Origin of the sequence: Psychrosphaera algicola, from assembly GCF_028401425.1 — a bacterium.
Classification (GTDB): Bacteria; Pseudomonadota; Gammaproteobacteria; order Enterobacterales; family Alteromonadaceae; genus Psychrosphaera; species Psychrosphaera algicola.
In genome coordinates, this window is the sequence record NZ_JAQOMS010000002.1 from 807,401 (window position 1) to 865,071 (window position 57,671).

The window sequence follows — 57,671 nt, forward strand, 5'->3', positions numbered from 1 at the left end:
TTAATTACATAGTAATTAAAGGGATAAACAAGGATTGAATTTATCGTGGTTAGGTATTTATTTTTAAATAAAAGCATATTTAAAAAGCGTCAGTAAACTTAAATTTGAGGAGCTTACTGACGCTATTGATATTAGTTAGCTGCTGTATCCAATGGGGCAAATGACTTTACAAGATCGTCTATTTGCTTCATTTGAGACAAGTACCCTTCCAGTTTATTTAGCGGTAATGCACAAGGTCCGTCGCATTTTGCTTCATTAGGATTTGGATGCGCTTCAATAAACAACCCAGCAATTCCTAACGCCATACCAGAACGAGCTAGCTCTGCTGCTTGTGCTCGTCTACCATCCGCTGAATCGGCACGTCCACCTGGGCGTTGAAGCGCGTGTGTCGCATCAAAAATAACAGGCGCTAAACGTTTCATGTCGTCCATACCCAACATGTCTACAACAAGGTTGTTGTAACCAAATTGACTACCACGTTCACATAAAATAACTTGGTCGTTACCAGCTTCATTAAATTTGTTGATGATATGACGCATTTCGTGTGGTGCTAAAAATTGCGGCTTTTTAACATTAATGACCGCATTGGTTTTAGCCATCGCCACAACTAAGTCGGTTTGACGGGCTAAAAATGCTGGTAATTGAATTATATCCACAACTTCAGCAACAGGCGCAGCTTGATGTGGTTCATGAACATCGGTGATAATTGGTAAATCAAATTGTGCTTTTACTTCTTCGAAGATCTTCAGCCCTTCTTCAAGACCCGGACCACGATAGGACGAAACAGACGAACGGTTCGCTTTATCAAATGACGCTTTAAAAACATATGGGATCCCAAGTTTAGTGGTAACTTCTTTATAATGTTCAGCAATTTTCATCGCTAAGTCTCTAGATTCCAATACATTCATGCCACCGAACAATACAAACGGTTTGTCGTTTGCGACTTCAATGCCGTTTTTTAAATTGATAGATTGCGTATTTATTTCAGTCATTACTGTTTCCAATTAGTTTAATACAATGTCTAGATGGCAACTGATTGTAAAATCATGCCACAAAACCAAGCTGCAAATGTGCCAATTGCATACCCCAAAACAGCCAATAAAACACCTACTGGTGCCAAAGACGGATGGAACGCAGACGCAACTACTGGGGCAGACGCAGCGCCACCAACATTTGCTTGGCTACCAACCGCCATATAAAACAATGGCGCTTTGATCAGCTTTGCTACACTCAACATTAACGTTGCGTGGATCAACATCCAAACGATGCCAATGACAAAGTATACTGGAGTATCGGCAATTGCCGTTATATCCATATGTAAGCCGATAGAGGCGATTAAAATATACAAAAATGCACTGGCGATTTTTGATGCCCCAACAGTTTCTATTTTTTTCAGTTTAGTAAAGGACAACGAAACGCCAATTGCGCTGGCCGAAACAATCATCCAAAAGAATTTGCTGTGAAAACTGAGTTTTTACCTTCCGGAAAGTTTTCAATCATCCAAGGCGTTATCAAGTCTGCAAATAAATGAGCAAAACCTGTGACACCAAAGCCAATCGCACAGATCATCATTATATCCGGCAACATAGGCATCCGGGCATTCTTTTTCTCAAAGTCTTCTACTTTTTTCCGTAATGCATTAATTGCAGTGGTATCAGCACCGGTTTTTCGTCAAACCGTTTGGCGTTACCTGCGAGAATTAATAAAACGGCCATCCACATGTTAGCGACAAAAATATCCACCGTAACCATCGCAGAGAAAATTTCACCACCGACATCATATGATGAGAGTTCAAATACTTCTTTCATCGCACTTTGGTTAGCACCGCCGCCAATCCAACTTCCGGCAATTGTTGTCATACCTCGCCAAATCCCCTCAGGGTTTACGCCAAGTAAATCTGGAACAAGTGCGGAGACAACTAGCAGCGCGATTGGCCCCCAACCACGATGCCGAGAGTGCCGGTAAGAAACATGATCAGTGCTTTTGGTCCTAATTTTATTATCCCTTTTAAATCTACACTTATCGTTAATAACACTAAGCAGGCAGGTAACAAAAATCTTGACGCTACATAATAAACACTCGAATTTGCACCATCGACTATGCCAGCTGTGTTTAAAATAGAGGGAAGGAAATAACACAAAAATAATGCGGGAACGTATTTGTAAAACTTTTTCCACGAGGCGTTTTCACTTTGATTTGTATAAAATACAAACCCCAGAATAATTGCTAACAAACCTAAGACCGTGGCGTCATTTGTGATCAATGGCGTCGCCATATAAACCTCATTATTATTTTTATTTTGTAGGGAAACGACAACCTTTTAATTGCTCTAAGTGGCATTATTTTGAGTTGTCGAACAGAGGAGAATTTATACCACTTTTTTACATATTTTCCAAAACGTTATATGTAATACCATTTCACTATTTTCAAACAGGAATGCTTAATCAACGAGTGACTCTAAAAACATTTTATTTCAAGGATTAAGTGGTGTAAGCAATTAAAAACAACAAAAACAGAAAATAGCACCAAAACCAAGATGCTTTATCGTCTATTGACGCAACTTTAGTGGATGGTTTCTAGTTGACCGTGGAGATCATCCATCTGCATTTTCAAGAACATAGTCATGGGATCGTTTGGACACGCCTTAATGAAGTAATCAAAGTCGTCTTTGGCCCATTTGTCGCATTCGAGTTGCTGTAATACAAGGCCTCGGTCGCGACGTTCATAAGATCTTCAGGAAGTAATTCCATTAAGGTTTCGACGCAGTTTAATGCCTCTTCTAAAAACCCTTCTTCAAGCATAAAGATTTTTTGTTCGGTTAATAAAATTTTGACAATTTCATCAGTCGGGATAGGTTTTGCAAACGTCGCAATTTCGTTTGTCATGCTGTCGCGCACATCATCAGAGGAGATGAGATACTCACAACCGCCAGATAAAGCGTCTACTACAATTAACTCAGAATTAGACAATTTGATAACCAGTCCAATTTGTTCTTCTACTTCGGCAATTGACGCATCAAAACCAAGCTGTTTCAATAGATACGCTAAAACGACACTCATGCTCAGGTAATTGCCTGTGCGGTGCATTATGCAATACGATATATTGGCCAATGAACTTTCAGGTATGGTTTGCATGCCGGGTCCTGAAAACGCTAACTCGTCAAAAATCACGTCCAACAATGCATAAAACCTGTCGGTTGGATTGAGTTCAGAATGATCAATATTTTTCAGATAGGCAACATGCGCTGCTAACTGCTCTTCAATTTCTTTGATTGAAAAAACATATTGCCAATTTTGTTCTAATAACAGGACTTCTTGTAACAATTCATCAGACGATTCCGCCTGATACAACCAATTTGCTGACATAACTTCTCTATAATGACGGTACTACTAAGGGTATATGTAGTCGGCACAGAGGGAATTCAACCCAATGTAGATATCACATTAACGATTCTTTCATTCGCTAATCGAATCTGTGCCGCTTATAAGACGAGTAAAAAATAAATGTAATGAGGCTAGAATACGCTTTTGGTTGCCGCTATTTTGCCGGCAAATAATAAACACACGGTCGCCGCGGCCAAAAAGCTATAACTCTTTGCTGGTTTTGCCGACTTAATCGCTACAATGGCAAACCCTATATAACCGATAACAAACAAAACCTTAGCCGTTAACCAGTCTGTTTGGATTGGATATTGTTCAATGACAAAGCACATAGCCACTGCTGATATTAGCAAAAATGTATCTATAATGTGTGGGGCGATTGCCAAGAATCGAGTTTTTGGTCGATTCTGAATTTTAAATCGATAAAAACGATAATAAAAAATACTACGCTTAGCAGCACAAAAGCTAAGGTGACTATGTTTAACAGCAAAATACATTTTTTCCCTATTTAATACTTATGTAATTGTAATTACCTAGTGACAGTAAATTAGTCTGGATAGAGGTTCATTAACTGCTCTAACTCAGCCGCAGAGTCCATCAATATGCTGACAAGTTTTGGATCAAACTTTTTACCACTTTGCTCCATTATAAACTTATGCGTTTCTTCTGGTTCCCACTGTTCTTTGTAACAACGTTTGTGGCGTAATGCATCATATACATCAGCTAATGCAACAATTCTTGCAAACACATGGATATCCTCACCGGATTTACCGTCTGGATAACCTGTTCCATCCCAATTTTCGTGATGCTCTTTTGCAATAATGGCGCCCGCTTTGATAATGTTGCGATTAGACCCTTCAAGTATTTTGTAGCCGACTTGAGCATGCGTTTGCATCATTTGCCATTCATCCGGATCTAACTTCCCTGCTTTGTGCAGTATGTGTTCTGGTATCCCTACTTTGCCAATATCGTGAAGCGGTGCTGCATTTTTTACAAGTTCAGCGTCACTGACACTTAAGCCAGACTTAGAAGCTAACATATGACTAATATTTGCGACTCTACGCACATGATTTCCAGTTTCCGTCGAACATTGTTCAACCGCTTCACCTAAACGATAAACGAGTTCACGTTGAGTATCTTCTAATTCGATTTGCAATTGAACATTTTCGTAGGCAATTTGAACATTTTGCGCAAACATTTCGATTAATACTTTTTCATCAACGCCAACGTTCGTTGGTAAACCCGAAATGTAGAGTATTGAATTGCTTGAAAAACGACTCGAACAATAGGCAACTAAATAGTCACCATGATAAACAATCGATTTATTTGTAATGGCTTCTTCAAATGCGAGGCGAAGTTCATCTTCTAAAACATCATTGACGCTTTTGCCTACAGTGTTTTCAAAATCGCCTTGAGCCGCGATAACGCGCAAGTTTTGTTGGTGTTCTGACTCTGTACAATTAACCATTAATGAATTCGTTACATACATGGCTTTTTCTTCACCACAACCTAAAACCGAAGTTAATTGTTGTAACACGCCGTCAATAAACTGATCCATCGAATGGATAGAGAAAATGTTAGCTGACGCTTCAATAATTTTTTTCAATCCCTGTCTACTATGTTCAAGCGCAATAATATCTCTATAAGCGCGTAAGCTAGACATAACGACAGTAAACAGTTTTTGTGCGGTTAATTCTGTTTTTGATTTGTAGTCATTTATATCGAAGTTGACAATGACTTGGCGTTCGGGAGCTTGACCGGGTTGGCCAGTCCTAAGAATAATTCTAATTTTTTGGTTTTTGGCTTCTTCACGAATAAATTTAGCGACTTGCAACCCTGCATCGTCGGTTTCCATTACCACATCTAATAGAATAATCGCGGCGTCAGGATGTTTGATGATGAGTTCTTTACCCTCTTCACCGCTGTATGCGCTGATAAATTCAAGGGTTCGGTCTTGAAAGGTAAAGTCGCTTAACGCCAATTTGGTTACGGCATGAACTTCAGGCTCATCATCGACAATTAAAACCTTCCAACTTCCTACTGTCGCGACTACTTCGTCGTCAAACTGATCATCCGCAAATAAAAAATCATCGTTCATATTGCTGCCTTCTAGTTCTATGTTCTTCAACTTCGCTATGCGAACAATATGAGCCTAACCCAATTATCAGAAATAGCCAATTGAAACTCGGTCATTACCACTTAAATCTTTAAATGTATCAACATATTGAAAATTAAAGTCGCGTAATATGTGGCGTACTTCCACACCTTGCTCAAAGCCATGCTCTAGAATTAGTTTGCCGTTTCTTTTTAAATGACGTCGAGCGTTTTCGACAATATAACGAATGTCAGCCAATCCATGCCCTTTTGCAACCAAAGCCGTTTTAGGTTCAAACCTAACATCGCCCAGATTAAGATGTGGGTCATTTTCGTCGATATAGGGTGGGTTAGAAACGATAAAGTCGAATTTTTGATCAGCCAATGCGGTAAACCAACTGCTTTCAACAAATTGACAATTAGGGATCTGATTCAGTTTGGTATTATGTCGCGCTAGCAATACGGCCTCGGGTATAATGTCGACACCAGTCCATTGCCATTTAGGTAAACTACTCGCTAATGATAATGCGATAGCGCCAGTACCAGTTCCTAAGTCGAGACCTTCTCCCTGCTCTGGTCCCTTAGATTCGATGATTTCCAGAACTTTTTCGACCAAAATTTCAGTATCCGGTCTTGGAATTAACGTCGAGTCGTTTACCGCCAACTCTAAATCCCAAAATGCGCGTTTACCGACAATATGCGCGATAGGACGCCCTGTTTTTCGTTCTTCGACAAGTGAAAAAATTGGTCGCACTGCGGTGTTTCTAACAACTTTTCGGGCCAAGTGAACAAGTATATTCGTTGGCAATCTAACACATGACACATCAGCAGTTCTGCGTCTAACTTGGCAGAGTCGGACAATGCAGAAAATTCGTTTGCTGCATTGTCTAACAGCTGTTTAATACTGTTTGGTAAATAGGAGTTATTCATCAGCCATAGACGCTAGTAAGTCCGCCTATAGTATTCGTTCATTAACGGCTGAAGTACACAGTCTAAATCACCTTCCATAATTTCATTTAATTTATATAAGGTTAAATTGATACGATGTTCTGACATACGCCCCTGTGGGAAATTATAGGTACGAACACGTTCAGAACGGTCTCCACTGGCGACCAAATTACGGCGCATGCTGGTTTCCTCAGCGTTACGTTTTTCATCTTCCGCAGCTTGCATCCTAGCACTCAAAACAGACATCGCTTTGGCTTTGTTTTTGTGCTGTGAACGTTCATCCTGACACTCAACGACAATCCCCGTTGGGATATGGGTAATACGTACCGCCGAGTCTGTTTTATTTACGTGCTGACCACCGGCACCAGAAGCACGGTAAGTATCAATTTTTAAGTCCGCTGTATTTATTTCGATGGCTTCTGCCTCTGGAACTTCAGGCATAACAACTACAGTACATGCAGAGGTATGCACCCGACCTTGAGATTCTGTTTCTGGCACACGTTGTACTCGGTGACCGCCAGACTCAAATTTCATCGTTCCGTAAACATTGTCACCTGTGATGTGGGCAACAACTTCTTTAAATCCGCCATGTTCGCCTTCGTTGGTACTCATAAGTACCACACGCCATTTTTAGATTCAGCGTAACGGCTGTACATTCTAAATAAATCACCGGCAAAAATAGCCGCTTCATCACCACCTGCACCTGCTCTAATTTCTAAAAAGCAGTTGTTCGAGTCGTTTGGATCACGAGGCAACATTAAAATTTGTAATTCATCTTCGTATTTTTCAATGCTGACTTTTGCTGACTTTAATTCTTCCTGCGCCATTTCACGCATTTCCGCATCGTCTTCTTCTAACATTGCTTTCGCTTCGTCTAAATCTTCACGAGCAGCTTGGTACAATTTAAATGTTTTTGTGATGTCTTCAAGATCAGAATATTCTTTCGATAACGCTCGAAATTTTTCTTGATTACCAATGACTTCTGGGTCACTCAACAAGGCTTCTACTTCTTCGTAGCGCTCAGAGAGGCCTTCTAATTTACTCACTATCGAATCTTTCATTGGATCCCCAATACGGTTTTAATAATAGCCAATTCTTCATTGTTTTGTTTCTCTGCCGCATCTTTTAATGCTGACGTCGGCGCATGAATGAGTCTATTGGTTAATTTGTTAGCTAACTCTTTAAGTACCTGCTCAGCATCATTGCCAGATTGCAGTTGATTAAGGGCTCGCTCTAATAATTCGTCTTTGACAGAAATACTTTGATCTCTGTAATCTTTGATTAGATCAACTGAGTCTAAACTGCTCAACCAATCGTCAAAGATAAATGCTTTGTCATTAATGATAATTTCAGCGTCTTCAGCGGCTGCACTTCTCGCCTGCATGTTGTTCGCTACAATATCTTGCAAATCGTCTACGGTATACAAATAAGCATCGTCTAAATCAGCAACTTGTGACTCAATATCTCTCGGTACCGCTAAATCAACGAGAAACATTGGTCTGTGTTTTCGTTTTTTCAGTACATTTTCTATCATGCCTTTACCGATAATAGGCAACGTACTAGCAGTCGAACTGATAACAACGTCCGCTTCCATTATTTTTTCAGAAATCTGACTTAAGGTACACGTTTTGGCAGAGAATTGCTCAGCTACGGCTTCTGCACGGCTTAACGTCCGGTTCGCTACCGTGATGTCTTTTGCGCCTTGCTCATAAATATGTTTTGCTACAAGTTCGATAGTTTCACCGGCACCGACTAACAAAACGCGTTTGTCTGTAAATTGGCCAAAGACTTGTTTTGCTAATGTGACCGCAGCAAAAGCTACTGATACGGCGTTCACTGAAATATCGGTTTCCGTTCGAACTTTTTGGCAACGGAAAACGACTGTTGAAACATCCGCTCAAAATACGTTTTAATCGTACCTACAGATTTGGCTTGTTGGTAAGCTTGTTTCACTTGCCCCAATATTTGGGGTTCTCCAATCACCATTGAATCTAACCCACTAGCGACGCGCATTAAATGGCGAGTAGCGTCTACATCACGATGGATATATAAATGCTGTTGAAGATCAGCAGGGTTGAGCTGATGAAAATCAGCTAACCATTTGATTACTTTTTCAGGTTCAGCCACGTCGCCAAAGCAATAAATTTCGGTTCGGTTACATGTCGATAAAATGACAGCCTCGTCACACCCCGCTTCTTTTTGCACAGTTTTTAGCGCGTCCGGTAAGTTATCCGGCGTAAACGCTAAGCGCTCGCGTAACTCAACCGAAGCCGATTTGTGATTTAAACCTAGTGCAATAACCGTCATATATTGGCTTTTAAGCGCCCTGAAAATTGAAAAGCGTGCAATTCTACGAAAAACCCAAGGTTTTTAAAAGACTGAAATAGCATGTTAGAATCGATTTTGTCGATTAAGTCACTTTTAAGCTGGAAGTTGTGTGAAAAATAACCATTCATTGTTCAAAATGTCCCGATATACATTAATCCTAAAGTTTTTAACCTCAGTTTTGTTGGTAAATATCTTGGTTGCCTGCTCATTAATGCCAAAAACCAATATAAAAAACATCGCAGACATGCAAACTGCAGCAGAATTATCACATTGGACGGCCCGTGGAAAAATGATGATTGCCACGAACAATGAAAAAGTATCGGGCTATTTTTATTGGCAACAAAAAGGCGACAATTTTGAATTTTCACTGAATACCTTAATTGGTATTAATATGTTCGAATTATCTGTTAACGATGATGAAGCCGAACTGACTATTGACGGTAAAACGTATTATGGACATACCGCTGAAATATTAGTTGCGCAGCTAACGGGTTATCAGTTACCTATTTCACAATTACGTTTCTGGGTCCTTGGTGTTCAGCAATCGACTAAAAACAATCTTAAAACCAAGACAAAGTTAGATGAGAAAGGCAGATTAAAACATATTGAAGTTTTTCATGGCGATGCTATTTGGCAAATTGATTACCAAAGTTGGCGTTCTGTGATGCAATTTGATTTACCGAAAAGCTTACAGCTAAAATCGCCGAATAATCGTATTAAACTCTCTATTACAGACTGGGCATTACAAGGTTAATCCATGACACATCAAAAACTAACCTTACCTTCACCGGCAAAGTTGAACCTATTTTTACACATTAATGGTCGGCTAGAAAACGGCTATCATGAATTGCAATCTTTGTTTCATTTTATCGATTATGGCGACACGATGACCTTTGAAACAAACGCCAGTGGGAAGATTACGCTGTCTTGTAATATCAAAGCATTAGAAACTGACGATAACTTGGTCCTCAAAGCAGCAAATCTACTGGTTAACTTAACATTAAATAAGGTTGAAAAAGGCGTTCATATTACATTAAATAAACGGTTGCCAATGGGTGGTGGCGTTGGTGGAGGCTCGTCAAACGCGGCAACCACAATGTTAGCCCTCAATTCACTATGGGACTTAGGGCATTCCACCGCCGATTTAGAGGCCCTAGGGAATACACTAGGTGCCGATGTCCCTATTTTTATTCGTGGCAAAAGTTCAATTGCTGAAGGTACCGGAGACAAAATGTGTACCTATAATGTACATAATGCTTGGTATTTAGTATTAACTCCTAATGCCCATGTAAATACTAAAGAATTATTTAGTCATCCTGAACTCCCGAGAAACACGCCAAAACTCGACAATAACACGTTAAATTACAGTGGGATCACGACAGATCTAAAAAATGACTTCCAAAGTTTAGTCGTTAAAAAGTATCCAATCATTGCCAAAGCACTGCAGTGGTTGTTAGAATACGCGCCGTCTCGTATGACTGGGACAGGTGCTTGTGTTTTTGCAGAATTTGCAACTGAACAACAAGCCCAAAAAGTATTTCAACAATTGCCTGAAGAGTTATCTGGATTCGTCGCGAAAGGTTGTAATATTTCGCCGACACATCAAGTTCTTTTTGGATAATATCGTGGAGGTTACGGCAACTTTTGTCTATCCTCTGAAAATGTATCGCAACAAAGCCTTAGGAAATATCCGTGCCTGATATTAAGATTTTCGCTGGAAACGCTACCCCAGAACTTGCAGAAGTCATCAGTAAACGTCTCGACATAAACCTTGGAAACGCAACAGTTGGTCGCTTTAGCGACGGCGAAATTAGTGTCCAAATCCATGATAACGTACGTGGTTCAGATGTATTTATCGTGCAATCTACTTGTGCACCATGTAATGACAACCTAATGGAACTCATTGTTATGGTCGACGCCTTGCGTCGTGCATCTGCCGGTAGAATTACCGCAGTCATTCCATACTTTGGTTATGCCCGTCAAGACCGTCGTGTTCGTTCTGCTCGTGTTCCAATTACAGCGAAAGTTGTCGCAGACTTTTTGTCTAGCGTTGGTGTAGACCGCGTTTTAACGGTTGATTTACATGCCGAACAAATCCAAGGGTTTTTCGACGTACCAGTTGATAACGTATTTGGTAGCCCTATTCTAGTTGAAGACATGCGCAAACATGGCTTTAACATTGCCGACGATACCGTCATTGTATCACCAGATATTGGTGGTGTTGTGCGTGCTAGAGCCATCGCGAAATTATTAGATGACAAAGATTTAGCGATTATCGACAAACGTCGTCCGCAGGCGAATGTTGCACAAGTAATGCACATCATCGGTGATGTAGCAGGTCGTGACTGTATTATGGTTGATGACATGATTGATACCGGTGGTACATTATGTAAAGCGGCAGAGGCATTAAAGCAACACGGCGCAAAACGAGTATTTGCCTATGCAACTCATCCAGTATTTTCAGGCAACGCGATCGAAAACTTAAAAAATTCAGTTATTGATGAAGTTATCGTGACAGACTCTATTCCTTTGTCACCAGAAATTGCAGCATTACCAAATGTTCGTAAATTGACACTAGGTAACATGCTAGCTGAAGCAATTCGTCGTTTAAGCAACGAAGAATCTATCTCTGCGATGTTCGAACACTAATCTCGTACACATCTACCAGAGATCAAAAAAGCGACAATAAGTCGCTTTTTTGTGCTTGTTGGTCAACGTTAAACTGAACAACGAGTCAAAGATATCAAATAAGCATCAAGAGACAATGGCTATCCCTTGATGCAGATATTGATAAATTACTTTTCAGTTACTTGATAAATAGTAACTGTGCCACTTACTTCGTTACCAATGATCAACAACGGATTTCCTGATGGGCTATCTTCAGCTGCTACAAACTTGATGCTTTCAGGTCCTAAATCCCCTGCAGAATCGACGTTTTCGCAATCCATCCCTTCAGCTTCATCACATGGATTATCTAGGTCATCATCCATTTCGTAGTCAACATCAAAATCACGATTGTTGTAATGAGCAACAAAGCTAGCATTAAATGGGTTTGTTACGTCATAGACAAATAAGTCCCCGGCACGTTCTTGAGCAATAAATGCGTAGTTACGGTTTTCAATCATTCCCACATCAATAGCTTCTGGCTCACCACCTTTGTCATCTGAACGATTATCACCGGTATTCTCCGTATGTGCTGCATTAAAGTATTCACCTAGAATCGCAGATGAAATTTTACCAAACTCATCACCTGAATCGTAAACTTGATTGATGTTTTGATCCCAAATCGAAAATGAACGTGCTCCGTAGCTGTATAGAGATTCAAATTCGCCGTCGTTATCCGCATCACCCATCGACGTTGTAACTTTTAATCGACCTAAGCCATCTTTGCCACCAGAGTGATCATATATTGACTGTAACTCAGTAGATAACGTCTTATTTTCTTCATCCGGGTCAATAAGATCTTTAACTCTTACTTCTTCCGAATACGCATCGTAGTCTCGAGAGTCACCTTCATTCGCAGAAACTATAAAGGTCGCACCGTTCCAACTGTAAGTAGCAATAGAATCAGGTTGATACATACCTAATAACCTAGGTACAGATTGGAATGTCGCAAGTTCGTCCTTGTTGGTAAAGTCGAGCTCGTAGTTTGACCAATCTTTATATCCTAGCGGTTTAACTTCAACGGTCATCTTCGTTAAATCAACCACACCAATTGCATTGTTTTCTTGCAGTGATACGTAAGCCATCTTGCTATCAGCAGAAACAGCGATGTATTCAGGTTCAATATCTTTTGCTGCCGTGTTGCCCGTTGGTCCCGCAAACTTCACGCCCATTTCTTGTAAAAGGGTCATTTGTTCTTCTGGTGTATCGTAATCTTCTGGGTCTAATAAATCGCTTTTAAATACCAAATCAGAAGTGAAATTAACCGCTTCTGCTTTATCTGCAGGCACAGATGACGCCACTGCAATGACGCTAATCGTCCCTTCTGGATCTACACTATAATCAGTTGCAGGTTCACCTTCATTAGCAACCAATACCTTAGTGCCATCTGGTGTAAATGTTACCATATCTGGTAAGGCGCCAACTTCAACTGCTTTGACAAAAGTTCCTTTACCCATAACGTCTAATTCGTAAAACAGTACAGCGCCGTTATCTTGTTTTACTTTCGCTTCAACAGCGATGGCTAACAAGTTGCCCTTTATCGCTATCGAGTTTGCTCCGCCAAGCATAATTGTTTTATCTGAGTCATCAGCTTGTTTAACCAAAACTGAATCGGCATAGGTAAATGCTGTTGATGAAAGGCTATTATCGCTAGTCGGTGTACTAACAGGGACAGTAGATAATGTTGCTAAACTGATAACGTCTATTTGATTTGTAGCGCTGTTGACTGCAAACGCTGAGTTTGACGTTTTATGAAACTGAACAATTTCCGCCGCTGATTTTCCATAAACTCCTGTCGCGAAACGACCAACAATCTCGATGTTTAGTTCAACAGGATAATTTTTTCCCGCCGCACCATCAGCGCCCGCTGCGCCATCAGCACCTGCAGCACCATTTGCACCATCAGCACCGGCTTCACCAACCAGCCCTTGTTCACCTTGAATGCCCTGCTCTCCATCTTCAACTGAACATCCTGTTAAAATCCCGACAATAGTCGCACTCAATAATGTTAATTTTAAATTAGCGAAACTCATTTTATCCACTTACCTATTATTTTTATTAAATTAGGTCGAAGAGGTTAATGAACAAAGATGTAAATTTGACGGCAGTTTTGAAACAAATTTATGACCAATAAAAAGTAATATGACACTTTTTTTTAATCACAATAAAAATGACGTCTTTTTGTAATGTTCATAAAACGGTTGTGGTCTATTGACCTTTCAATTAGAATACGCCGCCTCTCATTTTTGAGGGGGTCGAGTTTTCTCTTGGTCGCGGGAGGAAACATACTTAACTTATTTAAAGTTTTTTGGAGAATTCCATGTCTGAAGCTATTTACACATTAGAAGCTACAGTTCGTTCTGATAAAGGTACGGGTGCGAGCCGCCGCCTACGTCACGACAAACAAGTTCCTGCAATTATATACGGTGCGGATAAAGAGCCGCAAAACCTAGCCCTTTCTCATAATAAAGTATGGTTAGCGCAGGAAAATGAAGGTTTCTATTCACATATCCTTACGTTAGTAATTGATGGTGCAAAAGAAGAAGTTATTCTTAAAGATATGCAACGTCACCCTTGGAAAAACCAAGTTTTACACTTAGATTTCCAACGTGTAGACGCGAAACATAAATTACACACTAAAGTTCCTGTTCACTTCGTTGGCGAAGAAGCAGCAATTAAGAAAGGTGGCGTAATTACTCACGTTGCAAATGAATTAGAAATCACTTGTCTTCCTAAGAACTTACCTGAGTTCATCGAAGTAAACGTTGCAGATATGGAAGTTGGTCAAACTCTTCACATCAGTGAAATTACGTTACCAGCTGGCGTTGAATCTGTTGAGTTAACTAAAGGTGAATCTCACGACAACGCAGTTGTAACATTGCACGCTCCTAAAGGCGCTGCAGCAGCTGACGAAGACTCTGAAGAAGCAGCTGACGCTGAATAATTGAATGATTGAGCTTACGGACAATTCGTGAGTAGCACCATTCAACTTATCGTGGGCCTAGCAAATCCAGGCCCCGAATATCAACACACCCGCCATAATGCTGGAGCTTGGTTCATCGAAGAACTTTGCCGAGCCAATAATGTTTCTTTAAAAACGATCCTAAATATTTTGGATATACCGCAAAGATCAATTTTGCTGGACAAGATATTCGTCTCTTAGTACCAACCACGTTCATGAATTTAAGCGGTAAATCAGTTGCTGCCCTTGCAAATTTCTTCAAGATAAAACCAGAAGAAATCTTAGTTGCACATGACGAACTTGATATGCCCCTATAGTGTTGCCAAGTTTAAAAAAGGTGGTGGCCACGGCGGTCATAACGGATTAAAAGATATTATTGCAAAACTCGCAAACAATAGAGAATTTTATCGTCTGCGAATTGGAATTGGTCACCCCGGAAGTCGGGAAAAAGTGACAGGTTGGGTGTTGGGTAAAGCCCCCGAAATGATCAAGAATTAATGGATGCAGCGATTGACGAAGCCGTTCGTTGCACCGAGATCTGGCTTAAACAAGATTTAAAGAAGGCGCAAAATCGCCTTCACTCGTTTAGTGCCAGTTAACAAACTAATTGCTTACATAGCAAATTAACAAAAAGGAACCATCATGGGTTTTAAATGTGGCATCGTTGGTCTACCCAATGTCGGAAAATCAACATTATTTAATGCTTTAACAAAAGCAGGTATTGAAGCAGCAAACTTCCCATTTTGTACAATTGAACCCAATACTGGTGTAGTTCCTGTTCCAGATCTTCGATTAGACAAGTTGGCTGCAATAGTTAATCCACAACGTATCCTGCCAACAACAATGGAATTTGTTGACATCGCTGGCCTTGTAAAAGGTGCGAGTAAAGGCGAAGGGCTTGGTAATCAATTTCTTGCTAACATTCGTGAAACCGATGCAATCGGTCACGTTGTTCGTTGTTTTGAAGACGAAAATATCGTCCACGTTGCCGGAAAAGTAAACCCACAGGAAGATATTGACGTAATCAATACTGAGTTGGCCTTGTCTGACATGGACTCAATTGATAAAGCAATTTTCCGCAACTCAAAAAAGGCCAAAGGCGGCGACAAAGACGCTAAATTTGAAAATGCGACACTTGAGAAATTAAAAGCGGTTGTTGACGAAGGTGGCATGGCTCGTTCTGTTGAGTTAACAAAAGAAGAATTAGCTGCCGTAAGCTATTTAAATCTGCTTACGATGAAACCAACCATGTATATTGCCAACGTTGCTGAAGATGGATTTGAGAACAATCCATTTTTAGATTTAGTGCGTGAAATCGCAGAAAATGAAAATGCAGTTGTCGTAGCGGTATGTGCGTCGATTGAATCTGAATTGTCTGAATTAGAGCCTGAAGACCTAGCCGAATTTATGGAAGACTTAGGTTGGGAAGAACCAGGTTTAAATCGAGTGATCCGTTCAGGTTATGAATTATTAAATCTAAATACCTATTTCACTGCAGGTGTTAAAGAAGTTAGAGCCTGGACATATACTGAAGGTTCTACTGCGCCACAAGCGGCTGGTAAAATTCATACGGACTTTGAAAAAGGCTTTATCCGAGCTGAAATCGTCAGTTATAACGACTTTGTTGAATTTGGTGGTGAAGCGGGTGCCAAAGACAACGGTAAATGGCGATTAGAAGGTAAAGATTACATTGTTAAAGATGGTGACGTAATCCATTTCCGATTTAATGTGTAAACCTATATTTATCGATAAAAGGGGCTTAAGCCCCTTTTTTAATGCCTAACGTTTATTATGAAACAAATCGCTCTTCAGAGTTACTAGGCAAAGGATTGTTATCACGCTCGAAAATATTGTTAATCAACATTATCAAATTTACATTTTTTGTTCCGTTTACTAAAAAATTCATATTATTTTAAAAAATAGCAATTTTATGTCCGACAAATGACGACATAAAGTCAAAGTTAGGTCTATTTAGTCAAATTTATCCCGATTACAAAATCTATTTTTTACCGAGCAGCCAAAATAAGTTTAAACAGACAAACTTAAACTGAGTATTTTTTAACTATAAATCATGCTCTTTTTCGCCAATATGAACAAATTAAAAGCAAACGCACTATTTTTTACAATTTTCTTCAAAAATGGGTTGACGTTAAAAGGCGTCATCAGCATAATACGCGCCATCGCTTGAGGCGGTATTCAAGAGTGGCTACGTAGCTCAGCTGGTTAGAGCACATCACTCATAATGATGGGGTCCCCTGTTCAAATCAGGGCGTAGCCACCACTTCTTGAATTCCCTACCATGCTCAAGAGAAAAAATTTGCGGGAGTGGCGGAATTGGTAGACGCGCTGGATTTAGGTTCCAGTATCTTAGGATGTGAGAGTTCAAGTCTCTCCTTCCGCACCATTATAAATATGTGGAACACATATTCAAAAAGTTTCAGTTGGGATATCGCCAAGCGGTAAGGCAGCGGGTTTTGATCTCGCCATTCCCAGGTTCAAATCCTAGTATCCCAGCCATCTCTTAATTGGGATATCGCCAAGCGGTAAGGCAGCGGGTTTTGATCTCGCCATTCTCAGGTTCAAATCCTAGTATCCCAGCCAAATTAAGGCCTTGCTTATGCGAGGCCTTTTTTTATCTATCCCTTCCACCTATTTAATTTGCTTGTTGTAGCAAAATTAAACTACACTGACTTTAATCTAAAATTATTATTTTAAAATCAATGCGTTTAGCTACTAAGATCATTTTACTTTGCATTTTGTATTCGTCAGTTGCTGCAAGCGATGAGTATCATTACAAAAACCTATTGGTTGGTACAAAAGCCATTGGACTTGGAGGCGCCTTTACCGCCATTTCTGATGACTTATCCGCGGTATTTTTTAATCCAGCGGGATTAACCAATACGGTGAATTCTAATTCAGCCTCTATATCGACCTTTGCATGGGAAAAAACCACTTTTTATGATGCTTTCTCAGATGGCTCTGATTTTGCTCGATCTTCGTTTTCAATTGTCCCAAGCTTTTTAGGGGTAGGTAATAAAAAAGGAGACTGGCATTGGAGTATCGGTTTTGGTGTATCTGATCTGTCTACCGAACGTAATTATAGTGAAGTTGTGCATCCAATTATTGGTGACGAAAATAATACAATTGGAGAACAAACTGAGTTTGGTAATGTTGACTTGGACAATAGTTCACTGAATTTAGGTTTTGGAGCCGCTCACAGGATTAATTCAAATCTCTCATTTGGTGGCTCATTTATTGTAAAATACAAAAAATTTGAAACAATCCAAGGCTCTGGGGTCAGTCAAATATATTTTACTCCTACAGACGATATCTATTCGGGCTTTAGTGCATTGCGCAGAATAAAAGATGAAACAATACTAATTACACCAACTTTAGGGATCTTGTATCAGACACCCGCTTTGAATATCGGTTTAAAAATAGCTAAAGATTTCACGATAGACCGTTCATTTACCGCCGTTCATAATATTTTTGTTAGCTCGCCTACCCCATTACCGCCAACATCTAAGCCTGCTACGGTCGGTACTGTTGAGGGCACTGAAGCACAGGAATCGAGCGCAAATATTACCCTAGGTTTAGCAAAACGAAGAAATAACTTTGAATGGAGTTTTGACGTTGACTATTTTAGTGAAGTCACTGTTGAAGAACACGTCATTAACGAATTCCACCCGCCTATTACCAGAGATTTAGAACGTGTCGTTAATTACTCACTTGGTTTAACCTTTTATAAAACCGATCGTAAATACTTCAGATTTGGTATTTTCACTGACAATAGTAACGGCAAAATTGACACAACACAGCCTTTCCAGCGCGTTGAGGATATCGATATGTTGGGACTTAGTGTTGATTATACGAGTGACAGCTTTGGTTTCCCAATGTCTGTCGGAGCCTATATAAAATATGGTAAAGGTGATGTCCGCCTAGGTGATCTGCGGGTCGTAGAAAAAATAGTTGGTTTACCTTTGTATCCACCTAGGAGTGAATTTGATTTATCAGAAGCGTCTAAGTCTTTATTTGTGGTATTCCTAAGCGCCAACTTTTAACCGGAAACGATTAGAAATCTAATTAAGAATTACTATAGTCCTACGGCTTTTTTAAGAGCCTGAGCTTTTAGCCACGCCTGATTGTGTACGACTCCTAAAACTATATTTCTGACAGATTTTAAGACCGCTTTGTCGTTACTAAAAGAATGATAAAATAGGTCCATCGCCCCAGACATAATTTGCGCATCTGCTTTACGTTTAAATTGATACCGACGCAACGTTGACGCCAGTAAACGGTGTTGACTTAAGTCCGTATTATTTAATAACTCCATCAAGGTCTCTACATCTTTAAAGCCTAAATTTACGCCTTGCCCTGCTAATGGGTTAATAACGTGCGCTGCATCACCCACTAAAACGACTCTGCCATTAAAATATTGATTAGCCTGCCTTCGAACGAGTGGAAAACTAGCGCTGGTCACAACATTAAAATCCCCAACCAAAGGTGGAAAACAATTTATGATTTCCTGTTTTAGTGCCTCTGGAGAAAGTTGTTTTAACTGAGCAATTGTTTGTGGTGCGTCGTACCAAATTAGACATGAATAGCCATTTTCTAGTGGTAAAAACGCTTTGGGACCAGTTTGTTGAAATTCTTGCCACGTAATATGTTGAGTTGGAAACTCAGTTTTAATGGTAATGCTGAAACAGTGCTGAGCGTATTCCCAACCGGTCGTTCCTATATGGGCAAGTTGCCGTGTTTTACTCAATGCGCCATCCGCACCAATAACCAACTTTGCAAATACATCAACTTGATTTTTTGACGAACCAGGTTCTGATAAGCGCAAAGTGACTTTGTCATCATCTTGTTTTAAAGACGACAAGTGGGCATTACTTAACGTAATTTTATTTTCCGAAGTATTTAGAATCCTATCAAATGCAGCCAACTGAATTGCTTCATTTCGAACTAAATAACCAAGATGAGGTCGTTCAATTTCTGTAGCGTCAAAAATCAATTTATTGTCGCGCTGCTCTCAGGTAGCTAATTGATCAAATCGACATTTATCGATCTCGCCGATCGCCGACCAAATGCCCAGTGACTGCAATAAAGTCTCACTCGCCAAATTAACAGCAGATACACGCAATGGCGGTCGGGCCAATTCATCTTGTTGCGGAACGCGTTGTTCGAGCAATAAAATTGAAAGCCCCGCATTTTGCAATGCAATTGCTTGGGTTGCTCCAACCATGCCACCGCCAACAACGACAACATCAAACAGACATAGATTTAATGAATTTAAGTCAACCACTGTTCTTATTCCTAACGATAATTATCCGCATTATGCCTGAATTATCTATGATTTGAAGATAGTTAGAAGATCAAGTCAGTTAATTAACCATATTCCCTTTAATCCATACTCTTTTAACTGTAAAATACGCGGCCATTTAAAGAATTAACTTTTCACGGTGAAGTGAGTAACTCATTTACCCAAAAATGATTATTCCCACAGATATTGATGACGAGAGAAGAATGACGAAAAAACTACATATTAAAACTTGGGGCTGCCAAATGAACGAGTATGACTCGCAAAAAATGGCGGACTTACTCGATGACAGTCATGGATATGAGTTTACGGACGAAGCAGAAGATGCCGACGTAATTCTTTTGAACACCTGTTCTATTCGCGAAAAAGCACAGGAAAAAGTATTTCATCAATTAGGCCGTTGGAAAAACCTAAAGGCAAAAAAACCAAGTTTGATCATTGGTGTAGGCGGTTGTGTTGCTTCTCAAGAAGGCCAACATATTCGTGACCGTGCCCCATATGTTGATATGGTCTTTGGCCCTCAGACTTTGCACCGCTTACCTGAAATGATTGAACAAATTAAAGCAGGCGACGGCGCATCAGTAATCGATATTTCATTCCCTGAGATTGAAAAATTCGACCGATTACCAGAACCGACGACTAATGGCCCAAGCGCGTTTGTGTCGATAATGGAAGGTTGCAGCAAATACTGTACGTTCTGTGTTGTTCCATATACCCGCGGCGAAGAAGTATCACGTCCTGTGGACGATGTATTATATGAAATCGCTCAACTCGCTGAACAAGGTGTTCGTGAAGTCAATTTGTTAGGTCAAAACGTAAATGCGTTCCGTGGGGCAACTCATGACGGCGAAATTTGTCATTTTAGCGAATTACTGCGTTTAGTGGCCGCCATTGATGGTATCGACCGAATTCGTTATACGACGTCTCACCCAGTAGAATTTACAGACGATATCATTGAAGCTTATCAAGACGTTCCAGAGCTTGTCGACCACTTACATTTACCCGTGCAATCTGGTGCGGACCGTATTCTGAATTTAATGAAACGTGGCCATACTGCCATTGAATATAAATCGCAGATCAGGAAATTACGTAAAGTTCGTCCAAATATCAGTATGTCTAGCGACTTTATTATTGGTTTCCATAGCGAGACAGCTGAAGACCATGGCAAGACCATGAAGCTGATTGAAGATATCGGTTTTGACCACAGCTTTAGTTTTATCTACAGTGCTCGTCCCAGTACACCAGCGGCTGATTTACCGGACGACATTTCTGAGAAAGAGAAAAAGAGCGTTTGCACGAATTACAAAAAGTCATCACCCATCAAGCGATGTTGATTTCTCGTCAAATGATAAACACTGAGCAACGTATTTTGGTTGAAGGTCCTTCAATTAAAAATCCAATGGAACTGCGCGGTCGTACTGAAAATAATCGTGTTGTTAATTTTGAAGGCCCACATTCTCTAATTGGTGGATTTGCTGATGTTAAAGTTGTCGACGTTTACACCAACTCATTACGTGGTGAATTTATTCGCGGCGAAGATGAAATGGGCTTACGTCAAGATACAACACCTGCGGAAATATTGGCAAAAAGACAAAACTTACAAGATGATTTAGGCGTTTCTACTTACGCTCCATAAGTTTATTGCACAAGCAAATATAAAGGAATTTTAGATTGTCTAAAAAATTAATACAGTGGAAATATTTTTAGAACCAGCCGACAAAGATCGGTTGGCTTCATTAATTGGTCCTTATGATGACAATATCAAACATATTGAACGTCGCATGGGTGTTGAAGTCACTTATCAAGGCAACAAATTTAAAATTGTTGGTAACCCGTTAAATATCGCCGCTGTAACTGACGTTCTAAAAAACCTTTATATTGAAACTCAGCCCAATAGTAAGCATAAAAATAAAGTCAAAGCTCAGGAATTAACCCCTGACCAAGTTCATCTTGCAGTGCAAGGTTCTAAGTTATTAGATCAATCCAGTGACAGCACTGATGACGACATCGTGGTTCGTACCCGTAAAGGCAATATCAAACCACGTAATCAGAATCAAGTTGCGTATGTTAGAAACGTATTAAATCATGACATCACTTTTGGTATTGGTCCTGCAGGTACGGGTAAAACTTACCTAGCCGTTGCCTGCGCTGTAGATGCGTTAGAACGTCAAGAGGTACGCCGCATATTGTTGACTCGCCCTGCTGTTGAGGCAGGTGAAAAACTTGGTTTCTTACCTGGTGACTTAAGCCAAAAGATAGACCCTTATTTACGTCCTCTATACGATGCTCTATTTGAAATGCTTGGCTTCGAGAAGGTTGAACGCCTCATCGAACGTAACGTTATTGAAGTTGCACCGCTTGCTTATATGCGTGGCCGAACATTAAATGACGCCTTTATAATTCTTGACGAAAGTCAAAATACCACCGTCGAACAAATGAAAATGTTTTTAACTCGCATTGGTTTTAACTCCAAAGCGGTTATTACCGGCGACATTACTCAAATAGATTTACCTCGTGGTGCTAAATCAGGTTTACGCCAGTCAATTGAAGTATTGAGTGAAGTAGAAGATATCAGCTTCAACTTCTTTATCGCTGACGATGTTGTGCGCCACCCTGTGGTTGCAAAAGTTGTTATGGCGTATGAAAAGTTTGACGAAGTACAACGCCGTGAAAAAGCTGAACGTGATAAAGCTTGGGCAGAAAAAGCAAAAGAAAAAGCGGCTAGTGAAGACAAATCAAATGATTGAACTTGACCTACAAGTTGCCACTACAGATAAGCACATTCCTACCGAACAACAGTGTAACGATTGGGTGGCGGAACTATTACCTGCCTTTCAAGAACATTCTGAACTTACGATTCGAATTGTCGATTCAGCAGAAAGTCAGCAATTAAATTGCCAATATCGCGGCAAAGATAAACCAACAAACGTTTTATCTTTTCCCGCCGAGATCCCAGATTACGTCTCACCAGAAATGGATTTTCCATTATTGGGCGATCTGATTATTTGCGCTCAAGTGGTTAATCAAGAATTTGTTGAACAAAATAAAACTTTTGAAGCCCATTGGTGTCATATGATCATCCACGGTTGCTTGCATTTACTCGGTTACGACCATATAAATGATGCAGAAGCCGAGGAAATGGAAAGTATCGAAATAGAATTTTTACAAAAAATGGGTTTCACAAATCCATATATCGATCAATAATCGGATCAGATGAAACCGATTAATATTTCATCACCAATAATTTTAAGCAACATAGGAACATTCTGACCAGAATGAGCGACGACAACCCACATAGTAGCAACGGTTCTTCAAATAAGAGCTGGATTGACAAACTTGGTCAAATCTTTAATGACGAACCGAAAACCAAAGAAGACATTATCAATGTCATTAGTGTCGCTGCTGAAAACGACCTAATTGATATCGGCACTAAAACGATGATTGATGGTGTTATGGAAATCGCTGACCTGCGGATCCGTGACATAATGATCCCGAGATCGCAAATTATCACTTTAGACTTATCAGATTCTCCTGATGTGTTTTTACCGACAATGATTGATTCAGGTCACTCACGATTTCCTGTCGTATCAGAAGACAAAGATCATGTCGAAGGTATATTACTTGCCAAAGATCTTTTGCAACTGTTAATAGACAGAGAACAAGAGATAGACTTAAAAAACTACTACGCCCTATCGTTATAGTTCCTGAAAGCAAACGCGTAGATACCTTATTAAAAGAGTTTCGACAAAATCGTTATCATATGGCCGTTGTCGTTGATGAATACGGCGGCGTGTCTGGACTCGTCACCATTGAAGATATTCTCGAGCTTATCGTTGGAGAAATTGAAGATGAATTCGATTCTGAAGAAAACCAAACTAAAGATATTCGTAAAGTTTCGAAACATGTTTATATGGTGCAAGCATTAACCGAAGTTGATCAATTTAACGATTATTTCAAAACCGAATTCGCGAAAGAAGACGCCGATACTATCGGTGGCATTATACTTCATGAGTTTGGTCATATGCCGGAAAAAGGCGAAGAAGTCTTTATTAAAGGCATTAACTTTAAAATCCAAAGTGCTGATACACGTCGTATTCAGCAAGTCACAGTGACATTACCAAAAATGGAAGAAGAGTCCGTCGAGACTTAATATATGGAAATAAAGCCGCTGTTAAAAAAAGATTGGGTGAACTACATCCAATCTTTTTTGTAAATAAGTTATACGCACAATACATCGCCCTATTTTTGGCTGGTGCTTTCAACCTATTTAGCTATGCGCCATTTAGTGCATGGCCAATTGTTATTATTACTTTAAGTATCCTCATCTTTGCAGTTTCGAAAGCTCAAACTGCAAAAGTCGCATTTCGATTAGGCTTTTTTATGGACTAGGTTGGTTTGCCACTGGCATAAGTTGGATCCATGTCGCAATCGCAGACTTCGGTGGTATGCCTACAGCAATTAGTATTCTACTGATGGCGTTGTTAGACGGCTACTTAGCCCTATTTCCGGCATTAGCTTGTTACCTTACAAAACGATTTTATATTTCAAACATTGGTTTTGCTTTTATTCCGTTTTGGCTCATTTGCGAAGCAATCAGAGGATGGTTTTTAACAGGCTTTCCTGATTATCAATTGGTTATACGCAGACAGATGGGCCACTCGCTGGTTATGCACCAGTCATTGGGGAATTTGGGATCCAAGCGCTTTTGCTCATAATCGCGGCGTTAATTAAAACTCTTTTTTGTCATTTATTTTATCGAATAACTAAGTCTCAGCCAAACCCCGATACACCTAAAACACTGTCAGTTACGGCAATAACTATCCTACTAATTATTGCTGTAGGCAATGGCCTCAAATCATTGAATTGGTTTGAACAAACTGATAAATCCACCAGCATTGCTCTGGTCCAAGGTAATATTGAACAAAGCATTAAATGGCAGCCTGAAAATGAAATGCCAACGATGCAAACGTATCTAGCCATGAGCCAGCCGCATTTTGAATCCAGCGACATTGTCATTTGGCCAGAAGCAGCAGTGCCTCGATTAGAAGTAATTTCTAATGACTTCCTAAGGAAATTGATTTAATCGCGGCAGATTCCAATACCGCGTTAATTACAGGTATCGTTGACTACCAACCTGAAACCAATAAAGCCTTTAACAATATTATTGCTTTAGGAAAAAAATACAGTAACGACTCATTTGGACACTACAAATACCTGCACAATAATCGATTTAGTAAACACCACTTGCTTCCCATCGGTGAGTTTGTGCCTTTTGAATCATTCCTACGAAAACTTGGGCCTCTATTTGACCTGCCTATGTCATCATTTAGTCGCGGGGCTTATGCGCAAGACAACTTAATTGCCAATGACGTTCATATCTCACCAGCTATTTGCTTTGAAGTTGCATTTTCTAATCAGGTAAGAGCAAATATCTATCAAGGTGAACACGCCAGTGACTTAATACTCACCGTAAGCAATGACGCTTGGTTTGGTAACTCCCACGGGCCTTGGCAACATTTGCAAATAGCCCAAATGCGAGCGATTGAATTTGCCAAGCCTGTCATCCGTGTCACCAATAATGGCATTACAGCAGTTATCGATGGATCAGGAATGCTTGTAAAAACACTACCTCAATTTGAAGCGGCCGTTTTAACCCATGAATTAAAGCTAACAACAAGTAATACGCCCTATTATCAATACGGGAACTTACCAGTGTGGTGCGTTATCGTAATCTTCATTGCAATACTGATCTTTAAAAGAAAAACATTACAACTCAAATAGAAGCAACCTAACACGCGCTACTAAATTGCAATATTGGTCGATCAATCTCTGTTCCGACCCACTTTTCCCTATTTAATAATACCTTAGTTGCTTAAATTTAATTATCTGGCTATTATTTGAACTAAATTAAATGACTAAAATGAATCGAGTGTAGGGAAGCCAATGTTAACGCCAAAATTAAATTTAGAAAACTTTACGATCCAAGACAATATCGACCATTCTTATATTGTAAATAAAAGTACTCAGCAAAAATATAAACTTGAACTAGCCGATACATTATTTTTACGCTGTATTGACGGTAAAAAGATATTGACTCAATCAAAGCTGAAATTACCGAACTCCTAGACTTTGAGATTAGCAGTGAACTCGTGTGGAAAGCTCTCGATGCATTATCAGACATTGGTATACTAGAGTCTCGATTAGCGCCTCCTAGTGGTGGACAAGTTGCGTCTCGTCGAGGCTTTTTGACTAAAGTCGCTGCCACCTTAGCCTTCGGGTCCGTTGTTGGTTCAGGACATGTATTTGCATATGAACAATCTGAGCAATCTTCTAAGGAAAGTTCTGCAAAGCAAGGTAATAAAGATAGTGCCGAAGAAAGTGCCAAAGAAAGTGCCGAAAAGTCCAGTTCTGGTTCTGGTTCTGGCACCACTCAAGAGCAAGATAATAAAGCAAAAGCGGCTGAAGAAGATGCGAAAAGGTCTCAAGAACAATCAATTAAAGCTAATTCTGAACAAGATACAAAAATAAATGAAGAGATTTCAAACAAAGAGTCTGCGGTCAAACAACCTAGTGGAGGTAATGCAATTGCTGTGACGGCCCCTTCTACGACGTCGATTTTTGCGCTTGGTTTAACCGCAACTGCATTATTGAAATTTAGACAACGAAGTAAATCTGTAGCAGATAAAGAACAATCCGAAGACTAAAAATTAAGGATCACTTATTTAAGTGATCCTGCTTTTTCAGCTAAGTAATCCACAATTTTACCGGCAACATCTATGCCGCCAATTTCCTGAGCATGCGCATAATAACAAGGAAAATTAGCCTCCAAAACATAGCACCTTCCACTTGGATGTCTAAGAATATCCACACCACCAAACTCATACCCCAAAACACTTACCGCCTTAATTGCTAACGCGTCTATTTCTGTACCTGCACCTTCAAAAACTTCATTTTTATCGGTTGTACCATAGGTTCTAAAGTCACCTTTATCCGGAGGATTGATATAGGCGGCAACAACCTTTTCACCAACGACAACACAACGCCAATGTACGGCATCGGGAATAAAAGAAGACAACAGGGGTGCGGTACCGTTAGCACATACAAAGTCAATGACTGAATATAGCGACTGCGCGCTTTCCAATTTCATTACACCAACACCACCGGAATAGCCCAAAACCTTTAGAATAACTGGATAACCACCAAGTTGTTCAACATAATAGTCTATGCAATCTCGTTGTTTATTGTATAAATAAAAGGTTCTTGGGATTGGAATGTCATTTAATTCAAACAAAGAGGTGGCGTTGTTGCAATTATGAAAAATTCCCAAAGGCGCTTTGTAAAATGTTGCGACACCTATAGCTGAAACAAAAATTGTTCAACTTTAGACGCAGCTGAAGACACGGCCGGTCTAAACAAAATATCACCATAGGTTCGGCTTTAAGTTCCGGAGTAAAAACAAATATACCTGCATGATGTTCAACATATTCCAAATCACGAACTTTACATGCATCGATAATTATTTGTTTTGAAATGTTTGGTACGCCATCGTCAACTAAATGAAATTTCATAGATTATTAACTCTCTTCCGTTGAATAGTTTTCTAGTAAAAAATGTCGAACAGAACTTGTCTCACTTTTTTCACCATAAAATAAATATATTGCGATTAGCTTTTCTCCGTCTTTCACAGTTTCGGCTTCATGTTCGGACAATAAATCTTCATTTCCATCATCTAGGTAATTAAGCCAAAAAATCAACTTATTACGCTTAGGTACAATTTTTATACCGTCTGACTTAGTGAAAGATGTTGCACCACCTTCTTCAGTGTCGCATAGGAAAAACACCGCCGTAAACAGTAGGTATTCATCGTTCAGTTCATAATGATCACAATGAGGTGGGTGCCCCTGCCCCGGATGATAATGTCGGATCCTTATGCTAGATGTTTTTGCAGACGTTATGCCGGTTTTCTCTTTTATCTTATTTTCAAGATGTGTTAATGGCGGCATAACATCCTTTCTTAATTCAAACGACAAACCTGTTTCGTCTAGCTTTACCGGGACACCTTGCTGCGCTAACCAATGCCTATTTTTTAACTTTAGGGATATTTCGGTCAACACACCTTGATCTAAAAGGTCTTCTATTTCAACAATTAATGGGCTTGATGTCAGCAAAGAGATGTTCAAAATATACCGCCGTACGGTCCTAAAATATCTTTCAATATTACCCATAAGTCGACTCGGATGGCAAATTTATGGGCAATTTAGAAGTAAGGGCAACTACACACAAAAAATATGGTTATTACCTCCGATAATAAAAGTAATAATCCTTTTACACTATGCGACTATCCACTAAAATAAAAGTAATCGAAAAGTGACAGTATGCCTTTAACGTAATACGTAACCACAAATCAATTTTATCTGGACCCATCCCCTTATGTTTAAGAAGTTAGTTAAGCTGTTATTCAGTAACTCTAAGAAAAAAGTAAAAGATAATAATTATTTCTATTTTGAAGATCAAAACAGCACAACTAACGAAAATTCGACAAGTCAATCTGCGGCACAACCGCTCCCAGTCGCCACAAAACCAATTGAAGTTAAATCGGCAGAAGAGCTGCACCAAAAAGCGTTTTATGACTACTTGTTTGGTCAAACGAACCATGTTGAGCAACATGATGAAATGTCATTGTATATTTCTCAACAAGTTGAAAAATTGCTGAGAAGCCCACAAAGCATACTTAAAAACTTGCCTATTTTACCGCTTTCCTTAAGTACAATTTTAGAACAATTAAACAACGACGATTTTGATACCGAAAAGTTGATAGGCCTAATACAGCAAGAAGCTATCATTGCCGCTAAAGTGATCGAACTGGCCAACTCCTCGTTTTACAACAGAAGCAACAAAGAAATAAAAGATCTTAAAACCGCTTTTATGCTGCTTGGTGCCAACGGCCTAATGGAAGGTGTAATAAATGGATTTGTGAGTAAACTTGCGCCTCAATCGCCAATTTATTTCAAACAGTACGGTGCCAAAATTTGGCAACACAGTCTTTCAACCGGCGTGATTGCCAAGGCGCTTTTAAACAAATCACAGTATAAGTCAGAATCTGCACAGGGCTATTTGATTGGACTGATCTGTAATTTGGGTGACATGATCATCTATCAATTACTTATCGAATCCTTTTCTTTTGTTCACCCCGATTGCCAACCAAACTCATACGCATTTAAAGACTTAATGTATAAAAACTCGAAAAAGATCACCTACCATATTGCCAAGCATTGGAACTTTCCGGCCTCAATATTAGATGTACTTGTAGTTCAAGCAAAACTAACAAAATCGGCGATGTTGTCTGTTTTGTTCGCAAAAAGGCCCATAGCTTGTTATGTATATGAGGCAAATATCTTGAGCGAGTTAGAATTGATGTTTGAGCACAATGAAATTGACGAAAATGAATTACTTACTGCAAAAAATCAGTTGGTTTTCAGTGCTGAGTCGCATCAATATATAGATAATTTGTTATTAGCTAAATTTAGTGACTAACAAGGTAATTTGACTAAATTACCTGTGGAACTCTTAGCAGCAATATCAAAAATAAAGCATAAAAAAACCCGTCTAAACGTGACGGGTCATTAACTCAATTTTCAAGAAAATAAATAGACATTTATAATTCTAAGCTTCCTGCGAACAGCTAAAGTACCCCATGGAATCCGCTAGGGATATAAGGTATTCCCTTATATTAATTGCCTAATGGTTTCTAATTTAGTTGTTTGTCGTAGCCCATAACCCACAACCATATGTTTTAAAAAACAATCTAGCCAATTTGGTACTTTCGGTAAAATGTCGGCTGATCTTGAGTACAACTAACAATATTAACGTTTTAGTCTGGCCACTGCGTCTTCTAACATTTCCCTTGGGCAGGCAAAGTTAATTCGCGTAAAGTTTTTCCAACCAAAATCTCGGCCCGGTGAAGGACCAACCCCTTCGACTCCATGTAGGCATGGACATCATCAACACCCAAACCGCTCGCATCAATCCATGCTAAAAACGTTGCTTCGGGTCGAATAAACGTAAAGCCATCTAAGTCATTAATTTCTTTTTCTAAGTAATCCAAATTACCACGTAAATAATCTAATTGCTCTTGATGCCATTCATCACATTGTGTAAAGGCAACTTCAGTAGCGACTAAGCCCATAAACGTCACCCATGGCATAATACCAGCGGCGGCTTGAGTAAACTTACGACGCAAAGAGGCATCTGGAATAATTGCAAATGACGTTCCGAGGCCAGCCACATTAAACGTTTTGCTTGCGGCCATCAAAGTAATAGTGCGTTCGCCAATATCCGGCAACTTACCTGCTGGTATATGGGTTTTGCTTTGATCTAGAATTAAGTCACAGTGAATTTCGTCACTGCAGAGCACGACATCATGTTTAAGACAGATTTGCTCAACTCGTGTTAATTCTTCAGCTGTCATCACCGAACCGGTTGGGTTCATCGGGTTACACATAATAAAAAGTTTAGTTTTTGGATCTGCCGCTTTTTGCTCTAGCTGTTCAAAGTCCAATGTCCACCGACCATCCTGCTCAATTGTTTGGACATCTTCTCTGATAAGTTGATTTAAACCGGGTGCCGCCAACATCGGTGGATAGTTAGGTACTTGCACTAATACTTTGTCGCTAGGCTCACAGTTAGCTTTACAAGCCACATTAAAGGCAGGAACGACACCTGTGTGTCCAAACTATCCATTGTGGTTCTATCTGCCAATCGTGTTTATCTGCTAACCATCGAACAACCGCCTTAGTTTGCAGGTTCATATTCTACGGGAAGGTGGTAACCGTAAACGCCATGTTCCGTGCGGGCATGAAGCGCATCTATTATTTGCTGGGCGCATTTAAATTCAGAATCGGCAACCCATAATGGCAATATATCCTTGCCCTTGTAGCGTTCCCATTTAAAAGAAAAAGTTGATCTGCGATCAATTAACTGGTCAAAACTCATTTGTGTCCCCTTCTATGTTTGAATTCATTTAGCCATCTAAACCGCTAAATGACAAGGGTAATTTATAGATATTTTAAATATGAAGTATATCCATTTTCTCCACTATCATATTTACCGGCCATTGAAGCTATTTCAAATACATTTCAACAACCGGTATTTATGTTGTATTCACAAAACGTTAATAAGCGACCCTTTTAAATGATACAACACTGCCTTTGTTTAATGTCACGATAAACAGTTCGCCAAATTGATCTTCAGCAATTTCTATTTTGTCACTCACACCCAACTGCGTAATTAGAGCTGGAGTTGTATTAGAGTGACCTACAACCAAAATAGTTTGCCCTGAATGCATGTCAGTTATCAATCGGGCCATTTCGTGCGCAGGTAAAAATAGTTCAGTGATGTCCTTATCTTGCTGATTAGCAACCGCTTTAGCCGTATTGCGAGTTCGTTTAAAAGGTGTTGAGTAAATCACATCTAGATGACTATTTTGTAAATAAGTAGCTAATCGCTTTGCGGTTTCTTCCCCTTTAGCTGATAACTCTGGATCTTTAATTTTAGTAGGTTGCTTTTCTGCATGTCGTGTCAAATAAACTACGGTATTTGGCTTGTCTAAATCACTAGTTGTAATACCTTTTTGGTTTACGGCATTTCCCAAATTTGCGCAAGACGAGACCACAACTGATAATACAATAGCGACGCTCGTGGACAAAACATGACGAAATATTGTTGAGTGTTTAAATAAGTTAATTTTCACTATTTTTTTCCAGTTAATGTTTTTCAGACTTAATCAGTAACGAGTACATGACAGGCACGACAATCAAGGTTAGCACAGTTGCAAAACTTAGCCCAAACATGATAACCACCGCCATACTTTTAAAGAAGTCGTCCCCTAATAAAGGAACCATACCCAATACCGTCGTTATTGCTGCCATCGAAACCGGTCTTACTCGACTTATGGCGGCTTGAATGATCGCCTCTGTTTGTGACATCCCACTGAGTTTTTCTAAATTTATCTGTTCGACTAAAACAATACCATTTTTGATTAACATGCCTGATAAGCTTAATAAGCCTAATAAACTCATAAAACCAAATGGTATGCCGGTCGCTAAAAATCCGATAGTTACACCAATAATTGCAAGTGGCACCGTTGACCAAATGACAGTGGCTATTTTTAACGAATTGAAAAGTAAAATGGTAATTATAAACATGACCGCAAAACCAAGAGGTAACGCCGAAAAAATCGGAGTTTTGGCTTTTTACTTGCTTCATATTCACCGCCCCAGGTTAGTTCATAACCATTGGGTAATTGTAGCTTTTCTAACTTAGGTTTCACCCGGGCAAATACCTGTGCTGCTGTTTCATCTGACAACAGGTCGTGATCGGCCATTACGGTTAATGTACGTTTCCTATCGCGGCGTTTAATTATTGGATCTTCAAATTCTAAATTAAACTCACTTATAACGTGTGTAATTGGAACATAGCGACGCAGAACTGGGCTATAGATTTGCAACTGTTCTAATCGTTCTATCGTTACCCTTTCTTCCTCTGGCATCCTAATGACAATCGGCAATCGTTCAGTCGCTTCTCGGTAAACACCAACGGTTTTACCGACGTACATCATCTGCAATAAGTTATCGACATCGGTTTTAGTTACGCCCATTTCCCTCGCCGCAACCGCATTAAATTTAGGTCTGATGACCTTAGTCATATTTTTCCAATCATCTGTAATATTTTTAGCCCCGAATCCTGCCATAAAATCTGTTTGGCTTGATCAGATAGAGAACGAAGGATTAGCGGATCTGGTCCAGAAAAACGAGCTTCAATTTTTGCCGCCGTCCCAGGCCCGACATTGACCCTCAATATTTTAAACTCAACATCTGGGTATTCACTTTCTACATACTGTCTGACATTGGCGATAGTCGGGATTAGTGACGGTTTTTGTTTTACACGTACAATCAATTGACCGTAATTGGCGTAATTCATCTCCATATTATAAGTCAGCATAAATCTAGCTGCGCCACGACCCACAGTGGTTGAAACAAACTCAACATCGTCAATACTCATAACATATTGCTCTAATGACTTTCCAACAACGGATGTAGCGCGTATATCGGCACCTTCAGGTAATCGGTAATCAAGATAAAAAACAGGTAAATTTGACGAAGGGAAAAAGCCTGTTTAACAAAGCCAAACCCACCTACTGCAAATACAAACAGCACGAACATCAGCGCCATAGTCGATTTTGGAAATCGTAATGTTAACTTCAATACCGATTTATATTTTGCATAAAGCCCAGATTTGTATGGTTCGTCTTTATGACCTTCTTCCGATTTAGTATCTTGGTCAATTGGCTCAACAATCTGGTCTTTAAACAGTAAACTGGCAAAAAATGGGGTAATTGTTATCGCAGTTACCCAGCTCAATAATAGAGAGATCAGCAGGACATCAAACAACGATCCTGCAAACTCCCCTGTAGCATCTGGTGATAAACCTATAGGCGCAAAAGCAATAATTGAAATAAATGTTGCGGCTAACAGTGGCCATTTTGTTTGTTTGATAATTAAACTTGCCGCCTGAACTTTAGTTAATCGTTTCTGCATTCCGACTAAAATGCCTTCGACCACCACAATTGCGTTGTCAACTAACATACCTAAGGCAATAATCAATGCACCTAAAGATACGCGATGCAACTCAATGCCTATCTGTTGCATAAAGACAAACGTACCTAATACAGTAAGCAGCAATATTCCACCGATAAGTAAGCCCGTTTTCACCCCCATAAACAACAATAAGATAACAATGACAATTACAACGGCCTCTAATAAACTTTGTATAAACCCTGCAACCGACATTTCCACTTCAACGGGTTGATTGTATACGGTGTTAATCTCCATACCGTAAGGCCTATTTTGGTCTAGTTCCTTTAGTTTCTCCTGAACTCGTTCACCAATTTTGACGACATTAGAGCCTGACATAAAAGACAATCCAACATAGATAGCAGGTTTAGAATTATGTCTCACTATGTGATTAGGGGTTTCAACAAAGTCCTTATAGATAGTTGCTATGTCGCTCAATATAATCCGCTTCGAAGAGCCTGGAGGGCTGATCACTATATCCCCTAACTCTTCAACAGACGTAAATTCTCCGGTGGGATGAAATCGAATATCTTCGTTTCCAACTCGAACAAAACCGGCATTGGAAACCACATTCTGCTGCGCCAATATTTGATATAGATACTCAGCGGATAAATCCAACGACACCATTTTATTATGGGAAATTTCTAAAATAACTTGTTCTTGAAGCTTTCCTTCCACGGTGACTTTGCCGACACCTTCCACAAGTACCAGTTCACGGCGAATGTAATCTACGTAGGAGTTAATTTCTTCGTTATTAAATCCATCACCGGTTACCGCCATCAATACACCGTATACATCACCAAAATCATCTTTAATGATTGGCGTACCAGATCCAGCAGGTAATTTCGGAGTAAAATCATTGATCTTACGCCTCAATTCATCCCATATTTGTCTTAATTCAGTTTTACGGTAAGTCGACTTCATCTCGACAATTATCTGTGACATGCCAGACGACGTTATTGACTTCACGTTGTCCACAAAAGGCAACTTTTGAATTTCATTTTCTAACGGATAGGTGATTTCTTCTTCAACTTGAACCGGGGACGCCCCTGGATAAGTGGTGATAATAATTGCTTGCTTTAGAATAAATTCAGGGTCTTCTAATTGCCCCAGTTTAGAATAGGACAATATCCCAGCGACCAACAAGATTAATGTAAACAACCAAGATGTGGTCTTTTGTTTGATAAAATAACCAGCGATATCAAATTCAGACTTCATGGCTATAACCCTCGCTCACGCACCCACGGACGAACTTGCTGTCCAACCGTCAAAAGTGACTGCCTGCGGCAATAATTTGGTCTCCAATCTGCAATGCTGACGGATCTACTGGCGTTATTTCGGCACCGTATTGAGCAATTTTTGATACATTAATTTCAACTAATGTCGTTTTATTTTGAGCATCTAATTTATAGACAAAATGTTTGTTTTGACCGGCGAATTTATTTGGGATAAATACGGCTTCAATTGGCACTAATAGCGCCGTATTATGTGTATTTAACACTTTATCCAATTCAACAGCCAACTTGCCCGTCATTCCTGACAAAAGATTTAAGTCCGCTGGCGCGTCGAGTGAAAACACGACTCGATAAGTTTTAGTCGCTTTGTTCGCTGTAATATCATGTTCTTTGAATGTTACGAGGTAAGATTTTTCCGGTGCTGCATCGAGAAATAACAAAGGTTGATACAATTTCCCGTCTTCGTTTTTTGGTAAATGCACCATGAGTCTTTCAGGTACGTCAATCGATACGTCTACCTGATCACGGCCCTGTAGTTCAATTATCGGCTGTTTAGCCTGAATAAATTCATAATTTTCAATGAACATCTGTGCAACAGTGCCTGAAAAAGGAGCCGTTATCTTTGTATATTGTAAATTGCGTTGGGCAACTTCGAGTTGTGCTTGAGCAATATCAAACTGAGCAGCGGCCTCATCAAAAACTGACGAAGAAACTAACTTATCTTTAAATAGGGATTTTGCTCGACTAAATTGCGATAGGCTTAGGTCGTATTTAGCCTGAGCTTGTTTGACTTGTAATTTAAAGTCCTTGTCATCTAATTCAGCTAACACTTCTCCAAACTGGACATTTTGGCCAGCAACAATATTTAACGCTGCCAACTCACCATTTACTCTAAATGCCAATTGGGCCTTTACTGTAGGCTCAATTGTCGCCGGAAAATAACGTACGGCATTGGCTGAGTGAGGTTTTACAACAGCAACTTTGGCAGGTCGAATGAGTTTAGTTTCTGTTGCTTGCTGTTCTTGTTTTTCACCACATCCGGTTAGACTAAAACCTAAGATGCCAATAAAAAGAATACTAAATGTTGTTGCATAACCTTGCCTGCCTAATAAATTAACGCTCAATGTAAATTGTAAGTTAACCATCAAATAATTGATATTTATTAAAATTTAACTACTATATAAATATTATTTATTAAGTTTCAAACAAATTATAATGAACATTGATCAACTTAAAATACTACAAACGATAGTCCGAACCGGTTCAATAAATGAAGCGGCCAAAAAGCTTTTTAAGACCCAACCCGCATTAAGCATGGCAATAAAACGACTAGAATGCGAAATAGGATTCGAACTTTTTAATCGTAATAAGTATCGACTTGAGTTGAACGAACAAGGCACTATTTTTTATCAACGTAGTCAAAATATATTATCTGAACTGGAACAGCTAAAAAGCCTCAGCGACGCATTTAATCAAGGGATTGAACATGAGTTAACCATTAATATTGAAGGACCAGCGATGCTGCCACGGATATTCGATAGCGTAAAACGGGTACAGGAAAAGTTTCCACATACTCAATTGCAGATCCATACCGAAAAGCTATTACATGGATTAAAAAACTTAGCATCGCAAGAGGTTGATTTAACCATCATCCCGTGGATTGACGCATTTAATCTCGAAGGGGAGTTTCAAACCAAGCCTATCGACTCTTTGGCGTTTACGTTTTGTATTCATAAAAAGTTGGCTGCAAATTTTGGCATTAGCGGTATTGAACAGATCACACCTGAAACCCTGAAACATATCCCGCAATTGAGCCCTACTGATATGGCATTTAACCTGTCGGATACACCATTGTTAAGAAAAATAAGTCATTCAATTGTAAAAGTAGACGACATACATTGTTATATCGAATCACTAAAAGCACAACTTGGTTGGGGGCCTATGATGAGTATTATGGTGCCAACGCAAATAACAGATGATTTTTGGTTGTTTGATTTAGAACCCAAAGATACGCAGGTCAAAGTTGAAGTGCGCGTGGTCAAAAATAAAAACAAAATATTGGGGCCAGTCGCGCAGTTTTTATGGGATAGCTTGTGATTTACGCAACCAAATTAATAAGCAAAAAGGGTTAACGTTTTAGTTAACCCTTTAATACGATTTATAATAACGAGGAGTTACTTATTGGCGGGATCCGCACTGTACCTTCCATTAATATGCGAGCACTGCGGCTCATCGATACTTTTGCTATTTGCCATTTTTTGGTGACATTGTCGAGGTTTGCTTCAGCTCCAACTTTTAAGGTTCCCGAAGGGTGCCCAAACGTAACCGATGTATCAGTTGTCGATGATGAGGCCAAATTAACTATTGTCCCGGGAATTGCAGCGGCAGCTCCAATTGCTACTGCGGCGGTGCCCATCATGGCATGGTGTAGCTTACCCATAGATACCGCTCTAACATTTAAATCAATAGCGTCAGCAGATATCGTTTTACCACTGGAAGATACAAATGATTTAGGCCCAGATACAAACGCAATTTTAGGCGTATGCTGACGAACTTCCGCTTCCTTAACGTCTTTAATAAGTCCCATTTGAACTGCACCATATGCGCGAATGGTTTCTAACTTAGCCAAAATTGCATCATCACCATTTATTGCGTCTTGCAGTTCTGTACCGTCAAACCCGAGTTCTTCTGCATTTAAAAATAAAGTCGGAATACCTGCATTTATAAATGTGGTCTGAAACTCTCCAATGTTGGGTACGTTAAGTGTGTCGATTAAATTCCCCGTCGGGAATAAAATTTCGCTTGGGTCTACTGGTTCGACAAAATCAATAACAACTTCTGCTGCTGGAAAAGTAACCCCATCCAATTCGAAGTCCCCTATTTCCAACACTTCACCTTCACACATAGGAACATGTGCGATGATTGTTTTACTAATGTTTTGTTGCCAAATCTTAATTTCAGCAATGCCATTTTTCGGGAGCTTACTCAGGTCAACTAACCCATTTGTTATGGCAAATGCGCCAACGGCAGCGGTTAAATTTCCACAATTACCACTCCAATCGATAAACGGTTTATCGATGGCAACTTGGCCAAATAAATAATCGACATCATGATCAGGTTGCTCACTTTTTGACAAAATAACTGTTTTACTGGTACTCGAAGTTGCACCTCCCATACCGTCAGTATGTTTACCATAAGGGTCAGGGCTGCCAATCACACGTAACAACAAAGCGTCACGATACGCGCCAGGTTGTTGGGCTTGTAGAGGTAATTCGTTTAGATTAAAGAACACCCCTTTGCTCGTGCCACCGCGCATATACGTCGCAAGCACTTTCATTTGTTTGGTTGGCAAAGGCATATCTCGTTGTTCATTCTGCATATTAGCTTACCTCAGAACCTAAAAAATCCTGTGCAAATCGTTGCAACACGCCACCGGCGGTGTATACCAATAATTCATCAGCTGTATCTAATCGGCATGTCACCGGTATTGTAATTTGTTCTCCGGTCACTCTAGTAACAGCTAATGATAAGGTAGAACCTAGGTTAATATCGCCTAGGACATCATACGTCTCACTACCGTCGAGCCCGTAAGTATTGCGTGTATCACCCGTTAGGAATTGTAGTGGTAATACGCCCATGCCAACCAAATTGGTTCGATGGATACGTTCAAAACCTTCTGCTAGGATCACTTCAACACCCGCTAATCGAACCCCTTTAGCCGCCCAATCACGAGATGAACCTTGACCATAATCTGCGCCAGCGACAATAATTAGTGGTTGCTTACGTTCCATATAGGTTTCTATTGCTTCCCACATACGGGTATTGGTGCCTTCAGGTTCAATTCGAGCATAACTGCCCTGCATAATTTCACCATCTGAATTTCGACACATTTCGTTTAGTAACTTAGGATTAGCAAATGTCGCTCGTTGCGCGGTTAAATGATCACCTCTGTGCGTTGCATAAGAATTATAGTCTTCTTCAGGCAACCCCATTTTTGTTAGATATTCACCAGCGGCACTTGTTGCCATGATCGCATTTGATGGCGATAAATGGTCGGTCGTAATATTGTCGCCTAATACCGCAAGCGGTCGCATATTCTTTAATGTACGTGGGGCTGCTAACGCACCTTCCCAATATGGTGGTCGACGAATATAAGTGCTTTTTCGCGCCAGTCATAAAGTGGATTATTGTCTTCACCATAATCTACACGCAGATCAAACATAGGTTCATAAATCGACTTAAACTGCTCTGGCTTAACATGTTTACTAACAATATTGTCAATTTCTTCATCCGTCGGCCAGATATCGGCAAGCTTTATATCATTACCATTTTTATCGGTCCCTAATACGTCTTGTTCAATATCAAAACGCATCGTGCCAGCAATAGCATAAGCAACAACTAAAGGTGGTGATGCCAAAAACGCTTGTTTTGCGTAAGGGTGAATTCGACCGTCAAAGTTTCGGTTACCCGATAATACGGCTGTTGAGTACAAATCACGTGACACAATTTCTTGCTGGATTTCAGGATCTAATGCGCCACTCATACCATTACATGTCGTACATGCATAAGCTACAATACCAAATCCTAGCTTTTCCATTTCAGGTAATAAACCCGATTCTTCTAAGTATAACTTAGCCACTTTTGAACCTTAGCGCAAAAGACGATTTTACCCAAGGTTTACGGATCAATCCGAGTTCATTGGCTTTTTAGCGACTAAACCGGCGGCTACCACATTACGAGGATTGGACGTATTAGTACAACTCGTTATCGCTGCGATAATAACGGCACCATCAGGCATATTACCTTTCCAGTTGGCTAAATCGGGTTGAATAGTCGACGCTGTGATGCCTCGAGCTTGTAACTCATTCGTTGGCAATCGACGATGAGGATTTGACGGCCCTGCCATATTTCGACCGACTTTTGATAAGTCAAATTCTAGTACCCGTGGATATTCCGCGGCGACCATTTCGTCGGCCCAAAGTCCTGATTGCTTAGCATATGACTCAACGAGTTTTACTTGCTCAGGCTCACGACCGGTTAGTTTTAAATAATCAATAGTTTGCTCATCGATGTAAAACATGCCCGCTGATGCACCATATTCTGGCGTCATATTAGAGATAGTTGCTCTATCTCCAATCGTGAGGTTTTTCGTACCTTCACCAAAAAACTCCAAATAGGTCGATACCACTTTTTGGTTACGTAAAAATTCTGTAAGCGCTAATACAATGTCAGTCGCAGTAATACTCTGATTGACGATTGCCAACAATATTAACCCCAACAATATCTGGCAGTCGCATCATTGAAGGGCGACCTAACATGACATTTTCTGCCTCAAGACCACCTACGCCAATGGCAATTACACCTAATGCATCAACGTGTGGTGTATGGCTATCAGTACCAACACATGTATCTGGAAAAGCGACGCCGTCCTTAACTTGAATAACAGGCGACATTTTCTCCAAATTAATTTGGTGCATAATACCGTTCCCAGCAGGGATTACGTCTACGTTTTTAAATGCCGTTTTGGTCCACTCGATAAAATGGAATCTATCTTCATTACGTCTATCTTCTATTGCTCGGTTTTTTCAAACGCATCAGGTTCAAAACCCGCATGTTCAACCGCGAGCGAATGATCAACAATGAGCTGTGTTGGTACAACTGGGTTTACTTTTGCCGGGTCTCCCCCATATCAGCAATAGCGTCTCGTAAGCCAGCTAAATCAACTAATGCGGTCTGTCCTAATATATCGTGACAAACTACACGGGCTGGATACCAAGGAAAATCCAAATCCTGTTTGTTAAACACAATTTGTTCTAAACATGCTGTCAGTTGTGCCTGATCGCATCGACGAACAAGCTGCTCAGCGAGTACTTTTGAGGTATAAGGTAATCTCGCATACGCGCCTTAGTGAAATAGCTTCGACAGCAGCTTTAGTGTCGACATATAAAAGATTGGTGGAAATGAGCGGAGTACAAAATTCAGTGTTCATGCTGACACCTAAAGTTAAATTTATTTAATATATGTTCTGCAGAAACGCAGGGTTAACGCCGTTTTTTGAATGCAATCATTGATTCAACAACAATAACAACAAAGACAAATCAGTAGTGACCCCAGGTCATATTAAAAAGTGACTGGGGGTCACAACTAAAAACAAGCCTTAACCGCGTTCAGCCATAGTTGGAACTGGGCGTAAATCTTCACCCGTGTATTCTGCTGAAGGACGGATAATGCGATTATCTGAACGTTGTTCCATAACATGTGCTGCCCAACCCGTTAATCGCGACATAACAAAAATTGGTGTAAACAATTTTGTCGGGATGGCCATAAAGTTATAAGCAGAGGCATGGAAAAAATCGGCATTACAAAATAGCTTTTTCTCGCGCCACATGACTTCTTCACAACGAACAGATACGGGATAAAGAACGGTATCCCCAACATCTGCAGCAAGTTTTTCAGACCAAGTTTTAATGATTTCATTACGAGGATCAGAATCGGCATACACTGCGTGACCAAATCCCATTATTTTTTCTTTACGTTCAAGCATGCCCATCATTTCTGCTTCAGCGTGATCCGCAGAAGTGAACTTTTCAATCATGTCCATCGCAGCTTCATTCGCACCACCATGTAAAGGACCACGCAGGGAACCAATAGCGCCAGTAATACAAGAATGCATATCAGAAAGGGTTGAAGCACAAACTCGAGCCGTAAATGTAGAGGCATTAAATTCGTGTTCAGCATATAAAATGAGTGAAACGTGCATAACTTTTTCATGCAGTTCATTTGGTTTTTCGCCCGTCAACATATGCAAGAAATGTCCGCCGATTGAATTGTCATCGGTCGCAGTTTCAATTCGAACACCGTCGTGGCTAAAACGGTACCAGTAACAAATGATACTTGGGAATAAAGCCAACATACGGTCGGTAACTTCTTGTTGCTGTGAAAAGTCTGCTTCGCCTTCCAAGTTCCCCAACATTGAACAGCCTGTACGTAATACATCCATCGGATGTGCATCGGCCGGAATTCGTTCTAATACTTCTTTTAATGCTTCAGGCAGTGAACGAAGTGACTTTAACTTCGCTTTATAACTTGTTAATTCTTGTTGGTTTGGTAAATGCCCTTTTAAAATTAAATGGGCGACTTCTTCAAATTCACATTTGTCAGCTAAATCTTTTACGTCATATCCAAGATACGTTAAACCTGAGCCTGAAACGCCAACAGTTGAAAGTGCTGTTTTTCCAGCAACTTGACCACGCAAACCTGCGCCACTTAATACCTTCGCCATAAGATGTTCTCCACATTGTAGGGTGTGTAAATATTGTTTATTGCCACTTGATGCGGCTTATTATAAATAATTTAATTTGTGTTCTATTTGTTCGAAATTGCTACTTGTTTTTACCTTCTGCAAATAATGCATCGAGCTTTTGTTCATATTCGTGATAACTAAGGTAATCGTACAATTCCATTCTAGTTTGCATTTGGTCAATAACCGCTTTTTGATCGCCGTTATCCAAAATTGACTTGTAAACATTTTCCGCCGCTTTATTCATCGCTCGAAACGCACTTAATGGATAAAGCACCATAGCCACCCCCCAATCACTTAGTTGGTCGCGATTCCACAATTCTGTTTTGCCAAATTCAGTAATATTAGCGAGAATAGGAACGCTCAGTGCGCTTGAAAATGCCCGATAATGTTCTTCCGTTTGGATAGCCTCGGCAAAGATCCCGTCAGCCCCGGCCTCAACATAGGCTTTTGCACGTTCAATCGCTGCATCTATTCCCTCTTGAGCAAATGAGTCTGTTCTCGCCATAATGAAAAAATCAGGATCCGTTCTTGCGTCCACTGCCGCTTTAATACGGTCAACCATTTCAGAAGTTGGTACGATCTCTTTATTTGGCCTATGACCACAACGTTTTTGAGCGACTTGGTCTTCCATATGAACTGCAGCCGCGCCGGCTTTTTCCATATCTCTTACCGTTTTAGCAATATTAAATGCGCCTCCCCATCCTGTATCAATATCTACCATAAGGGGTAGATCACAGGCAGACGTAATACGCTGAACATCAACCAGTACGTCGTTAAGCGATGTCATGCCTAGATCGGGTAAACCATAAGATGCATTTGCAACGCCACCACCAGACAAATAAATTGCTTTATGACCAATTTCTTTTGCCATCATGGCCGAATACGCATTAATAGTACCTACAATTTGCAATGGTTTAGCGTCAACCAAAGCTTGACGAAATTTTTTACCTGGACTCATAAGTTCTCTCGCTGTGTGATTTAATTATTATTAAGATTGCGACAATTTGTCAGCAATATTATTTTTTGAATAGGTGATGTGTCTTCTCATCAACATTTCCGCTAATTCTGCATCTCGGTTTTTAATTGCCATCGCTATGTACTTGTGTTCGTCAAAGGCTGTTGTTACCCGAGGCCCCGCCATTCCAAATTGAACTCTATACATTCGTACTAAATGGTAAATGCCTTCCACTAATATCGTGATCAATTGCTGATTTTTACTGCCCAAGATTATTCGATAATGAAAATCAACATCACCAGCTTCCTGATAATAAGATTCGCCGGGCTTAACAGTTGCAAAATGGGACTCAAGGAGTTGATTTAGATCAGCGATTTCTTGTTGAGTCATGTTTTGAGCTGCAAGTCTTGCAGCCATGCCTTCTAGTGATTCTCTTACTTGATAAAGCTCTATCAATCCATGTTCAGACAATTCAACAACTCTGGCACCAACGTTTGCTTTACGTTCAACTAAATGGCATGTAACCAAGCGATTAATTGCTTCTCGGATCACTGCGCGACTAACTTCATAGGTTGTCGACAATTCAGCTTCATTTAATTTAGATCCATGCTTAATTGATCCTTCCACTATCGCGTTACGTAGTAAGTAGAATATCTTATCTGAGCTGGTTATTGGTTGATCTGAAATCATGTGTGCTCGTCAATAATTACATCAAGTGTCGACAATCTAGTGGAGTTTTAATGAAAGATCAACTAAAAATAGCAATATTGTCGACAATGAGTAAATAAAAGATAAAATGCACGACACTGTGGATAAGCTGGGTAAAACCGGTGCAAAAGGTCTGCACAGTCTGTTTAGTAAACATACAAGTTGTTGATTTGCCCTCGATTAAAAAATATTCATTTAGGGCTTTATTTTAAGAATTTGTTGATCTAGACTGTCTCAACTCACCACATAAAGCTATGTTCTTTGAACCTTTATGTGAACCACTTTAGGTAGTGGTAACTGTTAGCGCACGGCTCTGTAGAGAGCCATTCCCCTAGCCCTGAGCAGGAATCGTTCAGGGCTTTTTTTGCCTGCGATTTGATATATTCCATTTCGCATGGGTTTTGAATCCGTTTAGATACTAATAGTAGGTAGCTTATAAGTTAGTTGTAGAAAACAACTGCTTAAAATTATTTGTAGTAACGCTTGCCACTTCTTCAATTGGCACGTTCTTAAGTTTTGCAATAAATTCAGCAACGTGCCTAACATATGCAGGTTGATTTTGTTTACCTCGATAAGGAACTGGCGCAAGATAAGGTGAGTCAGTTTCTATAAGCAATCTATCTAGTGGCATTTTTCTAACCACATCTTGCAATTCAACTGCATTTTTGAACGTTACGATACCTGAAATTGAAATGTAAAAGTCTAAATCCATTGCTGCTTTCGCCATATCCCAGGACTCAGTAAAGCAATGCAATACGCCACGACATTCATTTGCTTTATTCGCTTTTAGGATGTCAATCGTGTCGGTACGTGCATCTCTAGTATGAACAATTACCGGTTTGCCCAGCTGACGACCAACTTCAATGTGGTGTACAAAACTTGCCTGCTGCTCTTTTATCGAATCTTTTGAGTAATAATAATCTAACCCAGTTTCGCCCACGGCGACGACACGTGGTGCATCCGCTAATTTACGTAAATCACTTAATGCATAATTTTTGTCTTCGCCAACATGACAAGGGTGAACTCCACAGGAGAAAAATACATTTTCTCTATGCTCTGCCGTTGCAACCATAGTTGGAAATTGATCCATTGAAATAGCAACACATAACATATGTGATACTTGGTTTGCCGCCGCATTATCAAATAATTGATCAAATTCAATTTTTTCTTTTTGTAAATCAATGCGATCAAGATGGCAATGCGAGTCGATTAATTGCAAAGTCATGTTATACCTTGGTAAAAATAAAATTAGCTTAATTATCCCAAATCAAACCGCAGAAACATAGCCATTTGACAAATTACTTTATATTGTAAGCGTAAATGGCCTTTCACTGTGTATTGCTGACTTAATCGCTATCGAATTAATACCGAATACCAAAAGTAGAGCCTCGCTCACGTCAGCCTCATTTTTTAATTATTTATCAATCAACTGAAGTGATCCAATACCTTTAGCAATTCGTATCAATAGACTCAAATTGGAAACGGATATTTTCCATTTGAGAACAAAAACTTTCTTTACAGACCGAGCGGTCGGTATTATGATCGAGTTCGTTGGAAGACATCCAAAATGAATGATAAAACACATCAATACGAGTCGAGGTCGAAATGTTAAAAAACTTAATTATTGCAGTAGCCATATTGGCTACCTTCTCCGCTGCAGCGGTTTCTAAAGATAACAACCCATTAAGTGGTAACGAGTATGTGCTAGAAAATACAAAAAAGTTAGCGCAAATTGACAGACAAGGGTCGCCTTACTTACTTGTTCAACAACTTGGTGAGACTTTGTTTGAATCAGTTACTCATATCAAAAGCATCAATGCTGACGAGTCAGCTGTAAGTACTGTTTCGATGCAAGACCTCGTTGAAGAACAATTAATGCCTTTCATAGACGTTACGTTTGCTTCATACAAAATTTTGGGGACACAGCTAAAAAAATCGACTAAAGAAGAACGTGAAATGTTTGTCAATGCAATGCAACGATCACTAATTCAAACCTATTCTGGTGCTTTATCGCAATATACAAATCAAACAGTCGTTTATGAGCAAGATAAAAACGTTGATGGGAAAAAATCGGTAAATGTAAAAGCTGAATTAATGTCTGATAACGGCCCCACGTTAAGTATGATATTTAAACTTCGAAAAGGCCGTCAATCTGGTGAATGGAAAGCATATGACCTAATTGTTGAAGGCATCAGCTTAGTAGACTCTAAACGCGCAGAGTTATCTACGCCAATCCGTCAAAATGGCATTGAATATGTCGTAAATACGGTTTTGAACTGATTTTAATTCGCGCTCAGCTAATTGCCCAATATATAGAATTCGACCTCATATATTGGGTATTTTATTTTATACAGCCTTCCCCTTCTATTTTTCAACCATAAAAACTCAATGTCACATGAGTCACTTTCCCTGCAAAAATTTAGTGTATTCTCTCACCGCTGACTAAGCTCTGAACCAACTAGTTAAATATGAGTATATTTGAATCTTAGACGCTCACTGACAACTCAGCAAAAAAAGCGATAAGTCGGAAGTATTTCACAATGCGTCCATGCTTATTTTTATTGATCGTAATTTAATTGAATACATATTGATTCTTTGTATCCAAACCTCTAACACTTTAGGTCAAACAATATGAATTGCAGAATTGATTTATTAATCTGTTAAAATCTTTTTATGAATCGCAAATTCTCTGGTTTCACGTATTTGATTTTGATCTTTAATTGCCTTAATCATTTTAATTTTTTGCAGGTATTCCAGTGGCATATTTAATTCAGCCGCGCCAATTAGTACATGATTTAAATACCAGTCATAAGGTTTTAACTTATCGGCAGTCGTGAGGCCATAATACATTTGGGCAGTAACAAGCTCGCCATTTTCTCCGGTCACTTCGACACTTTTTATCCCATAACTGTGTCCAAGGCTTTCAGCCTTATCTAAAATGTTTTTTTCTGCGTCTTCTATTTCGTATAAAGCACCAAACACAACATCACTTGGATTATCAGTGAATAAGGCGTCGCACTTACCTGAACCGTCTGTGCTTCGCATATTAAACATGAGTTTATGCTTAGTTAATTTAAAAGTACCTAAACGCTTTGCACTTGGCGTTCTTCTTTGAATTCGGCTTAATGCCATATTGGAACCATACGCGTAATATAACAATTCATTCTCTCGGTTTTTGGAACTTGCTTATTCCATAGTTAATAACATGTTACGTCCAACCAGTAAATTAAACTAATTTAGATAAATCAAAATAGTTAGTGATTGTTAGCAACAAGATTTTTGGTTTTCTATAAAAACAAGGCTTAAGGCAGGGCTGAACAACTTGCAGGGACGGTTTTACACGTTAATCCGAGGATCTAGATTTCAACTCGATCTAAAATCAAAACTGAATGCAACTGACAAATATGTTGAGCCTTCAGTCTAATTTAACTATATGCGTTAGCCTTCATACTTTTTGCCTAAAGCACGCATAATGTCACGCCAAGTTAAAATTCCTAATACCCTATTATCAGACGTAACGACAGGTAGACAGGAAACACTATTTTGATTAAATAATAATACTGCATCTTTAACTGTAGAGTCTTCGGTCAATACAACTAAATTACGACTCATAATCTGATGAGCACGTTTGTTTAATGCCGCCAACTCTTTAGTCGTCACAGCGACAGTATCGATATTTGGACTTAGCGTTTTCAGTAAATCGCGATCTGATATAACGCCAACCAACTTACGGTGATCAACAACCAGAATGTGATGAAACGATTCTTCTTCAAATATCTTTTTAATAACGCTTAAGGATTCATCCAAGTGAACCGTTACAACTTCACTAGTCATTAATCGAGTGATTTTCATGATACTCCTTGACTCTAATCGCCGCCTACTTGTGTCGACAGGAACCAACACCGGCTAAATCTACTTCATTATAATATTCAGTTGTTTATATATGCCAAATATTTTTCTTTTTAAGCCATAAAATAATGCTGGTAATAGCATAAATTCCACAAAGAATAAGATCAAACTCAACTTAAGCACATTGAGCTTGATCTAATAACAACGACCCTAATCTAACTCAAATGGCGGATAAGCTCATTAGGTGACATTTTCATTAAACTACGTGTGCTCAACGCACCTACTGTTGCCACAAATCCAGCGCCAATTGCAGGCCCTATCAACCAAAGCTCCCAATGCAGTGACCAGCTCATTTCAAAAATCCGCCATTGCAATAAAAACAAACTAAAGTCCGCCACTGTTGCGGCAATGATCCCAGCTATCGCGCCTAAACTTAAAAATTCTATTATTATCGCAGATTGAATTAGACTGCCTTTCGCACCTAATGTTCTAAAAATAACAGTTTCGCGGCGTCGTTCGTCAAGTGAACTTTGCACCTGAGCTAACAACACTAACGTTGCGGCAAAAACCACCACTATTAACACGATCCGGATTGCAACAGCTACCTGCGCTATAGTCTGTTGGATTTGATTTAACATCGCCTCTACGTCAATAACACTTAGGGTTGGGTAGTCATGTAATAAATCATTCAACCACAACTTCTTCTCTGTTGGTAAGTAGAAAGAAGTAATGAAAGTCGCAGGAAAATCACTCAACACATCATGACTAAATATCATAAAGAAATTAGGCTGAAAGCTATTCCAATCAACTTCCCGAATACTGGTAACCTGTGCCGAGACTTCTCGCGCACCAATCAAGAATGTTAGGTTATCACCAAGTTTAATCTGCATTCGCTCAGCAACACCTTCTTCGACGGAAACCTGTGGGCCCTTTCCTTCTGGCATCCATTCGCCCGAAAGAAGTACGTTGTTTTTAGCCATTTCGTCCGAAAATGTAAGATTTAACTCACGACCTATGCCATTTCGTTGTTTTTGCTCCGATTCTTCATTTTCAGTTTGCTCACCACTCCCGTTGTTTTGTGATTTTGGAATCGATTCTGTTGCGGCTTGAGCTTGTTGCGTATTATTTTCGGTCTCACTACCGTCACGTAATTTAGAGCCGGTTTCCTCTTGTTTCTTTTGTACCAGTTTTTCGTCATTAATATGCGTCAGTCGACCACGAATAATTGGGTAATACTGTTCAGGTTCTAACCCTTGATTACTTAATTCTTGTTTCACATCATCAAGTTCGTGTTGAGCAATGTTAATGACAAAATGATTTGGTGTACCTTCGGGCAATTGCTCCTGCCACTCTTGAATAATTGAGTTTTCAAGAGAATACAAAATTAAGATAAGCATAATCGCCAACGTAAACCCTATCATCTGAGCAGCATTTTCTTTTACTCTGCGCTTTAACGATGCAAGCGCAATTTTTACTGCGCTGCCGCCGACGCTATTACCTATTTTTCTAGAAAAATAAAGCATTAAACGTGTAAACACTAAGATCAACACAACGAGTATAATTCCTGCCACACCTATGATTAGTGTGATTTGAATATTTTGACTGTAGATCCAAACCAGCAATATTGTCGTGAGAGCCATTAGTATTCGAGCAGAAATACTCGTTGCAATATCATCACCCAGATTACGTCTTAGAACCCGTAATGGCGGAACAGAAAACAACTTTAAAAGCGACGGTATTGAAAACATAAAGGCACATACTAAGCCAGTAATCATTGCCATAATAACCGGTTTTAAGCCAATTGACGGCAATTCATCAGGTAAATAAGCAGCCATCGCACTTACCGCACCTTGCTGCATAATAGCGCCAAAAATTATCCCAATTGCAACACTCGACACCGCGATTAAAACTAATTGAAACAAATAGATCACTTTGACTTGATTTAAGCTTGCGCCTAAAGTTTTAACGATGGCGATTGAGTCCAAATGACGTTGGCTATATAGTTTAGTCGCCACTGCTACGGCGGTGGCCGCTAATAAAACTCCTAGAACGCCTGCTAGCATTAAAAAACTTTCTGCCCGTTCTAACGATGCCGTTATATTGGACGCACCTTCTTTAACATTTCGGAAACGTTGATTTTCTTTTAATTTATCTTTTATCCAAACATCAAAGTCAGATAAATCAGCTTCATCTCCTGCAAACAGATTTACATAGGAAATTCGACTTCCCGGTTGTATAACTTTTGTTGCAGGGACATCTTCTATGTTCATGATGATCCGAGTACCGCTGCTAAATACCTCAAATGGCGCATCAGGTTCAGCGTCAATGACCCCCGTAACCTGTAAGGTTAATTCACCGACATCTACTTTTAGTGTTGATGACATGTTTTTAAGTGCCGCTGGGTCGAGGTTTAATGCATAAAACAATCGTTTTGTTAGCCACGCTTCTCCTGTTTTAGGACCGTGTTTCTCTATCTTATTGTTTGTTGATAGGTCCGTTGTAACAAACAACTGACCGCGCAATGGATAAGTTGGAGATACCGCTTTAATAACAGCAATATTCATTTGGTCACCGGCAAACGCCATCGACGAAAAATAAATGTGCTGATCAGTAGCGAGATTGAGTTCAGTTGCTTTAGTAATAAATTGGTCACCCATTGGATGGGCACTGCTTAAATCACGATCCGCGGCAAGAAAAGCGGCACTTTTACTCATTATAGCTTTGTCGACTCTATCGGTGACACTAGATAAGGCCATCACAGACGACACTGCTAACACGATAGACAGACCAATGATTGTTAATTCGCCCCGACCAAATTCGCGAGTAAATAAACGCTAAGGCAATCGCAAACCAATAATTAATAGGGGCCGATGTTCGGGTATTTACTGTGTCATTAGAATGCATTGGCAATTGCCTCTGATATATCTAAATCCAACGTGCCATCTGCAAGCTCATCGCTAGGATCTTTGTCTGGTGCCGTTTCTTCAACAAGAGTTCCTCCAATTAAAGAAACCGTGCGTTGACAGCGTTTTGCTAATTCAGGGTTATGGGTCACTAAAATTAAAGTCGTTTCTGCTGTTTGATTCAATTCAAATAATAAGTTTTCAACTAACTTGCCATTGTCGGAATTCAGATTGGCCGATGGTTCATCGGCAAATAACAATTTAGGTTTGGTAATAAACGCCCGGGCAATCGCAACACGTTGCTGCTCGCCACCTGACAGTTGATTTGGAAAATGCGTTAGCCTGTGATCTAATCCAACTTTCTGCAGCCATCGTTCTGCTTCTGATTTTGCGCTTGCACGCATTTCAGCATCATCTGACAACTCCGCTGGCAACATGACATTTTCGAGTGCTGTAAGGCTTGGCACAAGCAAAAACTGTTGAAAGATAAATCCAACATCCTTTCGTCTAACACCGGCTCGTTGCTCTTCATCTAGTTGGTGAAATGGTTGACCGTAAAAAACATTTCCCCTTGGTCGGTAAATCCAATCCAGCCAAAATACCAAGTAGTGTCGACTTGCCAGAGCCTGATGCCCCAACAATCGCTATGCTTTCTCCGCAGTTAACCGTCAAATTTATATTCTTTAATATTTCTAACTTTTTGTCAGAATCGGTTGCGGATGTCGCGCTTGGCAGAGATACTTGTTTTTCGATATTGTTTGCATTTATTGCAGATAAGTTTTGTTTGTTCATAATTTTGGGTTCTCTTAATGCCAAGAAATAGTAATACTAAACAGTTTGACGTAATTAACCTATTAAGATCAAAGTTGTTTTATAAAAAAATGATTATTAAATGTAACAGACTGTTAGTGCCCTTGTTATGCCTTTTTTCATTTTGTTTAGATGCAAGTCAAATTAAAGTCGTAATGTACGGTGATAGTATTAGTGCCGGATATGGCATGACAATCGAAGAAAGCTGGCCTTATTTACTAAATGAAACGTTTATCGTTGAAGAATCTGAGATTAATTTGATCAACGAAAGCATTAGTGGTGAGACAACTGGTGGGGGTTTGGCCCGAATTGAAAATGTGCTTAAAAGGCATCAATTGGTGCAGGACGACTGGCTCATTATTGAACTCGGTGGTAACGATGGGTTGAGGGGTTTTCCAACAACAACGATAAAACGTAATTTGACCCAAATGATCACAAAACTAAAAGCAAATAACGTCAACATCGCAATTATGCAAATAAAAATACCGCCCAATTATGGTAAACGTTACACAACAATGTTTGAAGGTTTATACCCTGCCCTCGCTGAACAGTTTGATATTCCAATCATGCCGTTTTTTATGGATTCGATTGCCATTAATCCTAGCTACATGCTGCAAGATGGAATTCATCCAAATAAAAGTGCTCAGGTCATTATTAGAGACATAATGAAACCAGCAATAGAAAAATTGATAACAGATAATTAGTGTAAATACGAAGTCAGGCACAGATTAAGGAAAACCAATGCGAATTGTGCGAAAAATCAAAGCTTTTAAGTTTTACAATGTCGGAATTATAACCATAAGAAGTCTATTGTTTTTATTCTGTATTGGTTTCGGTAAAGTTAATGCGGAACCTTTGACGATAGTGACGGAATTATCTCCCCCATACCAAACATTGGAACAAAACCATATTGGTGGGTATGCCACTGAACAAGTTCGTGCTTTTATGCTTAAAGCGAATTTATCGTATGAGATTGAAATGTACCCTGGGCTCGCGCGTTCCGCCAAGCTTTAAATAAACCAAACACACTCATCTACGCAATAGCAAAAACCCCAGAACGTCTTGATAAGTTTCATTGGTTTATTAAAGTTTATGAATTTCGACCTTATTTAGTCGGGCATGATGACAAGGCATTGTTGCAAGTAAAAAGTCTGCAGCAAGTGAAAGAATATAGTATTGCGGTACAAAGGCACGATTATGCCCATGAATATTTATCGTCAATTGGGTTTGAAGAAGGAAAAAATCTTATTCTTACGAATTCCATTGTTGATTCTTGGCACTTGTTAAAAAACAAAAAGTGGATTTTGTAGTAGAAGAATTTGAATATGATCCAATTTCAGAATCAAGTGAAGAGTTTAAATATAAAAAGTACATACCATTAAAAAGTTTATGGCAATCAACGTATTTAGCTGCAAATAAAAATCTAGACAAAGATGTTTTGGAAAAAATGATGTCAACAATGAAAGAATTCGAACAAACGAGATAGAAAGAGATGGGTAATAAATAGAAATGAAATGGTACTCCCAAGGGGATTCGAACCCCTGTTACCGCCGTGAAAGGGCAGTGTCCTAGGCCTCTAGACGATGGGAGCACTAGGTGTATTTCATTATTTTAAAGTGGTACTCCCAAGGGGATTCGAACCCCTGTTACCGCCGTGAAAGGGCAGTGTCCTAGGCCTCTAGACGATGGGAGCACTAAGACTTTAAAAACATAAAACGCTAATTGTTGGTACTCCCAAGGGGATTCGAACCCCTGTTACCGCCGTGAAAGGGCAGTGTCCTAGGCCTCTAGACGATGGGAGCACAGGACAATTAGTATAGCAGTAAGTAAATGGTACTCCCAAGGGGATTCGAACCCCTGTTACCGCCGTGAAAGGGCAGTGTCCTAGGCCTCTAGACGATGGGAGCACTAAGACTTACTTAAACGAAAATTGGTGGAGCTAAGCGGGATCGAACCGCTGACCTCAACACTGCCAGTGTTGCGCTCTCCCAGCTGAGCTATAGCCCCGCTTTTCGCGATGAATTTAAGACAATCTGTGCCTCAAACTCGGGGCGCATTCTATGCACTCACTTTAAATGAGTCAACCATTATTTGAATAAAACTTTGTATTATTAGCGTAAGTGATTAATTTTTTGGCAAGTTGCTTAAAAAACGATTATATGTGACTAAAATATCCGCATTAGCAACAAAAAAGCCAACTTAACGTTGGCTTTTAATCTGTTTAACTAAAGTTTAAGAATTTGCTTCTCTTTGTGCAATAAAGTCCAAAGCCATATCAATTCTTTTGATGACCTTCTCTTTTGGCAACAACTCAAGTGTGACGTCTAATGATGGTGAATTACCGCTACCGGTTGTCGCTACACGTAGTGGCATACCAACTTTACCCATGCCAACGTCCAGTTGTTCCGCGGTACCGTTAATTGCAGCTTGTATAGACTCAGCATCCCACGAGGTTAAATCCTGGAGCTTTTGTTTAGCCACTTGCAATGCTTCCTTCGCTACTGGGCGTAAATGTTTCTTAGCGGCCTTTTCGTCAAACTCAGAAAAATCCTGATAGAAATAAGCGCTTATTTCTGCAAGTTCTTTAAGAGTTTTAACCCTTTCCGCCTGAATTTCTACGATAGCTTCTAATTTAGGACCATTTGCAACATCTACATTCTGGTTTTCAAAATGCCAAGCTAAGTGTTTAGCAACTTCTGTCGCTGGCAACAATTTCATGTATTGTTGGTTCATCCAATTTAATTTTTCGGTATTGAACCCAGAGGCCGACTTATTAATTGACGCAATATCAAAGTGAGTAAATAGCTCATCAAGAGTAAATACTTCCTGATCACCATGAGACCAACCTAAACGCACCAAATAATTTATTAGAGCTTGTGGTAAATAGCCGTCATCACGATACTGCATAACCCCTACTGCGCCGTGTCGCTTTGATAATTTCTTACCGTCATCACCTAAAATCATCGAACAATGAGCGTAAGTTGGCACTGTTGCACCAAAGGCTTCAAATATATTGATTTGCTTAGCGGTATTTATTAGATGATCTTCGCCTCGAACCACATGAGTCATTTCCATTTGCCAATCGTCGATGACAACACAGAAATTATAGGTTGGACTACCATCAGTACGTTGAATGATCATGTCATCCATTTCTTCATTCGAAATTTCCATCTCGCCACGGATAACGTCAGTCCACTTTACACTGCCTTCTTTAGGGTTTCTAAAACGAACAACATAAGGTGCATCCGGTGCAGCATCTGTTGAGCCATGTGAACAATGACCGTCATAACCAGTGCGTTGGCCATTTGCTTCTTGTTCTTCACGTAAGGCATCTAAACGTTCTTTAGAGCAATAACATTTATACGCTTTATCCTGTTCAATTAATTTTTGAACAAATTCCTTATATAAATCAAAACGCTTGGTTTGATAAAAAATCTCGCCATCGTTTTCCATCCCTAACCACTTCATACCATCTAAAATGGCTTGAACCGCTTCAGGAGTTGAACGCTCCAAATCGGTATCTTCAATACGAAGGATAAATTTTCCACCGCTTTTTTGGCATATAACCAAGAATATAAAGCAGTACGAGCACCACCAACGTGCAAATAGCCAGTCGGGCTAGGGGCAAAACGAGTCACAACAGTCATGTTTGTTTCCAATAAAATGTATTCTTGAATAATTGCGGGCTATTCTATAAAAAAGTCAGCCTTATAGACAGTGCGAATTAAAAGGAGTGGTAAATGAATTATTGGCTATTTAAATCGGAACCCGATGAATATGGTATTGATCACCTCAAAAACGAGCCACTACAAATTGGTCGCTGGGATGGCATTCGCAATTATCAGGCACGTAATCTTTTGCGAGATGACGCAAAAATTGGTGATGGCGTATTATTTTATCACTCCAGTTGCAAACAGGTTGGTATTGCTGGTATCGCTGAAATTGTGTCAACCCCTACCCTGACCCATTACAATTTGACCCGGAATCAAAGTATTTTGATCCTAAATCAACCAAAGAAAACCCACGTTGGGTCTGTTTAGACATTAAATATGTCCGCCACAACAAAAAATTTATTCCTTTAACTCAAATAAAAACGACAAAATTATTAGAAAAAATGGTTTTGGTTAACCGCAGTAGACTCTCAATTCAGCCAGTGACATATGATGAGTGGCAAATTATCAACCAACTTGCGATGAATATTTAACCTCAAAATTGCAATTATCGCCCTTTTTGCTCAAGAAACCATCGAAAGGTCAAAAACATTAAAATTATAGTTGACTCTTTTTAGTCGCTACTTATAATACGCCCCACTTAAACGACACAGCGCGTTTAAGAGATAATGCTGGGCGGTTAGCTCAGCTGGGAGAGCATCGCCCTTACAAGGCGAGGGTCACTGGTTCGAGCCCAGTACCGCCCACCAATTTTTTTATTGGTTCAGCATTATCTACAGATTTTAAATGGGCGGTTAGCTCAGTTGGGAGAGCATCGCCCTTACAAGGCGAGGGTCACTGGTTCGAGCCCAGTACCGCCCACCATTTAAAATCATATCTCTCTGGTAAAGTGGGCGGTTAGCTCAGCTGGGAGAGCATCGCCCTTACAAGGCGAGGGTCACTGGTTCGAGCCCAGTACCGCCCACCACTTTACTGGCGCATAAGAGTTATTAGTCACTTCGGTTTAACTCATTCTATAAAACGATTCATCTTCTAATAAGCTTCTATTTCTTTTTTCGATCTAAATTCATCCTATTTAACCGCTTAGTCTCTTTTTCGACTAATTTAACGATAAAACGATTGTTGTTACCCCCTCATCACAGGCAAAAACATCCCTTTCTATCGCTCATCAAACAAACTTTTATTGCGAATATACTTCTGCATATAATGGTAAGTAATTGGCCTTAACAACCAACTTTTAATCGATAGCCATAGTCGCTTTGACGGGCTAATATTTTCAAACATAACCCCTTCGTGTAACCACAAAGACTTGCCAACATGTCGATAAATAAAAGGCAACGGTGGTAAAAACGTGACAATATCAACGTCACAGCATATTCGGTAGGTCTTATGATGAAGACTGTAATTGCGATAGAATAACTGCCCGCCGCAGGAGGGCTGGCCAAAAGTGACTACGCGTTTTACTTTTACATTAGGAAGTTGATAGAAGCGGTCTGCAAACAAAACTGCAAGAGAACCGCCCGTCGAATGCCCCGTAAACGTTACCCTCTTGCCCTCTTTCATAAGTGGTATTAATACGTTTTGGATCCGTATACCTAGTGGTAACTTTTCTGAAGAATCGCTTACAAAACTGGGCTGTTTTAGTAAATTATGCATTCCCCAATGAATATCAAATTTTCTATTTTGATCACGATACCTTTTTTAAATGCACATAGATTAAATAGCCAATCATACACATTGTGAGATCCGCGAAAGACAACTACCACTTCCTTTTTGTGTTTTTGCCAGACGATTCGGACACATGATTTGTGAAACCTATCTAAAATTTCGACCTGCTCAAAATGACCAAAGTCGGCGATAAGCTCACTATCTTTCAAATAAGCAAGTTGACACAATATTGCGTACTTTTCGTATGCATAACGTTTAAGTCGTTTCAACCCGTGTCCTATATAAGCACTAATACATGCATTAAAAATTGTCTAAATATAATTGCCTCGGACTATATTGTGTTTTTGTTAAGCTTTTATGAAAATGCTCTGGTTGTAAAAAAGTAAAATAATCAATACGTTTTTGACACGACAATATCGTGCCCTATCCTTTAATTAATCTCATCTGTGATGCACAGTACGCGCAACTAAGCTCATAAATAAAAAAGACATTTTCTATGAATACGTCCTTAACTGAAGAACAACAACTAATCCAAGATACTGCTCGGCAGTTTGCAGAACAAGAACTTGCTCCTGTGGCGGCAAAACATGATATTGCACCTGATCAAACGTTGTTTTTAAGTAATCTAAAACAACTTGCCGAACTCGGATTTATGGGACTTAACACAAATGCCGATTATGGCGGAACAGAAGCAGGCACTGTTGCTTTTAGCTTGGCAATTACTGAACTTGCAAAAAGTTGCGCTGCGACAGCGGTAACCACATCTGTCACTAATATGGTTGCAGAAGTCATCCAAGCAGTCGGCAATGAGCAACAAAAACAACACTATTTACCTAAAATATGTTCAGGCGAATATCCAGCAGCAGGGTTCTGTTTAACCGAATCAGGTGCAGGCAGCGATCCTTCCTCTATGCGCACATCGGCTGTTAAAGACGGCGACGACTATATTCTAAATGGCTCAAAAATATTTATTACAAGTGCAGAGTTTGCTGGGGTATTTGTCGTTTGGGCCGTCACTGATAAAGACGCGCCAAACGGCAAGGGTATTTCGTGTTTTCTTGTCGAAAGACAAACTCCCGGCGTCATCATTGGGCCAGCAGAGCACAAAATGGGGCAAAAAGCGTCACCTACCAATGAAGTGATCTTTGAAAACTGTCGTGTGCCGTCCTCTGCATTAATGGGAAAAGAAAATCAGGGTTTTAAAGTGGCTGTTACAGAGTTATCTGGAGGCCGAATTGGCATCGG

At 39.8% G+C, this 57,671-nt stretch carries 46 protein-coding genes, 12 tRNA genes and 13 pseudogenes (1 of these 71 cut by a window edge); 32 read left to right on the plus strand and 39 right to left on the minus strand.

Annotated features, from left to right (window positions below):
* Positions 1-131: 131 nt before the first annotated feature.
* The 10 genes and pseudogenes from kdsA to hemA all read right to left on the minus strand — a co-directional run bounded on the left by kdsA (position 132) and on the right by hemA (position 8,729).
* Entirely contained in the window at positions 132-992 is an 861-nt protein-coding gene (gene kdsA / locus PN838_RS04340) for a 3-deoxy-8-phosphooctulonate synthase (protein ID WP_252736757.1), read from the minus strand.
* Positions 993-1,021: 29 nt separating this feature from the next.
* A pseudogene (locus PN838_RS04345) lies at positions 1,022-2,275 on the minus strand (DUF819 family protein).
* 287 nt (positions 2,276-2,562) lie between these two features.
* Positions 2,563-2,667, minus strand: a pseudogene (locus PN838_RS26995) (SirB1 family protein); the annotation flags it as partial.
* Positions 2,622-3,365 carry a transglutaminase family protein gene (locus PN838_RS04350; RefSeq protein WP_272179868.1) on the minus strand — a complete coding sequence of 248 codons (744 nt, stop codon included), beginning with the start codon at positions 3,363-3,365 and terminating at the stop codon, positions 2,622-2,624. The gene PN838_RS04350 and the pseudogene PN838_RS26995, both read right to left, overlap by 46 nt.
* Before the next feature lie 149 nt (positions 3,366-3,514).
* Positions 3,515-3,877 (minus strand): SirB2 family protein, encoded by a 363-nt coding sequence (locus tag PN838_RS04355; protein WP_272179869.1) that lies wholly within the window; start codon positions 3,875-3,877, stop codon positions 3,515-3,517.
* Positions 3,878-3,927: 50 nt separating this feature from the next.
* Positions 3,928-5,478 (minus strand): DUF3369 domain-containing protein, encoded by a 1,551-nt coding sequence (locus tag PN838_RS04360; RefSeq protein ID WP_272179870.1) that lies wholly within the window; start codon positions 5,476-5,478, stop codon positions 3,928-3,930.
* Positions 5,479-5,544: 66 nt separating this feature from the next.
* The gene (gene prmC, locus PN838_RS04365) at positions 5,545-6,228 is read right to left on the minus strand and encodes a peptide chain release factor N(5)-glutamine methyltransferase (protein ID WP_334313277.1); all 684 of its coding nucleotides are present in this window, start codon (positions 6,226-6,228) and stop codon (positions 5,545-5,547) included.
* A complete protein-coding gene (locus tag PN838_RS26025; protein WP_334313278.1) occupies positions 6,141-6,404 on the minus strand; it encodes a hypothetical protein in 264 nt (87 codons plus the stop codon). Before PN838_RS26025 ends, prmC begins: the two co-directional genes overlap by 88 nt.
* Positions 6,397-7,483 (minus strand): annotated as a pseudogene (gene prfA / locus PN838_RS04370) (peptide chain release factor 1). Before prfA ends, PN838_RS26025 begins: the two are co-directional and overlap by 8 nt.
* A pseudogene (gene hemA, locus PN838_RS04375) lies at positions 7,480-8,729 on the minus strand (glutamyl-tRNA reductase). The pseudogenes prfA and hemA overlap by 4 nt, the downstream one beginning before the upstream one ends.
* Positions 8,730-8,886: 157 nt before the next feature.
* Here hemA and lolB point away from each other — a divergent pair.
* The 3 genes from lolB (at position 8,887) to PN838_RS04390 (ending at position 11,399) form a co-directional block, all read left to right on the plus strand.
* Positions 8,887-9,504: a lipoprotein insertase outer membrane protein LolB gene (gene lolB, locus PN838_RS04380; protein WP_272182516.1), complete on the plus strand. Its 618-nt coding sequence runs from the start codon at positions 8,887-8,889 to the stop codon at positions 9,502-9,504.
* Positions 9,505-9,507: 3 nt separating this feature from the next.
* Positions 9,508-10,371 carry a 4-(cytidine 5'-diphospho)-2-C-methyl-D-erythritol kinase gene (gene ispE, locus PN838_RS04385; RefSeq protein WP_215962029.1) on the plus strand — a complete coding sequence of 288 codons (864 nt, stop codon included), beginning with the start codon at positions 9,508-9,510 and terminating at the stop codon, positions 10,369-10,371.
* A gap of 71 nt (positions 10,372-10,442) precedes the next feature.
* Positions 10,443-11,399 (plus strand): ribose-phosphate pyrophosphokinase, encoded by a 957-nt coding sequence (locus PN838_RS04390; RefSeq protein WP_215962030.1) that lies wholly within the window; start codon positions 10,443-10,445, stop codon positions 11,397-11,399.
* 146 nt (positions 11,400-11,545) lie between these two features.
* Here the strand turns inward: PN838_RS04390 and PN838_RS04395 are convergent, their stop codons facing one another.
* Positions 11,546-13,447 carry a choice-of-anchor I family protein gene (locus PN838_RS04395; RefSeq protein ID WP_272179871.1) on the minus strand — a complete coding sequence of 634 codons (1,902 nt, stop codon included), beginning with the start codon at positions 13,445-13,447 and terminating at the stop codon, positions 11,546-11,548.
* A gap of 287 nt (positions 13,448-13,734) precedes the next feature.
* On the opposite strand from PN838_RS04395, the gene PN838_RS04400 reads away from it, so the two are divergent.
* From PN838_RS04400 to PN838_RS04435, 8 genes and pseudogenes are all read left to right on the plus strand, one after another.
* Positions 13,735-14,358 (plus strand): 50S ribosomal protein L25/general stress protein Ctc, encoded by a 624-nt coding sequence (locus tag PN838_RS04400; RefSeq protein WP_215962032.1) that lies wholly within the window; start codon positions 13,735-13,737, stop codon positions 14,356-14,358.
* 27 nt (positions 14,359-14,385) lie between these two features.
* Positions 14,386-14,975 (plus strand): annotated as a pseudogene (pth, locus tag PN838_RS04405) (aminoacyl-tRNA hydrolase).
* Between the two features lie 43 nt (positions 14,976-15,018).
* Positions 15,019-16,110 (plus strand): redox-regulated ATPase YchF, encoded by a 1,092-nt coding sequence (gene ychF / locus PN838_RS04410; protein ID WP_215962034.1) that lies wholly within the window; start codon positions 15,019-15,021, stop codon positions 16,108-16,110.
* Positions 16,111-16,580: 470 nt separating this feature from the next.
* Positions 16,581-16,657 (plus strand) — tRNA-Met (locus PN838_RS04415).
* Between the two features lie 38 nt (positions 16,658-16,695).
* Positions 16,696-16,780 (plus strand) — tRNA-Leu (locus PN838_RS04420).
* A 38-nt stretch (positions 16,781-16,818) separates the two neighbouring features.
* Positions 16,819-16,893: transfer RNA gene (locus tag PN838_RS04425), tRNA-Gln, on the plus strand.
* 9 nt (positions 16,894-16,902) lie between these two features.
* Positions 16,903-16,977: transfer RNA gene (locus PN838_RS04430), tRNA-Gln, on the plus strand.
* A 119-nt stretch (positions 16,978-17,096) separates the two neighbouring features.
* The gene (locus PN838_RS04435; RefSeq protein WP_215962035.1) at positions 17,097-18,437 is read left to right on the plus strand and encodes an OmpP1/FadL family transporter; all 1,341 of its coding nucleotides are present in this window, start codon (positions 17,097-17,099) and stop codon (positions 18,435-18,437) included.
* A gap of 32 nt (positions 18,438-18,469) precedes the next feature.
* On the opposite strand, the gene PN838_RS04440 is transcribed toward PN838_RS04435, so the two are convergent.
* Together PN838_RS04440 and PN838_RS04445 are read right to left on the minus strand one after the other, a co-directional pair.
* Positions 18,470-19,387 carry an FAD-dependent monooxygenase gene (locus PN838_RS04440; RefSeq protein WP_272179872.1) on the minus strand — a complete coding sequence of 306 codons (918 nt, stop codon included), beginning with the start codon at positions 19,385-19,387 and terminating at the stop codon, positions 18,470-18,472.
* Positions 19,388-19,405: 18 nt separating this feature from the next.
* Positions 19,406-19,678 (minus strand): FAD-dependent oxidoreductase, encoded by a 273-nt coding sequence (locus PN838_RS04445; protein WP_272179873.1) that lies wholly within the window; start codon positions 19,676-19,678, stop codon positions 19,406-19,408.
* A 221-nt stretch (positions 19,679-19,899) separates the two neighbouring features.
* On the opposite strand from PN838_RS04445, the pseudogene miaB reads away from it, so the two are divergent.
* The 10 genes and pseudogenes from miaB (at position 19,900) to PN838_RS04480 (ending at position 26,397) form a co-directional block, all read left to right on the plus strand.
* Positions 19,900-21,329 (plus strand): annotated as a pseudogene (gene miaB, locus PN838_RS04450) (tRNA (N6-isopentenyl adenosine(37)-C2)-methylthiotransferase MiaB).
* A 46-nt stretch (positions 21,330-21,375) separates the two neighbouring features.
* Positions 21,376-22,440 (plus strand): PhoH family protein, encoded by a 1,065-nt coding sequence (locus PN838_RS04455; RefSeq protein ID WP_370661089.1) that lies wholly within the window; start codon positions 21,376-21,378, stop codon positions 22,438-22,440.
* Complete coding sequence (ybeY, locus tag PN838_RS04460; RefSeq protein ID WP_215962285.1) at positions 22,433-22,897, plus strand: rRNA maturation RNase YbeY; 465 nt, start codon at positions 22,433-22,435, stop codon at positions 22,895-22,897. Before PN838_RS04455 ends, ybeY begins: the two co-directional genes overlap by 8 nt.
* A 71-nt stretch (positions 22,898-22,968) precedes the next feature.
* Positions 22,969-23,843: pseudogene (locus tag PN838_RS04465) on the plus strand (CorC family transporter).
* Between the two features lie 32 nt (positions 23,844-23,875).
* A complete protein-coding gene (locus PN838_RS26030) occupies positions 23,876-24,082 on the plus strand; it encodes a hypothetical protein (protein WP_334313566.1) in 207 nt (68 codons plus the stop codon).
* Positions 23,983-24,408: a hypothetical protein gene (locus PN838_RS26035; protein ID WP_334313279.1), complete on the plus strand. Its 426-nt coding sequence runs from the start codon at positions 23,983-23,985 to the stop codon at positions 24,406-24,408. Before PN838_RS26030 ends, PN838_RS26035 begins: the two co-directional genes overlap by 100 nt.
* Positions 24,399-24,776: a hypothetical protein gene (locus PN838_RS26040; protein WP_334313280.1), complete on the plus strand. Its 378-nt coding sequence runs from the start codon at positions 24,399-24,401 to the stop codon at positions 24,774-24,776. The genes PN838_RS26035 and PN838_RS26040 overlap by 10 nt, the downstream gene beginning before the upstream one ends.
* Positions 24,777-24,811: 35 nt before the next feature.
* On the plus strand, positions 24,812-25,474 hold the full coding sequence (gene lnt / locus PN838_RS26045) for an apolipoprotein N-acyltransferase (protein WP_334313477.1): 663 nt from the start codon (positions 24,812-24,814) through the stop codon (positions 25,472-25,474).
* Between the two features lie 162 nt (positions 25,475-25,636).
* A complete protein-coding gene (locus PN838_RS04475) occupies positions 25,637-25,819 on the plus strand; it encodes a hypothetical protein (protein ID WP_272179875.1) in 183 nt (60 codons plus the stop codon).
* Positions 25,820-25,842: 23 nt separating this feature from the next.
* Complete coding sequence (locus tag PN838_RS04480; RefSeq protein WP_272179876.1) at positions 25,843-26,397, plus strand: hypothetical protein; 555 nt, start codon at positions 25,843-25,845, stop codon at positions 26,395-26,397.
* A gap of 14 nt (positions 26,398-26,411) precedes the next feature.
* Here the strand turns inward: PN838_RS04480 and PN838_RS04485 are convergent, their stop codons facing one another.
* Positions 26,412-26,984 (minus strand): ATP-grasp domain-containing protein, encoded by a 573-nt coding sequence (locus PN838_RS04485; protein WP_272179877.1) that lies wholly within the window; start codon positions 26,982-26,984, stop codon positions 26,412-26,414.
* A gap of 283 nt (positions 26,985-27,267) precedes the next feature.
* A complete protein-coding gene (locus PN838_RS04490; protein WP_215962043.1) occupies positions 27,268-27,873 on the minus strand; it encodes a 2OG-Fe(II) oxygenase in 606 nt (201 codons plus the stop codon).
* Between the two features lie 250 nt (positions 27,874-28,123).
* Between PN838_RS04490 and PN838_RS04495 the strand changes: the two genes are divergently transcribed.
* Positions 28,124-29,227 carry an HDOD domain-containing protein gene (locus tag PN838_RS04495; RefSeq protein ID WP_272179878.1) on the plus strand — a complete coding sequence of 368 codons (1,104 nt, stop codon included), beginning with the start codon at positions 28,124-28,126 and terminating at the stop codon, positions 29,225-29,227.
* A gap of 329 nt (positions 29,228-29,556) precedes the next feature.
* On the opposite strand, the pseudogene PN838_RS04500 reads toward PN838_RS04495, so the two are convergent.
* The 4 genes and pseudogenes from PN838_RS04500 to PN838_RS04515 form a co-directional block, all read right to left on the minus strand.
* Positions 29,557-30,685: pseudogene (locus PN838_RS04500) on the minus strand (MalY/PatB family protein).
* Between the two features lie 178 nt (positions 30,686-30,863).
* Complete coding sequence (locus PN838_RS04505) at positions 30,864-31,442, minus strand: histidine phosphatase family protein (RefSeq protein WP_272179879.1); 579 nt, start codon at positions 31,440-31,442, stop codon at positions 30,864-30,866.
* A gap of 13 nt (positions 31,443-31,455) precedes the next feature.
* Positions 31,456-34,542: pseudogene (locus PN838_RS04510) on the minus strand (efflux RND transporter permease subunit).
* Positions 34,543-34,591: 49 nt separating this feature from the next.
* On the minus strand, positions 34,592-35,683 hold the full coding sequence (locus PN838_RS04515; RefSeq protein ID WP_272179880.1) for an efflux RND transporter periplasmic adaptor subunit: 1,092 nt from the start codon (positions 35,681-35,683) through the stop codon (positions 34,592-34,594).
* A gap of 91 nt (positions 35,684-35,774) precedes the next feature.
* On the opposite strand from PN838_RS04515, the gene PN838_RS04520 reads away from it, so the two are divergent.
* Positions 35,775-36,656 (plus strand): LysR family transcriptional regulator, encoded by an 882-nt coding sequence (locus tag PN838_RS04520; protein WP_272179881.1) that lies wholly within the window; start codon positions 35,775-35,777, stop codon positions 36,654-36,656.
* Positions 36,657-36,717: 61 nt separating this feature from the next.
* On the opposite strand, the gene prpF is transcribed toward PN838_RS04520, so the two are convergent.
* The 9 genes and pseudogenes from prpF to PN838_RS04565 form a co-directional block, all read right to left on the minus strand.
* Positions 36,718-37,938 carry a 2-methylaconitate cis-trans isomerase PrpF gene (gene prpF / locus PN838_RS04525; RefSeq protein ID WP_272179882.1) on the minus strand — a complete coding sequence of 407 codons (1,221 nt, stop codon included), beginning with the start codon at positions 37,936-37,938 and terminating at the stop codon, positions 36,718-36,720.
* Between the two features lies 1 nt (position 37,939).
* Entirely contained in the window at positions 37,940-38,653 is a 714-nt protein-coding gene (locus PN838_RS04530; protein ID WP_272179883.1) for a Fe/S-dependent 2-methylisocitrate dehydratase family protein, read from the minus strand.
* A 23-nt stretch (positions 38,654-38,676) separates the two neighbouring features.
* Positions 38,677-39,747: pseudogene (locus tag PN838_RS04535) on the minus strand (aconitase family protein).
* 40 nt (positions 39,748-39,787) lie between these two features.
* A complete protein-coding gene (locus PN838_RS04540) occupies positions 39,788-40,132 on the minus strand; it encodes an aconitase family protein (protein WP_334313478.1) in 345 nt (114 codons plus the stop codon).
* 91 nt (positions 40,133-40,223) lie between these two features.
* On the minus strand, positions 40,224-40,364 hold the full coding sequence (locus PN838_RS04545; protein ID WP_272179884.1) for a hypothetical protein: 141 nt from the start codon (positions 40,362-40,364) through the stop codon (positions 40,224-40,226).
* A gap of 352 nt (positions 40,365-40,716) precedes the next feature.
* Positions 40,717-41,841 carry a bifunctional 2-methylcitrate synthase/citrate synthase gene (gene prpC, locus PN838_RS04550; protein ID WP_215962051.1) on the minus strand — a complete coding sequence of 375 codons (1,125 nt, stop codon included), beginning with the start codon at positions 41,839-41,841 and terminating at the stop codon, positions 40,717-40,719.
* A 100-nt stretch (positions 41,842-41,941) separates the two neighbouring features.
* Entirely contained in the window at positions 41,942-42,820 is an 879-nt protein-coding gene (gene prpB / locus PN838_RS04555) for a methylisocitrate lyase (protein ID WP_215962052.1), read from the minus strand.
* 30 nt (positions 42,821-42,850) lie between these two features.
* On the minus strand, positions 42,851-43,507 hold the full coding sequence (locus PN838_RS04560; RefSeq protein ID WP_215962053.1) for a GntR family transcriptional regulator: 657 nt from the start codon (positions 43,505-43,507) through the stop codon (positions 42,851-42,853).
* Between the two features lie 451 nt (positions 43,508-43,958).
* Entirely contained in the window at positions 43,959-44,750 is a 792-nt protein-coding gene (locus tag PN838_RS04565) for a TatD family hydrolase (RefSeq protein ID WP_215962054.1), read from the minus strand.
* Positions 44,751-45,130: 380 nt separating this feature from the next.
* Here PN838_RS04565 and PN838_RS04570 point away from each other — a divergent pair, with 380 nt between their 5' ends.
* Positions 45,131-45,805 (plus strand): MlaC/ttg2D family ABC transporter substrate-binding protein, encoded by a 675-nt coding sequence (locus PN838_RS04570; RefSeq protein ID WP_215962055.1) that lies wholly within the window; start codon positions 45,131-45,133, stop codon positions 45,803-45,805.
* 372 nt (positions 45,806-46,177) lie between these two features.
* Here the strand turns inward: PN838_RS04570 and PN838_RS04575 are convergent, their stop codons facing one another.
* The 4 genes and pseudogenes from PN838_RS04575 to PN838_RS04590 form a co-directional block, all read right to left on the minus strand.
* Positions 46,178-46,684: a gamma-glutamylcyclotransferase family protein gene (locus tag PN838_RS04575; RefSeq protein WP_215962056.1), complete on the minus strand. Its 507-nt coding sequence runs from the start codon at positions 46,682-46,684 to the stop codon at positions 46,178-46,180.
* A gap of 279 nt (positions 46,685-46,963) precedes the next feature.
* Positions 46,964-47,377 (minus strand): CBS domain-containing protein, encoded by a 414-nt coding sequence (locus PN838_RS04580; protein ID WP_215962057.1) that lies wholly within the window; start codon positions 47,375-47,377, stop codon positions 46,964-46,966.
* Between the two features lie 212 nt (positions 47,378-47,589).
* The gene (locus tag PN838_RS04585; RefSeq protein ID WP_272179885.1) at positions 47,590-50,130 is read right to left on the minus strand and encodes an ABC transporter permease; all 2,541 of its coding nucleotides are present in this window, start codon (positions 50,128-50,130) and stop codon (positions 47,590-47,592) included.
* 137 nt (positions 50,131-50,267) lie between these two features.
* Positions 50,268-51,069: pseudogene (locus PN838_RS04590) on the minus strand (ABC transporter ATP-binding protein).
* Positions 51,070-51,242: 173 nt separating this feature from the next.
* Between PN838_RS04590 and PN838_RS04595 the strand changes: the two are divergent.
* The 3 genes from PN838_RS04595 to PN838_RS04605 all read left to right on the plus strand — a co-directional run bounded on the left by PN838_RS04595 (position 51,243) and on the right by PN838_RS04605 (position 52,573).
* Positions 51,243-51,791, plus strand: coding sequence for an arylesterase (locus PN838_RS04595; protein WP_272179886.1), 549 nt, complete (start codon positions 51,243-51,245; stop codon positions 51,789-51,791).
* A 37-nt stretch (positions 51,792-51,828) separates the two neighbouring features.
* On the plus strand, positions 51,829-52,101 hold the full coding sequence (locus PN838_RS04600; protein WP_272179887.1) for a hypothetical protein: 273 nt from the start codon (positions 51,829-51,831) through the stop codon (positions 52,099-52,101).
* A gap of 259 nt (positions 52,102-52,360) precedes the next feature.
* Positions 52,361-52,573, plus strand: coding sequence for a hypothetical protein (locus PN838_RS04605; RefSeq protein ID WP_272179888.1), 213 nt, complete (start codon positions 52,361-52,363; stop codon positions 52,571-52,573).
* A 29-nt stretch (positions 52,574-52,602) separates the two neighbouring features.
* Here the strand turns inward: PN838_RS04605 and PN838_RS04610 are convergent.
* The 6 genes and pseudogenes from PN838_RS04610 to gltX form a co-directional block, all read right to left on the minus strand.
* A tRNA-Glu gene (locus tag PN838_RS04610) sits at positions 52,603-52,678 on the minus strand.
* Positions 52,679-52,704: 26 nt separating this feature from the next.
* Positions 52,705-52,780: transfer RNA gene (locus PN838_RS04615), tRNA-Glu, on the minus strand.
* Positions 52,781-52,813: 33 nt separating this feature from the next.
* Positions 52,814-52,889, minus strand: a tRNA-Glu gene (locus PN838_RS04620).
* A 29-nt stretch (positions 52,890-52,918) separates the two neighbouring features.
* Positions 52,919-52,994 (minus strand) — tRNA-Glu (locus tag PN838_RS04625).
* A gap of 24 nt (positions 52,995-53,018) precedes the next feature.
* Positions 53,019-53,094, minus strand: a tRNA-Ala gene (locus PN838_RS04630).
* A 225-nt stretch (positions 53,095-53,319) separates the two neighbouring features.
* A pseudogene (gene gltX / locus PN838_RS04635) lies at positions 53,320-54,734 on the minus strand (glutamate--tRNA ligase).
* Between the two features lie 93 nt (positions 54,735-54,827).
* Here gltX and PN838_RS04640 point away from each other — a divergent pair.
* From PN838_RS04640 to PN838_RS04655, 4 genes and pseudogenes are all read left to right on the plus strand, one after another.
* Positions 54,828-55,291, plus strand: a pseudogene (locus tag PN838_RS04640) (EVE domain-containing protein).
* Between the two features lie 140 nt (positions 55,292-55,431).
* Positions 55,432-55,507 (plus strand) — tRNA-Val (locus tag PN838_RS04645).
* 39 nt (positions 55,508-55,546) lie between these two features.
* A tRNA-Val gene (locus PN838_RS04650) sits at positions 55,547-55,622 on the plus strand.
* Between the two features lie 27 nt (positions 55,623-55,649).
* Positions 55,650-55,725 (plus strand) — tRNA-Val (locus tag PN838_RS04655).
* 191 nt (positions 55,726-55,916) lie between these two features.
* On the opposite strand, the gene PN838_RS04660 is transcribed toward PN838_RS04655, so the two are convergent.
* The gene (locus tag PN838_RS04660) at positions 55,917-56,414 is read right to left on the minus strand and encodes a lipase family protein (protein ID WP_272179889.1); all 498 of its coding nucleotides are present in this window, start codon (positions 56,412-56,414) and stop codon (positions 55,917-55,919) included.
* Between the two features lie 508 nt (positions 56,415-56,922).
* Between PN838_RS04660 and PN838_RS04665 the strand changes: the two genes are divergently transcribed.
* Positions 56,923-57,671, plus strand: the 5' portion of a protein-coding gene (locus tag PN838_RS04665) for an acyl-CoA dehydrogenase family protein (RefSeq protein ID WP_272179890.1). The gene runs 409 nt beyond the window's last position; only the first 749 of its 1,158 coding nucleotides appear in the window; the start codon lies at positions 56,923-56,925; its stop codon lies off the right edge, out of view.

Excerpts from the sequence above, each read along its gene's own strand:
- ybeY (WP_215962285.1), top strand. The coding sequence starts at position 22,433 with ATGATTGAACTTGACCTACAAGTTGCCACTACAGATAAGCACATTCCT.
- prpC (WP_215962051.1), bottom strand. The coding sequence starts at position 41,841 with ATGGCGAAGGTATTAAGTGGCGCAGGTTTGCGTGGTCAAGTTGCTGGA.
- prpB (WP_215962052.1), bottom strand. The coding sequence starts at position 42,820 with ATGAGTCCAGGTAAAAAATTTCGTCAAGCTTTGGTTGACGCTAAACCA.
- PN838_RS26025 (WP_334313278.1), bottom strand. The coding sequence starts at position 6,404 with ATGAATAACTCCTATTTACCAAACAGTATTAAACAGCTGTTAGACAAT.
- PN838_RS04355 (WP_272179869.1), bottom strand. The coding sequence starts at position 3,877 with ATGTATTTTGCTGTTAAACATAGTCACCTTAGCTTTTGTGCTGCTAAG.
- ispE (WP_215962029.1), top strand. The coding sequence starts at position 9,508 with ATGACACATCAAAAACTAACCTTACCTTCACCGGCAAAGTTGAACCTA.
- PN838_RS04360 (WP_272179870.1), bottom strand. The coding sequence starts at position 5,478 with ATGAACGATGATTTTTTATTTGCGGATGATCAGTTTGACGACGAAGTA.
- PN838_RS04595 (WP_272179886.1), top strand. The coding sequence starts at position 51,243 with ATGTACGGTGATAGTATTAGTGCCGGATATGGCATGACAATCGAAGAA.
- PN838_RS04495 (WP_272179878.1), top strand. The coding sequence starts at position 28,124 with ATGTTTAAGAAGTTAGTTAAGCTGTTATTCAGTAACTCTAAGAAAAAA.
- PN838_RS04565 (WP_215962054.1), bottom strand. The coding sequence starts at position 44,750 with ATGACTTTGCAATTAATCGACTCGCATTGCCATCTTGATCGCATTGAT.
- PN838_RS04660 (WP_272179889.1), bottom strand. The coding sequence starts at position 56,414 with ATGCATAATTTACTAAAACAGCCCAGTTTTGTAAGCGATTCTTCAGAA.
- PN838_RS04350 (WP_272179868.1), bottom strand. The coding sequence starts at position 3,365 with ATGTCAGCAAATTGGTTGTATCAGGCGGAATCGTCTGATGAATTGTTA.
- PN838_RS04570 (WP_215962055.1), top strand. The coding sequence starts at position 45,131 with ATGTTAAAAAACTTAATTATTGCAGTAGCCATATTGGCTACCTTCTCC.
- kdsA (WP_252736757.1), bottom strand. The coding sequence starts at position 992 with ATGACTGAAATAAATACGCAATCTATCAATTTAAAAAACGGCATTGAA.
- PN838_RS04580 (WP_215962057.1), bottom strand. The coding sequence starts at position 47,377 with ATGAAAATCACTCGATTAATGACTAGTGAAGTTGTAACGGTTCACTTG.
- PN838_RS26035 (WP_334313279.1), top strand. The coding sequence starts at position 23,983 with ATGGCCAATTGTTATTATTACTTTAAGTATCCTCATCTTTGCAGTTTC.
- PN838_RS04400 (WP_215962032.1), top strand. The coding sequence starts at position 13,735 with ATGTCTGAAGCTATTTACACATTAGAAGCTACAGTTCGTTCTGATAAA.
- ychF (WP_215962034.1), top strand. The coding sequence starts at position 15,019 with ATGGGTTTTAAATGTGGCATCGTTGGTCTACCCAATGTCGGAAAATCA.
- PN838_RS04395 (WP_272179871.1), bottom strand. The coding sequence starts at position 13,447 with ATGAGTTTCGCTAATTTAAAATTAACATTATTGAGTGCGACTATTGTC.
- PN838_RS04475 (WP_272179875.1), top strand. The coding sequence starts at position 25,637 with ATGTTAACGCCAAAATTAAATTTAGAAAACTTTACGATCCAAGACAAT.
- PN838_RS04585 (WP_272179885.1), bottom strand. The coding sequence starts at position 50,130 with ATGGCCTTATCTAGTGTCACCGATAGAGTCGACAAAGCTATAATGAGT.
- lolB (WP_272182516.1), top strand. The coding sequence starts at position 8,887 with ATGTCCCGATATACATTAATCCTAAAGTTTTTAACCTCAGTTTTGTTG.
- PN838_RS04560 (WP_215962053.1), bottom strand. The coding sequence starts at position 43,507 with ATGATTTCAGATCAACCAATAACCAGCTCAGATAAGATATTCTACTTA.
- PN838_RS04530 (WP_272179883.1), bottom strand. The coding sequence starts at position 38,653 with ATGCGACCGCTTGCGGTATTAGGCGACAATATTACGACCGACCATTTA.
- PN838_RS04520 (WP_272179881.1), top strand. The coding sequence starts at position 35,775 with ATGAACATTGATCAACTTAAAATACTACAAACGATAGTCCGAACCGGT.
- PN838_RS04600 (WP_272179887.1), top strand. The coding sequence starts at position 51,829 with ATGCGAATTGTGCGAAAAATCAAAGCTTTTAAGTTTTACAATGTCGGA.
- prpF (WP_272179882.1), bottom strand. The coding sequence starts at position 37,938 with ATGCAGAATGAACAACGAGATATGCCTTTGCCAACCAAACAAATGAAA.
- PN838_RS04435 (WP_215962035.1), top strand. The coding sequence starts at position 17,097 with ATGCGTTTAGCTACTAAGATCATTTTACTTTGCATTTTGTATTCGTCA.